This window comes from Streptomyces sp. NPDC093795, from assembly GCF_044764665.1.
GTDB lineage: Bacteria > Actinomycetota > Actinomycetes > Streptomycetales > Streptomycetaceae > Streptomyces.
The window spans coordinates 1-41,550 of the sequence record NZ_JBIWIO010000018.1; the positions used below are offsets into that span (position 1 = coordinate 1).

39 protein-coding genes, 1 tRNA gene and 8 pseudogenes are annotated in these 41,550 nt (G+C 68.7%); 29 read left to right on the forward strand and 19 right to left on the reverse strand.

The annotated features are described in order from the left end of the window. The 7 genes from ACIRB7_RS33040 to ACIRB7_RS33070 all read left to right on the forward strand — a co-directional run. Positions 1 to 564: helicase associated domain-containing protein (locus ACIRB7_RS33040; RefSeq protein WP_403606365.1), on the forward strand; the 564-nt coding region annotated here is incomplete at its 5' end. 397 nt (positions 565 to 961) lie between these two features. After that, complete coding sequence (locus ACIRB7_RS33045) at positions 962 to 1,885, forward strand: hypothetical protein (protein ID WP_403606368.1); 924 nt, start codon at positions 962 to 964, stop codon at positions 1,883 to 1,885. A 163-nt stretch (positions 1,886 to 2,048) separates the two neighbouring features. Further along, complete coding sequence (locus tag ACIRB7_RS33050) at positions 2,049 to 2,291, forward strand: hypothetical protein (protein ID WP_403606371.1); 243 nt, start codon at positions 2,049 to 2,051, stop codon at positions 2,289 to 2,291. 327 nt (positions 2,292 to 2,618) lie between these two features. Beyond that, a complete protein-coding gene (locus ACIRB7_RS33055; RefSeq protein ID WP_403606374.1) occupies positions 2,619 to 3,542 on the forward strand; it encodes a hypothetical protein in 924 nt (307 codons plus the stop codon). Between the two features lie 293 nt (positions 3,543 to 3,835). Next, a complete protein-coding gene (locus ACIRB7_RS33060; RefSeq protein ID WP_403606377.1) occupies positions 3,836 to 4,513 on the forward strand; it encodes a TnsA-like heteromeric transposase endonuclease subunit in 678 nt (225 codons plus the stop codon). Between the two features lie 62 nt (positions 4,514 to 4,575). Further along, positions 4,576 to 6,672: a Mu transposase C-terminal domain-containing protein gene (locus ACIRB7_RS33065; protein WP_403606558.1), complete on the forward strand. Its 2,097-nt coding sequence runs from the start codon at positions 4,576 to 4,578 to the stop codon at positions 6,670 to 6,672. Next, positions 6,666 to 7,724, forward strand: coding sequence for a TniB family NTP-binding protein (locus tag ACIRB7_RS33070; RefSeq protein WP_403606380.1), 1,059 nt, complete (start codon positions 6,666 to 6,668; stop codon positions 7,722 to 7,724). Before ACIRB7_RS33065 ends, ACIRB7_RS33070 begins: the two co-directional genes overlap by 7 nt. A 125-nt stretch (positions 7,725 to 7,849) precedes the next feature. Here ACIRB7_RS33070 and ACIRB7_RS33075 read toward each other — a convergent pair whose 3' ends face one another. Together ACIRB7_RS33075 and ACIRB7_RS33080 are read right to left on the reverse strand one after the other, a co-directional pair. Further along, on the reverse strand, positions 7,850 to 9,730 hold the full coding sequence (locus ACIRB7_RS33075; RefSeq protein WP_403606383.1) for an FG-GAP-like repeat-containing protein: 1,881 nt from the start codon (positions 9,728 to 9,730) through the stop codon (positions 7,850 to 7,852). A 67-nt stretch (positions 9,731 to 9,797) separates the two neighbouring features. Continuing rightward, a complete protein-coding gene (locus tag ACIRB7_RS33080; protein ID WP_403606386.1) occupies positions 9,798 to 10,517 on the reverse strand; it encodes a hypothetical protein in 720 nt (239 codons plus the stop codon). Between the two features lie 408 nt (positions 10,518 to 10,925). Between ACIRB7_RS33080 and ACIRB7_RS33085 the strand changes: the two genes are divergently transcribed. Both ACIRB7_RS33085 and ACIRB7_RS33090 read left to right on the forward strand, forming a co-directional pair. Next, on the forward strand, positions 10,926 to 12,020 hold the full coding sequence (locus ACIRB7_RS33085; RefSeq protein ID WP_403606389.1) for a hypothetical protein: 1,095 nt from the start codon (positions 10,926 to 10,928) through the stop codon (positions 12,018 to 12,020). Between the two features lie 46 nt (positions 12,021 to 12,066). After that, the gene (locus ACIRB7_RS33090) at positions 12,067 to 12,573 is read left to right on the forward strand and encodes a hypothetical protein (protein WP_403606392.1); all 507 of its coding nucleotides are present in this window, start codon (positions 12,067 to 12,069) and stop codon (positions 12,571 to 12,573) included. Positions 12,574 to 12,634: 61 nt separating this feature from the next. On the opposite strand, the gene ACIRB7_RS33095 is transcribed toward ACIRB7_RS33090, so the two are convergent. The 3 genes from ACIRB7_RS33095 to ACIRB7_RS33105 form a co-directional block, all read right to left on the reverse strand. Then, positions 12,635 to 14,161, reverse strand: a complete 1,527-nt coding sequence (locus ACIRB7_RS33095) for an RICIN domain-containing protein (protein ID WP_403606395.1) — start codon at positions 14,159 to 14,161, stop codon at positions 12,635 to 12,637. Between the two features lie 147 nt (positions 14,162 to 14,308). Then, on the reverse strand, positions 14,309 to 14,776 hold the full coding sequence (locus tag ACIRB7_RS33100; protein ID WP_403606398.1) for a hypothetical protein: 468 nt from the start codon (positions 14,774 to 14,776) through the stop codon (positions 14,309 to 14,311). A 1,143-nt stretch (positions 14,777 to 15,919) separates the two neighbouring features. Then, positions 15,920 to 16,669, reverse strand: a complete 750-nt coding sequence (locus tag ACIRB7_RS33105; RefSeq protein ID WP_403606401.1) for an MBL fold metallo-hydrolase — start codon at positions 16,667 to 16,669, stop codon at positions 15,920 to 15,922. A gap of 137 nt (positions 16,670 to 16,806) precedes the next feature. On the opposite strand from ACIRB7_RS33105, the gene ACIRB7_RS33110 reads away from it, so the two are divergent. After that, positions 16,807 to 16,962, forward strand: coding sequence for a hypothetical protein (locus ACIRB7_RS33110; protein WP_403606404.1), 156 nt, complete (start codon positions 16,807 to 16,809; stop codon positions 16,960 to 16,962). 250 nt (positions 16,963 to 17,212) lie between these two features. Here the strand turns inward: ACIRB7_RS33110 and ACIRB7_RS33115 are convergent, their stop codons facing one another. Beyond that, positions 17,213 to 17,371, reverse strand: coding sequence for a hypothetical protein (locus ACIRB7_RS33115; protein WP_403606407.1), 159 nt, complete (start codon positions 17,369 to 17,371; stop codon positions 17,213 to 17,215). 358 nt (positions 17,372 to 17,729) lie between these two features. On the opposite strand from ACIRB7_RS33115, the pseudogene ACIRB7_RS33120 reads away from it, so the two are divergent. The 5 genes and pseudogenes from ACIRB7_RS33120 to ACIRB7_RS33140 all read left to right on the forward strand — a co-directional run bounded on the left by ACIRB7_RS33120 (position 17,730) and on the right by ACIRB7_RS33140 (position 22,465). Next, positions 17,730 to 18,484 (forward strand): annotated as a pseudogene (locus tag ACIRB7_RS33120) (transposase family protein). Positions 18,485 to 18,886: 402 nt separating this feature from the next. Then, positions 18,887 to 19,689, forward strand: a pseudogene (locus ACIRB7_RS33125) (TnsA-like heteromeric transposase endonuclease subunit). Beyond that, positions 19,634 to 20,269, forward strand: coding sequence for a hypothetical protein (locus ACIRB7_RS33130; RefSeq protein WP_403606570.1), 636 nt, complete (start codon positions 19,634 to 19,636; stop codon positions 20,267 to 20,269). Before ACIRB7_RS33125 ends, ACIRB7_RS33130 begins: the two are co-directional and overlap by 56 nt. A 25-nt stretch (positions 20,270 to 20,294) precedes the next feature. Next, on the forward strand, positions 20,295 to 21,650 hold the full coding sequence (locus ACIRB7_RS33135; RefSeq protein ID WP_403606410.1) for a Mu transposase C-terminal domain-containing protein: 1,356 nt from the start codon (positions 20,295 to 20,297) through the stop codon (positions 21,648 to 21,650). After that, positions 21,644 to 22,465, forward strand: a complete 822-nt coding sequence (locus ACIRB7_RS33140; RefSeq protein WP_403606413.1) for a TniB family NTP-binding protein — start codon at positions 21,644 to 21,646, stop codon at positions 22,463 to 22,465. Before ACIRB7_RS33135 ends, ACIRB7_RS33140 begins: the two co-directional genes overlap by 7 nt. Here ACIRB7_RS33140 and ACIRB7_RS33145 read toward each other — a convergent pair. Then, positions 22,351 to 23,946, reverse strand: coding sequence for a serine/threonine-protein kinase (locus ACIRB7_RS33145; protein WP_403606416.1), 1,596 nt, complete (start codon positions 23,944 to 23,946; stop codon positions 22,351 to 22,353). The genes ACIRB7_RS33140 and ACIRB7_RS33145 overlap by 115 nt on opposite strands. 248 nt (positions 23,947 to 24,194) lie before the next feature. Here ACIRB7_RS33145 and ACIRB7_RS33150 point away from each other — a divergent pair, with 248 nt between their 5' ends. The 7 genes and pseudogenes from ACIRB7_RS33150 to ACIRB7_RS33180 all read left to right on the forward strand — a co-directional run bounded on the left by ACIRB7_RS33150 (position 24,195) and on the right by ACIRB7_RS33180 (position 28,768). Beyond that, a complete protein-coding gene (locus ACIRB7_RS33150) occupies positions 24,195 to 24,527 on the forward strand; it encodes a hypothetical protein (RefSeq protein ID WP_403606419.1) in 333 nt (110 codons plus the stop codon). A gap of 90 nt (positions 24,528 to 24,617) precedes the next feature. Beyond that, positions 24,618 to 24,983 (forward strand): endonuclease VII, encoded by a 366-nt coding sequence (locus tag ACIRB7_RS33155; RefSeq protein ID WP_403606422.1) that lies wholly within the window; start codon positions 24,618 to 24,620, stop codon positions 24,981 to 24,983. An 87-nt stretch (positions 24,984 to 25,070) separates the two neighbouring features. Next, positions 25,071 to 25,901, forward strand: a complete 831-nt coding sequence (locus ACIRB7_RS33160) for an endonuclease domain-containing protein (protein WP_403606425.1) — start codon at positions 25,071 to 25,073, stop codon at positions 25,899 to 25,901. 68 nt (positions 25,902 to 25,969) lie between these two features. Continuing rightward, positions 25,970 to 26,332: pseudogene (locus ACIRB7_RS33165) on the forward strand (serine hydrolase domain-containing protein); the annotation flags it as partial. A 289-nt stretch (positions 26,333 to 26,621) separates the two neighbouring features. Continuing rightward, positions 26,622 to 27,230 (forward strand): SGNH/GDSL hydrolase family protein, encoded by a 609-nt coding sequence (locus tag ACIRB7_RS33170; protein WP_403606428.1) that lies wholly within the window; start codon positions 26,622 to 26,624, stop codon positions 27,228 to 27,230. A 279-nt stretch (positions 27,231 to 27,509) separates the two neighbouring features. After that, on the forward strand, positions 27,510 to 27,983 hold the full coding sequence (locus tag ACIRB7_RS33175; protein WP_403606431.1) for a hypothetical protein: 474 nt from the start codon (positions 27,510 to 27,512) through the stop codon (positions 27,981 to 27,983). A 245-nt stretch (positions 27,984 to 28,228) separates the two neighbouring features. Further along, complete coding sequence (locus ACIRB7_RS33180; RefSeq protein WP_403606434.1) at positions 28,229 to 28,768, forward strand: hypothetical protein; 540 nt, start codon at positions 28,229 to 28,231, stop codon at positions 28,766 to 28,768. A 92-nt stretch (positions 28,769 to 28,860) separates the two neighbouring features. Here ACIRB7_RS33180 and ACIRB7_RS33185 read toward each other — a convergent pair whose 3' ends face one another. Together ACIRB7_RS33185 and ACIRB7_RS33190 are read right to left on the reverse strand one after the other, a co-directional pair. Continuing rightward, positions 28,861 to 29,046 carry a hypothetical protein gene (locus tag ACIRB7_RS33185; RefSeq protein ID WP_403606437.1) on the reverse strand — a complete coding sequence of 62 codons (186 nt, stop codon included), beginning with the start codon at positions 29,044 to 29,046 and terminating at the stop codon, positions 28,861 to 28,863. A 326-nt stretch (positions 29,047 to 29,372) separates the two neighbouring features. Further along, positions 29,373 to 30,032 carry a TetR/AcrR family transcriptional regulator gene (locus ACIRB7_RS33190; RefSeq protein ID WP_403606440.1) on the reverse strand — a complete coding sequence of 220 codons (660 nt, stop codon included), beginning with the start codon at positions 30,030 to 30,032 and terminating at the stop codon, positions 29,373 to 29,375. 119 nt (positions 30,033 to 30,151) lie between these two features. On the opposite strand from ACIRB7_RS33190, the gene ACIRB7_RS33195 reads away from it, so the two are divergent. Both ACIRB7_RS33195 and ACIRB7_RS33200 read left to right on the forward strand, forming a co-directional pair. After that, positions 30,152 to 30,286, forward strand: a complete 135-nt coding sequence (locus ACIRB7_RS33195; protein ID WP_403606443.1) for a hypothetical protein — start codon at positions 30,152 to 30,154, stop codon at positions 30,284 to 30,286. Continuing rightward, positions 30,286 to 30,852 carry a hypothetical protein gene (locus tag ACIRB7_RS33200; RefSeq protein WP_403606446.1) on the forward strand — a complete coding sequence of 189 codons (567 nt, stop codon included), beginning with the start codon at positions 30,286 to 30,288 and terminating at the stop codon, positions 30,850 to 30,852. Before ACIRB7_RS33195 ends, ACIRB7_RS33200 begins: the two co-directional genes overlap by 1 nt. Before the next feature lie 553 nt (positions 30,853 to 31,405). Here the strand turns inward: ACIRB7_RS33200 and ACIRB7_RS33205 are convergent. The 4 genes and pseudogenes from ACIRB7_RS33205 to ACIRB7_RS33220 form a co-directional block, all read right to left on the reverse strand. After that, positions 31,406 to 32,134, reverse strand: a complete 729-nt coding sequence (locus ACIRB7_RS33205; RefSeq protein WP_403606449.1) for a hypothetical protein — start codon at positions 32,132 to 32,134, stop codon at positions 31,406 to 31,408. 87 nt (positions 32,135 to 32,221) lie between these two features. After that, positions 32,222 to 33,094, reverse strand: coding sequence for a transposase (locus ACIRB7_RS33210; protein WP_403606452.1), 873 nt, complete (start codon positions 33,092 to 33,094; stop codon positions 32,222 to 32,224). Positions 33,095 to 33,147: 53 nt separating this feature from the next. After that, positions 33,148 to 33,324 (reverse strand): annotated as a pseudogene (locus ACIRB7_RS33215) (transposase); the annotation flags it as partial. 22 nt (positions 33,325 to 33,346) lie between these two features. Beyond that, a complete protein-coding gene (locus ACIRB7_RS33220; RefSeq protein WP_403606454.1) occupies positions 33,347 to 33,802 on the reverse strand; it encodes a transposase family protein in 456 nt (151 codons plus the stop codon). Positions 33,803 to 34,124: 322 nt separating this feature from the next. Between ACIRB7_RS33220 and ACIRB7_RS33225 the strand changes: the two genes are divergently transcribed. Next, entirely contained in the window at positions 34,125 to 34,259 is a 135-nt protein-coding gene (locus tag ACIRB7_RS33225) for a hypothetical protein (protein WP_403606457.1), read from the forward strand. Between the two features lie 91 nt (positions 34,260 to 34,350). Further along, positions 34,351 to 34,424: transfer RNA gene (locus ACIRB7_RS33230), tRNA-Met, on the forward strand. 624 nt (positions 34,425 to 35,048) lie between these two features. Here ACIRB7_RS33230 and ACIRB7_RS33235 read toward each other — a convergent pair. Continuing rightward, a complete protein-coding gene (locus tag ACIRB7_RS33235; RefSeq protein ID WP_403606460.1) occupies positions 35,049 to 35,222 on the reverse strand; it encodes a CsbD family protein in 174 nt (57 codons plus the stop codon). A gap of 1,396 nt (positions 35,223 to 36,618) precedes the next feature. Beyond that, positions 36,619 to 36,759: a hypothetical protein gene (locus ACIRB7_RS33240; RefSeq protein ID WP_403606463.1), complete on the reverse strand. Its 141-nt coding sequence runs from the start codon at positions 36,757 to 36,759 to the stop codon at positions 36,619 to 36,621. Between the two features lie 205 nt (positions 36,760 to 36,964). Here ACIRB7_RS33240 and ACIRB7_RS33245 point away from each other — a divergent pair. Next, positions 36,965 to 37,581: pseudogene (locus tag ACIRB7_RS33245) on the forward strand (Imm21 family immunity protein). A 289-nt stretch (positions 37,582 to 37,870) separates the two neighbouring features. Here ACIRB7_RS33245 and ACIRB7_RS33250 read toward each other — a convergent pair. Then, positions 37,871 to 38,498 (reverse strand): annotated as a pseudogene (locus tag ACIRB7_RS33250) (class I SAM-dependent methyltransferase). Positions 38,499 to 39,061: 563 nt separating this feature from the next. On the opposite strand from ACIRB7_RS33250, the gene ACIRB7_RS33255 reads away from it, so the two are divergent. Next, entirely contained in the window at positions 39,062 to 39,331 is a 270-nt protein-coding gene (locus tag ACIRB7_RS33255; RefSeq protein WP_403606466.1) for a GlsB/YeaQ/YmgE family stress response membrane protein, read from the forward strand. A gap of 79 nt (positions 39,332 to 39,410) precedes the next feature. Here the strand turns inward: ACIRB7_RS33255 and ACIRB7_RS33260 are convergent. After that, positions 39,411 to 39,689: pseudogene (locus ACIRB7_RS33260) on the reverse strand (IS5/IS1182 family transposase); the annotation flags it as partial. Position 39,690: 1 nt separating this feature from the next. On the opposite strand from ACIRB7_RS33260, the pseudogene ACIRB7_RS33265 reads away from it, so the two are divergent. Continuing rightward, positions 39,691 to 39,843 (forward strand): annotated as a pseudogene (locus ACIRB7_RS33265) (ATP-binding protein); the annotation flags it as partial. On the opposite strand, the gene ACIRB7_RS33270 reads toward ACIRB7_RS33265, so the two are convergent. Together ACIRB7_RS33270 and ACIRB7_RS33275 are read right to left on the reverse strand one after the other, a co-directional pair. Then, a complete protein-coding gene (locus ACIRB7_RS33270) occupies positions 39,786 to 40,625 on the reverse strand; it encodes a hypothetical protein (protein ID WP_403606469.1) in 840 nt (279 codons plus the stop codon). The pseudogene ACIRB7_RS33265 and the gene ACIRB7_RS33270 overlap by 58 nt on opposite strands. 429 nt (positions 40,626 to 41,054) lie before the next feature. Further along, the coding region (locus tag ACIRB7_RS33275) for a hypothetical protein (RefSeq protein WP_403606472.1) at positions 41,055 to 41,550 on the reverse strand (496 nt) is incomplete at its 5' end.

Here is a 41,550-nt window from a genome sequence, read left to right on the forward strand (position 1 = left end):
TGGCTCACGCGGCAAAGAGAAGCGAGCACCTGGACGCAACTCTCCGCCGAGCAGCAGGAACGGCTGTCCCGGCTGGGCATCAAGCCCGTTGAGGCGCCGTCTCGCGCCCCGGCGGCCAAGGGTGCGACGAAGGGCCAGAGCAAGGCGCAGCAGGCGTTCCAGCGCGGCTTTGCGGCCCTCGCGCAGTGGGTGGAGCGGGAAGGTGCCCGGCCTGTGCCGAGGGGCCACAGCGAGCAGACCAAGGTCGACGGCGAGGCGGAGCCGGTGGTCGTCAAGCTGGGCGTGTGGGTCTCGAACACCCGGGCGAGGCGGGGCAAGCTAACTGCGGACCAGCGGTCGGCCCTGGCTGAGTTGGGCGTCGACTGGGCGGGCGCGGCATCGGCGCCGACCGCCCAGGCTGTCCCGGCCCAGCCGCCGAAGGGCGGCTCCGTACGGCCCTCGCCGCCGAAGCCGCCGGTGCGGCACCACCATGATGAGTGCGACAAGACGCTGTACGGCGGCGGCACCTGCACCTGCGACCTCATCGAGCAGTACGGACCGCCCTCCGAACGGGACGACTACTGAGAAAGCCTCTGCCTGCTCCCTCCCACCGCGCCAGACCCCGGGCCCTCTCTTCGAAAGGCCTGGGGCCTCGTGCTGTCGGCACGGGCGGGCGGACGTCGTCTAGGTCGGCTGGGCCGGTGCGGGACCCCCTCGTGGGTCGTCTCCTCCCGAGCACGGAGTTATGAGATGAAATTGTCAAATATTGACGTCCAGAACGCCAAAGATCGCAATCTGAACGCGCAAGGGTTCCAAGCATCAGATGCGGGCCTGCCTGCGGCTTTTGGTGAACAAAGGTTTCCTATCAGGGTCATTAGTGTTCACATGTTTTCCGACTAGCCGAGCTGAGCGGGCGTCCGGCCGTGCGTTCGCTCCCGTAACCGACACCCGAACCACGCACGCTGGGCGCATAGTTGGGCCCGTGAACACCGAACTGACCGTGCTCAAGCGGGACAAGGCCGTGAGCCAGGGCGACACGATACGAATGCTGCTGGACGAGTCCAAGCGCTCCAGCCGTGCCGTCCCCATCCGGCGTGCGTTCGTCCAGGACACCGTGCCCGGCCCCCGCCTGGTCACGAAGCCCGGCCCCCTCCGTCACCTGCTGCGCAGCCCCGAGCGGCTGGAGCTCTTCCTCCTGGTCCACTGCGTCGCCGCACGGGGCCCACTCCCGCGCGGTCGCGTCGACGGCGACTGGGGCGTGACTCGCCGGTCCGAGACATGGGGCCGCGCCGCAGGGATCTCGTTCGCCACCGACGGCACGGCGAGCGCCGCGGTCTCCCGGCACCTGGCCAAGCTGAGGAAGCTGAAACTGATCAGCACGGCGCCGGACGGCCGGATGACCCGCATCACCAAGCTGCACGAGGACGGCTCCGGGGACCCGTACACGCTGCCGTCAGGCAACTGGGAGGGCTCCCGCAAGGACATCTATTTCAAGGTGCCCTTCGCGTACTGGGAGCAGGACTACTACAAGTCGCTGACGATGCCGGCGAAGGCGATGCTGCTCATCTTCATGAGCCAGCGCAAGCCCTCCTTCGTCCTGTACAAGGACAAGCAGTTCGCGTCCTGGTACGGGATCTCCCCGGCAACCGTCGGGCGCGGCATCACGGAGCTGAAGGCGAAGGGGCTGCTGTACGAGTTCCTCACCGAGCAGTACCTGGACGGCTCCTCCATCTTCGGCCAGAGCACGGGTGTGCGCTGGGCGCTCGCCGCGCCGTTCGACCTGAACATCAACAAGAACGACCGGGAGGCCGCGGCCGCCGCCTGGACCCCGGCGGGAGCCGCCATCACCGCGCTGCGGATCGCTTCCGGCGTCCCCGTGCTCTCGGAGGGCTTGGCCCCGCGATGAGCACCGCCGGGACGCTATGTCCCGGCCCCATGACTCCCGGCCCCGCACACGGGCCGGGTGCGGCGCAGGCCGCCGCCCCGCAAACGGGCGACGGCCCCCTGTTGGAGCAGGGAGCCGCCCAGTGAAGAAACCGACAGTCACTCCCCAAGGAGGCACCATCAGCATGTTCAACGAGCCTAAGGGCACCGGCCGGCCAACGTCGACCCGGCACCACCAGGGCAATAGCAAGCTGTGCCACGTCTGGTCCGAGATCCGGGCCCGGCTGCTGCAGTTGCTGGACGGCGGTCGCCGCCGTCGCCTGCGCGCCCTCGCCCGTACGGCGGGCTACGGCATCGTCCGCGGCTCCGCCGGCGCCGTGGGCGCGAGCGGAACCGGATGGATCATCTGGTGGATCCAGCAGCGCTGACTGGACGCACACGCTGATCCGATCTCCGCCGACCTGGTGGTCCCGGTTCCGAGGCCGGTGGCTGGCAGCGTCTCCTTCGTACGACGGTCACCGCACACGGGCCGAAGTGCGGAGGAGACGGCGAGGACCAAGCGCTGGGGTTCGGACAGCAGCGGAGCCGACACGCAACACCGGCGAGCGCGGCCCCGATCCCCGGATCGTCCGCGCCGCCCATCCCGCCTCCATCACCCGCAACTCCAGGCAACCCGGGTGAAAGCGGCCTCAACGGGGATGTCACACCCTCGAATTCGATCGCACCTGTAGTACACGGGCGGTTACCGTCCTCGCATGGACGATTCACTCTCGTTCGAGAGCTTCCTGACGGGTGCCGGAAAAGCCGCGTACAAGGCCATGGAGGACCACGGACGCGGCGAGTACGACGAGTTCGCTCTCCACGGCGGCGTTGCCGTCGAGCGGCTCGCCAAGGCTGTCCTGATCAAGAAGAACCCGACGTATCTGGTCGAGATGCGCAACGGGAACGCAGATTTGCTGCTGTACTTTGGCGGTAATTTGGAGCTGGACCCGGACAAGGTCCGCACTGTCGGCGCCAAGGAGGCCCTCCAACGGCTCCGGCGCATAAGGGTGCTCCCGCCTGATCCTCAGCTCGATCGGTTGATCGACCTCCGGAACGGCACCGCACACACGACTGTCGGCGACGAGGCCAGGTCTCTGCTGCCGACACTTGCCGAGACCATCGCAATCCTGTTGAAGGCCGTCGACATGTCGGCTGAGCAGTTCTGGGGTCGCTGGATCAGCGCGGTCAGCGTGGCCGTCGACAAGCAGCGAGACGCAATCCAGCGGGACGTTGAGGTCCGGATCAAGCAGGCACGACACCTCTTCGATGACCGGTTCAAGGGACTACCTGAAGGCGCCAAGGAGAGGGCACTCAAGGAACCCGTCGAAGGCCCTCATGCCGTCGCGGTGTCCGGGGAAGACGACAAGCTCATCGTGCTGATCTCCACTCTCGCGTGTCCTGCATGTGGTGGAGAAGCGCATATCCGGGTGACACCAATCCGCTCGACCACCACAGGGGCGGAGGTAACGGTGGACCTTCTGGACTGCCCCCTGTGTGGGTTGAAGCTGACCGGTCCTGAAGAGATCAAGGCTTCCGGTGCCGATGTCGAGAAGGCCGTGGTGCCATCGAACATCATCGTCTCGTGGGGCATGACCCTCCCGACTCCGCTCGACTTGAGCCGCATAAACACGGCTTGACGATCAAAACTCGCCGGCCTAGAGGCCACAGCCGAGAGCTACGGGTACGGTCACCACGGCCAAGCGCCCACCCGCATGCTAGCCGACCTGGTCGCCGACTTCGCTGGCCTGCGCCCGCTGCTCACCATCCCGCAGCCCGCCCCAGGGAGCAGGCCGCCACGTAGCCATTACCTGATGGGATGCTGATCGGTTGAAGGTACATGTGGCAGCAAGGCTCCTCGGCGCACCCGGCGGCAGCTGATCCCTGTCGATACAGCGCCCGTTTCCTGGATCCGTACGGTGGAGAACAGCGAATGCCGTGGGACGAGGCCGCTCATGTCGTTCACCTGGAGGACTGCGGTCCGGTACGTCCGTTTCCCGTGCGGTCTGGCCGTCGTTTCGCGCCGGGCTGGTGGTGGTCGGCAACGACCGGGCGGCTGGTGCACTACGGGTCGGGTGTCATGCGTACCCAGGTGATGCTGCTGGACCGTGATCCTTCGGTCATGGCGATGGCATGTCGCCCTGTGGAGCTGTCCTGGCGGGGATCTGAGGGGACCGTGGTGTCGCATGCGCCGCATCTGATGGGGCGGTTCAGCGACGGCGGCGGTCTGCTGCTCGACTGTGCCGGGCGTGGGGAGATCTCTCCCCGGCTGGCACACCGTGCTGACGTCATGGCAGCGGCGGCACGGGCGGTGGGATGGCAGTACAGGGTCGCCTCGCCTCCCGAATCGGTTGTCGCTGCCAACCTGGGCTGGCTGTCGGGATACCGGCACCCTCGCTACCGGGACACCGCGCTCATGGAAGAGGCGGTGCAGGTCTTTGCCCGTCCTCGGCCGCTGATCGAAGGAGCACGTGACCTCGGGGACACCATCAGGGTTCTCCCAGCCCTCTTCCATGCCCTATGGACCAGGGCGCTGTCAGCCCCGCTGAACGATCCCTTGCATGAACGGGTGACCGTGACAGCAGGCCCGGGCGAGTGGGCGTCTGCGTGACGGCGGCAGTACTTGAGGTGGGGAGCCAGGTGCGGTTCGAGGACCGCTCCTGGACGGTCGTGATGCTCGAAGGGGCCCGTGTACGGCTGGTCGACTCGGACAACTCCACAGCAACGGTGCTGGTGAGCTATCTGTTCGCCGCCCCTGACTTCGAGCTCGTCGGAGCGGACCGCCGCCGGGTCCCTCCGTTCGGGCTCCTGGAGGAACTGCCTGTGCAGGCACGCGAGCGTGTTGAGGCCTGGGAGCGGCACGTACGCGAGGTGGAGACCGGCCTTCCTGTGCCGGGGCAGGGCGGTGTGCCGCGGGCGGAGTTCGATCCGGCGCAGCGGAATGTAGCTGAACGGGAGGAGGCCAAGGCAGCGGAGTTGACCGCGGCGGGGCAGCCGACGAGTGCGGTGACCGTGCGACGGATGCGGGCCCGTTACCGCGAGAAGGGGCTGTGGGGGCTGGTCGACCAGCGCACGGCGCGCAGGCGTTCTGCGGTGGGACGGGCCGATGAGCGTGTGGTCGCCGCGATCACTCAGGTGCTGGAGGCACAGCGGGAACGCTCCAGTGGCACGCTGAGCCGGCTGCGGCGCATGGTCGGGTGGGTTCTGGAGGAAACCCATGGTCCCGGCGCGGTGGAAGTACCGCCGGTGACGACGTTCAACCGGCTGGTGCACGCGCTCGCTGACGGCCATGGACTGCTGGGATCGGCGGCACAGCAGCGGCAGCGCACGTCGCGGCCGGCCCCTCCCTTCACCCCGACCGTGACACTGCGGCCGGGTGAGCTGGTGATGCTGGACAGTACGCCGCTGGATGTGCTGGTTGTCCTCGCCGACGGGGTGACGGGGTCGGTCGAGTTATCGATCGCGTTGGACGTGGCAACGCGCAGTATCTGTGCCGCGGTGGTGCGTCCGGTGGGCACAAGATCGGTGGATGCTGCGGTGCTGCTGGCGCAGATGGTCACGCCCATGCGGATGCGCCCGGGGTGGGAGACGGCGCTGGCGATGTCCCGGTCAGTCATCCCCTATGAGCGGCTGGTGTCGTTGGATGCACGGCTGGAAGGAGCAGCGGCCCGGCCGGTGATCATGCCGGAGACGGTGGTGGTAGACCAAGGTGCGGTGTTTGTCTCCCATTCCTTCATTGCCGCGTGCGAGAGCCTGGGGGTGTCCGTTCAGCCCGCACCGCCGGCTAACGGCCCGGCCAAGGGTCATGTGGAGCGGACGTTCCGCACCATCGGGGACCGGTTCTCCCAGTACGTGGCCGGCTACAGCGGCTCGGATGTCACCCGGCGCGGCACGCGCGTTGACGAAGAGGCGTGCTGGACGCTTGCGCACGTTCAGGACCTGCTGGATGAGTGGCTGGTCACCGACTGGCAGCACCGCCGGCACGCGTCGCTGCGCCATCCGCTGGCACCGAAGATCGCCTTGTCGCCGAACGAGATGTGGGGCGCGCTCGTGGGAGTCACCGGCTATATCCCGGTGCCGCTGAGCGCGGACAACTACATCGAGCTCATGCCCATCAAGCGGGTGGCCATCAACGACTACGGCATCCGCTTCGACTACCGCACATACGACCACAAGGTCCTCAATCCGCACCGCGGGGACCCATCGGGTGCACCGGACGGCAGATGGGAGGTGCACCACAACCCCTACGACCCCAATCAGATCTGGGTGCGGCTGCCCACCGGGTGGGAAGAGGTGCCGTGGATCCACCGCGGCTGTGTCAGCCTGCCCTTCACCGACTTCACCTGGCAGCACGTCCGTGCCGCAGTCGAACGCCGCGGCGACCGCGTCGAGCACGAGCGGCAGCTCGCCCAGGCCCTGGATCGCCTCCTGCGGCGTGCGAGCAACGGTGCCGGGACTCGCCGCGAGCAGACGGTGGCGGCGCGCGCCAGCGCCGCAGCGTCTCTGGCCCGACCGGCCGTGCCGCATGCGGTCCCGGACCCCGTGGCGGCTCCGACCCTCTCCTACGGCCTGGTGGGTGCCTTCACGCCGCTGGAAGAAGAGGATCAGCAAGGGGAGACAGGGTTCGAGGACGGCTGGGACGAGGACGACGACCTGCCCGGCCCCGCTGACGCCGATGAGCCTGCCGGAGACGAACGGCCGGACTCCTCAACGAAAGTTCCGCGTCCCTCTCGGATCTATGACGCCTACCAGGAAGCAGCACAGTGGTGACAGACGCCCCTGCCGACAGCACCCTTCACGACGGAGCGAGGGCCGCGGCGTACGCGCCGCCGACCACGCGGGACGGCTGGCAACAGTTCGTCGCCACTCCCCCGCTGCAGCCCCATCCAGCCGCCGACGAGGACTGGTCGCTGGAGGAACGGCTGGACTACCACTCCCGGTTCGTGGTGCTGACCACCCCGGCCATGGAACGCATCTCCCTGTCGCTGCGGCGCCTGATGCTCCTCAACCGCCGCCAGCAGGGCACCGCACGCCGCGGCCTGATCGTCTCCGGACCGCCCACCACCGGCAAGACCACCACCCTGCTGGAAATGGGCCGCACCTTCGAACTCGCCGAGCAGCGCAGGCACCCCAGCAGCACGGACCGCCTGCCCGTGGTCTTCCTGGCCGTGCCACCGGCCTCCACACCCAAGATGCTGGTCAGCGAATTCGCCCGGTTCCTCGGCATCCCTATCGCGGCCCGCATGAACCAGGCACAGATCACCGACGCCGTGTGCCACCTGCTGTGCCTGCTGGAGACGAAGCTGGTCCTCGTGGACGACGTTCACCTGCTCGACACCCGCACCCGGTCCGGCGCGGAGACCTCCGACCAGATGAAACACCTCGGCGAGCGCATACCCGCCACCTTTGTCTACGCCGGTGTCGACGTCGAAGCCTCTCCCTTGCTGACCGGGCCGCGCGGCGCCCAGCTCGCCGGCCGCTTCACTCTGATCCGCAACACCGCGCTGCCCTGCGCCACCGACGAGCAGCGCGAGATCTGGCGCGCTGTGGTCACCGACATGGAAGAAGCCCTGCGCCTTCGCCACCACACCCCGCACACCCTGGCGCGGCACGCCGACTACCTCCACCAGCGCACCGGCGGCGTCATGGGCAACCTCTCCCACCTCATCCGCGAAGCCGCCCTGACCTCCCTGCTCGACGGCAGCGAGAAGATCACCAAGAAGCTCCTGGCCGGCATCCAGCTCGACATCCGCGCGGAACAGCAAGCCCGCCCGCCCCGAAAACGCCTCCCGCGCCCGCGCAGCCACAATGCGGGATCCTGACAGGTTGGAGCGGCGGTGACGACTTTCGCATGCCCGTGAACGTGCCCTCGCTCGCGCGGGCCACGCGGCGATCGACCGAACGTGAAAGGACCGGGCTCGGCCAAGGGACATCGGCCCGCCGAGCGTCATCGGGTCCTGAACCGGCGGTACAGGTTCCGGGCCACGTACACCCCCGGACCGCCGAAGCCGACGATGTCGACGCGTCCGTCGCCGGTGACGTCGGCGAGGAAGCGCGGGTGGCGGTCGACCCGCCAGGCGCCGGCGTCGTCGTCGTACCCGAAGCCGCGGCAGACAAGCTGGGCCTGTTCGAACCGGCCGTCGCCGAGATTGTGCGACACCCAGACCCCCTCGTCGCCGAAGCCGACGACGTCGGGATTGCCATCGCCGGTGACGTCGGCGATGAGGCGGAGGTGCTTCTTACCCGTCCACCCCTGGTCGGTGCCGAAGTCGTTCAGGACGAGCTTCGAGGGTTCGAAGGTGCCGTCGCCGCGCCCGCGGGAGACGACGAGGCCCTGCGGGCCGAATCCGACGACGTCGGCCGTTCCGCCACCGGTGGTCCTGAGAAGGAACCGAGGGTGCTCCCCGACCGAGGTCCACCCCTGGTCGGCTCCGAAGTCGTCGAGGACGTACAAGGGCTCGGCGAACGTGCCGTCCTCGTCCTGGAGGGAGACCCAGACACCGTCGTCGTGGCAGCCGACGATGTCCAGTCGGCCGTCACCGGTGGTGTCGGCGAGGAAGCGGGGGTGCTTGTCGACGAGCCAGCCGCCGGCCTTCTCGTCGTGGCCGAACGCCCGGAGGGCGGGTTCGTCGGCGAGCGGCGCGAACGCGCCCTCCTCGTCCTGGAGGGAGACCCAGACACCGTCGTCGTGGCAGCCGACGATGTCGAGCCTGCCATCACCGGTGGTGTCGGCGAGGAAGCGGGGGTGCTTGTCGGCCAGCCAGCCGCCGGCCTGCTCGCCGTGGCCGAACGCCCGGAGGGCCGGCTCGCCACCCGCGGGCGTGAACGTCCCGTCCTCGTCCTGGGAGGACACCCGGACGCCGTCGGCCGCGAGCACGACGACATCGAGCCTGCCGTCACCGGTGGAGTCCGCGAGGGTCCACAAGTCCGCGGGGCTAGGGGAGGGTGCGGACCGGTGCAGGACGCGCTCGCCGTCGTCGTCGAACGTGCCGTCGCCCCTGCAGGAAGCCGTTACGGCCCCCTTCCCGGGCTTGAGGCCGACGATGTCCTGGCATCCCTTTCCCGTGGTGTCGGCGAGGAACCTCGCGCCGAGCCCGGCCCACCAGCCCGGCTGCCCGCCGGGAGGGCGATCGGCCCCCTTGCTCCGCCATCCCCCGGCGTCCTGGTCGCTCCCGAACCCATCGAGGACCAGCAGCATGTCGCTGAAGGAGGGCGTCGCGCCGGGCACCGGCCGCAGCGCGGCCGAACGGACCAGTCGCCAGGACCGGCGGCCATTCCAGTGGCTCAGTGAGCCCCAACGCAGTACGAGGTCGCTGACGCGCTCCGGTTCCGCCGGGACGAACCGCCACCGCTGGCTCTCCGCGCCGTCGTCGTGCTCGCGCAGGACGACCTGGGTGTCCTCGTCCTCGACCTCGCCGGGCTCGGCGAGGTCGAGGACGGCTCCGTCGGCCGCGCCCTCGATGAAGTAGAGGCCCGGTTCGCCCTCGACGGGGACGACGTGCCACTGCTGGCCCTTCTTGCCGGCGGCGGCGTCCCCCTGGCGGACAGCGCGGTGCGCGGCCGGATTCGTGGCGGGGGCCGAGGCGGGATCCGTGGCGGCGGGGCCGTCGAGCACCTTCCCGCTGACCACGTTGCGGATCACATACCCCTGATCCTCCTGCGCGTCCTGCACGGGGACGAGTTGCCACTGCTCCGGACTCGGACCGCCGTCGGGGAGGCCGCGGACCACGAGTGCCCCCTCCGTGCTCGGCGCGGCCCCGGCGCCGAGGGTCTCCCCCGTGGCGGCGTTGACGATCTCCAGTTTCAGTTCTTCGGTGGGCACGGGCATCGTGGTGCCTCTTCCAGGCGGTGCGGACGTTGACTCGGGACGGATGGGGTACGGCGGTGGCTGCGGATCACGTGAAGACGTGGTGGTACGGGACGTTCCACTCGCTGGGAAGCCGCGGGTAGAACGTGTTGATGACCGTCCCGGTGAAGTCCCCGCCCCAGTTGTAGGTGACGCGCACCTCGCTGTTGGCCGTCACCGCGTGGTCCTTGAACCCGAGGATGGCGTCGGGGTGGGTGATCGGCACGAAGGTGATCCCGCCCCACGGCGTGACCGTGACGACCCAGAGCTGGGTGTCCTCGGGCGCGCCGTTCTTTCCGCGCCACTTGTCGCCGACCTTGTTGGGCAGGCCGACCTGGACGGTGTCGGCCGTGTTCTTGGGGGCGTCTTGGTGGACGGCGATGCGCCGGCGCTGTGGCTTGGGCAGGCCGTCGTCGCCGCGGCCGGCGTCGGCGTCTCCCGCACCGGCGGGCTTGGGCGACACCTGTCCCGCGGCGCTCTCGATCACGTACAGCGGCCGCTGTCCGAAGAAGCCGGCGGGGGTGACGTACCAGAGGTGGCCTTGCGCCTCCTTGGTGGCCGGATCGAGGGCGGTGGCCAGCTGGACGCCCTTGTCGTGGCTCTCCCCGCTCAGCTCTGCGGGCCGCAGATAGCCGCCGTTGAAGGCGTGGACGAGCATGACTGGCCGGTTCTCGACCAGCGCCGCCACGATCGCGTTGTCGTAGCTGTTCACGGCTACCGGGCCGCCGACCACCAGATTGGACATCGCCGTGCGCTCTTGGGTGTACATCGCGGAAACCTCACCTGTTCTGAATACGGAGAACAATTCCTCGGACGCCCATTGCAGCGGCCTGCCATACGACATCACCGGAACCCCGAATCACCTTCTGCGAGAAGGCGTCCGGAACCAGTTAAATGGCCGGAACGGAAACCCCACGTACGGCAACGTCCGAGCTCACGGTACCCATGACCATGGGAACTGAAAAGTCATCGATCGAGTGACAGGCATTGAAGAAAGGAAACTCCTTCGGCGTTTCGGAAGTATTTTCCTGAAATCGCTCACTCGATTGAGCGTGAGGTCCGGATACGCCTTCCCTGGTGAAGGGGAACGCGGTAGTTTCGCCCACCAGAACGTGTGCACATCTCTGTTTACATTTCACCGAGCGCGGTGCGGCCGGAATTAGTCGAGGACGGGTGGATGCCTTCCAACGCGTACAGCCTGGTACAGGCCAAGCGTCAGCCGCTGACGAAGAAGAACCTGCGGGAACTCAACATCGAGCAGACCTGGCAGTCCGTCCTGGACCACCCCAACCTGGTCTACGTCGACGACTACGGTGCGAAGCACAAGCCCGTCGGGTTCTCGGTGAACAAGTCGAGCTTCGGCGACTTCGCCGGCACCGCCTTCCAGCTGGGCTGGCTCGCCTACATGAATCTCGGGGAGCCGCTGATCGAGGTGCGGGGCGACATCGGCCAGCCCCCGCCCGACACGTTCTCCTCACGCACCTACGTCAACCGCAGCGGGTCCGAGATGACCTTCACCGACTCGGTCGACTTCACCGTGTCGAACGGGGTCACGTGGTCGCTGCACGGGGACGCCAAGCTCACCTTCGGCGGCAGCGTCGGAGCGTCGCTGCAACTTCAGCTGCAGAACCAGCTCCGGCTGGACCTCCAGTCGCAGCTCGCGGCGTCGTGCCAGAACGGGACGGCGAACAAGAACGCGAACACGGTGACCAACAAGAACAGCAAGGACAGCGTCGGCGTCGACAACGCCAACACCACCGAGACGTCCGCGAGCAGTTCCGCGACGAACTCCGTTTCGACCGGAATGACGAACTCGGTGGGGTTCACGACCTCGGGCAGTGCCACCGGCAACGCGTCGCTCAACGCACAGCTGGCCCTGGGGATCGCGGCCACCGTCGGCGGTTCCCTGAACACCAGCTGGGCCTCGAAGTCGCAGATCTCCGGCAAGGTGCCGGCGAACTCCCGCGTGCAGGTCCTCGTCTCGCAGCGACGCACCCGCAAGCAGTACACCTACGAGATCCCGGTGACCTTCTCCGGACTGATCGCGGTGCAGTACGCCGTGCCGGTGGCGGTCCTGTCTCCCCCGCAGTCCGGGAGCTACCCCGGCCTCGATCGGATGGTCGCCCGCGACATCGGCGACATCGACCTGGCGCCCGGTGGCTTCCGGATGAAGGGACTGGCCGAGGTCGTCTCCGACCTGGAGGTCCACCACGCGATGCTCGACGGCGAGAGCCTGGCCGTCAGTCAGCAGACGCTCTACAAGCAGTCCTGACCGCGCGGCGCCACCGCCACAACGACGACGACCAGAGGTGACGACCATGGTGTTCGACAACATCTTCAACTCCGCGGGCAAGGGCGCGGGGCTCTTCTCCGTGACCACCGACAGCACGAAGTCCCGGCCGGGCGAGGGTGTCGACTTTGAGGACTCCGACGACGACACGTACGACGACACGAGCCCCAGCCTGTTCAACAGCGCGATCCACGGCGCCTCCTCCCGCGCGAAGATCGTGCAGGAGACATCGCCCGAAGCACGGGCCGTCCTGGGCTTCCTCGGCTCCTTCATCCAGACCACCCAGGCGTCCGCCGGCGCGCAGGCCCAGTACGCCCGGGATCCCGGCTCGGTGTCCGGGGCGGCGTCCGCCGGCATGCAGGACGCGAGCGCGACGGTGAAGGAGTACGGCGACCTGCAGAAGGACGAGGACCTGGAGGGCAGGCCGAAGAAGAGCGACTTCAGCAAGCCGCCCAAGGCCCCGGAGGCCCCCAAGGCCCCGGAAGCCCCCAAGGCGCCCAAGGCGACTGCGGAGAAGCCGTCCCGTTCCGAGTAGGGACTCCCGGTGGTAACCGCATCACGAGGGGGAGGGGCGGGCCGCCCCTCCCCCTCGTGTGCTATGCGGGAAGCAGCTGCCACTGGTGGCTCCGGTGGTCGCCCTCCGCCCCGTACTGCCTGACCGCCGTGCTGGCGTTGGTGTCGACCCGCAGCAGCAGACCGCTGTTCCGGTTCGCGATCTCGTACACCGCCGGGGCGCCGTTCGCAGCGGCCACCGGGATCAGCCTCCAGTGCTGATGGTGCGCGTCACCGCCCTCGTAGGCCCGCTGCGCGACCACCGCCCCGGCCCTCTCCTGCGCTCCGAGGACCTCCAGGACCTTGCCGCTGCGCACGTTTTCCATCCGGTACAGGACGTCGGCACCGTCCTGGCCCACCTCCACCAGCCGCCACCGCTGGTGGTCCCGGGGCGAGGCGAGGAACAGATGGATCTCGGCCCCGTCCTTGGTGGACTCCCGGAGGACCCCCATCCGCAGTCTGCTGCGGGCATTGGCCCAGGAGACCACCGTGCCCGACTCGGGCAGCCCGGCCCTCCTCGCCACCGCGACCTTTCGGACCCGGTGGTTGACGTGGTCGGCGATGTGAAGGGCTCCGGAGCGGTCCACGGCGAGCCCCACCGGGTTGTTCAGCTGGGCCGAGGCCGCCGGGCCGTCGTCACCGCCGAAGCCCGCGATGCCCGTGCCGGCGACCGTGCTGATCGTCCCGTCCGCCGCGACCTTCCGGACCCGGTGGTTGCTGGAATCGGCGACGTAGAGGGCGCCTGTACCGTCCACCATCACTCCCAAGGGGGAGTTCAGCTGGGCCGAGGTCGCCGGGCCGTCGTCACCGCCGAAGCCCGCGATGCCCGTGCCGGCGACCGTGCTGATCGTCCCGTCCGCCGCGACCTTCCGGACCCGGTGGTTGTTGCTGTCGGCGATGTAGAGACCGCCCGCGTCGTCCACGGCCAGGGCCTGGGGGCGGTTCAGCTGAGCCGAAGTCGCAAGCCCGCCGTCGCCTTTGGATCCCGCAGTCCCTGTCCCCGCGACCGTGCTGATCCTTCCGTCGGTCGTGATCCTCCGAACCCGATGCCCGTTGTACTCGGCGACATAGAGGACGCCGGCGCTGTCCACCGCCAGCCCGAACGGATTGTTCAACTGGGCGGAGGCGGCGAGCTCGCCGTCACCGCCGGAGCCCGCCCTGCCCGTGCCGGCGACCGTGCTGACCCTTCCGTCGGCCGTGATCTTCCGGACCCGGTGATTGCTGGAATCGGCGATGTACACGGTGCCGGCGCCGTCCACCACCACGTCCCGCGGCCAGTTCAACTGCGCCGCGGTCGCGGGGGCGTCGTCCCCCTTGTAGCCCCCGACCCCGGTGCCCGCGATCGTGGTGATCGTCCCGTCGGCCGTGATCTTCCGGATCCGGTGGTTGCCGTGGTCGGAGAAGTAGAGGGTACCCGCGCCGTCCACCGCGATTCCGTACGGATAGTTCAACCGGGCCGAAACGGCCTGCCTTTCGTCTCCTTCGAATCCGCCGACCCCGGTCCCCGCGATCGTGCTGATCGGAGGAGCGGACTGCCCGACGTCTACGGGCTCCGCGTGGGTGGTACTCATGGTCGTCCCTTCATCTGTCCCCCGCTGTACAAGGTTCTGTTCCCTTTCCGGAAGGCCGAAGGCCGAGGCGGACACGGGCGGCTTCCGGTTCACCGAGTCGCGGTTCGGCGGTTCGCCGCGTCGCCGATCAGAGGTTCTGGAGCCCGGTCAAAGGTTGTACCGGTCGATCCTCAGGACCCAGTTCTGGAAGCCCGCCGTCGCGCCGGAAGAGGTCCTCACCTTCACGCGGGCGGTGACGTCCCGAGCCTGGAAGGCGGGCGGGAACTCGGCGACACGGATCATGGAGTGGGAGGACCACTCCGGATTGCCGCGGGCCGTCACGAAGCGGTGGTTGGCGCTGACCGGCGCGGCCGGGGCGTCGCCGAAGAACACGGTGGCGTTGACGACCGCGTTGTTGTCGGGGTGGGAGGCGAGGGCCTCGGCGCTGAACGTCGCCACGAAGATCGCCCCGTACGAAGCGGCGCCCTGCCCGATCCGCAGGTCGATGGTGGCGCCGGGCAGATCGGTCCAGTTGTCGACGGCGGCCTCCCAGCGGGTCTCGTCCCAGACGAGGAGGGTGTCGTCCGGTGCCCGGTTGGTGGCCAGGGAGGTGAGGGTGGAAGCGGGGGTGCTCATGAGGGTGGTTCCTCTGCGTCGACGTCAAGAAGCGGTGCCTCGTGCGGAGAACTCCCCATTGGGCAGGACCGTGATTCCTCACATAAGAACGCGAAGCGCTTGAACGAAACCATTCGGACAGAGAGTCGACGGGAGGGCTTTCCAGCGTCTCTCGCGAAAATGTCAAAAAACGCCGCAATCCGTCTTATTCATCACTCCAGCAATCAAAGAATCGATTCGTCTTCTGGTTTCAAGAACGTTGTGAAGTACGTCCGTCCAGTCCACCGACATGCGGATCTGACTCAATCTCCGCCACCCGAACGGTGAGGGCTTCACCTCCGCTCATGAGGAGAACCGTTACCTCTGATCGGGCGGGTAACCCTTGGAGGCAGACAACCAGGAGGAGCGGGCCAAGTCCGCAGCCGTCGCTTGGCACGGTGGAACGCCGGCTGCGCGTATGTGGCGTTCCACGGGGAGGACGGCCTTTCCGACACCGACAAGAAATTCGTCGAGCAGACGCGTGCCTGCCTCGCCGCGGCTGCTGAGGGCGGGATCGCCAAACCGTTGAGCACGGTCGGCACGTGAACAGGGATGTTCGGCTGCGGTGCCAAGCGGTACGGGGGCAGCACCTACCGGTGGGGCTACGACGGCACCTGCATCACCGCCTCGGACAGCCCAACCGTTCCCCAGGAGCAGACCTACTGGCCCGACGACGGCCGCCTGGTCGGCAAGGCCAAGGGCGGCCCCGGCCAGAAGTGGACGATCGCCCCCCTACAAGGCGCCGACCAAGGCCCCCGAGCAGGCCGGCATCGCCGGCATCCTGCGCCACGCATAGCCCCTGGCCGATTCGGCTCCCCGATCTCGGAGGCACTCCTGAGCCCGGATGCCGTAATGGCTTCTTGACTGCGCCGAAGACCGGTGGCCGTGCCAGGTGAGGCACGGCCACCGGCATGCACTTCGCCGGTCAGGCCGCGGCAGCCTCCCGTCCCCTGCGCGTCCGGCGGTGGAAGATCTCGTCGAAGGTGGCGCGGGCGCCCGTGGGGTCGATCACTGGTCGACCTGGCGTCGCCGTCGACAACACCAAGCCCGGATCAGCCATTACCGACAACGCGGCCACACACCACCCGAACCTGCCCAACCATCAGGAAAAACACCGTTGCAGTACTAGGCCAGGGCGCGTGTCCGTGCCTGTTCCGCAGCTTGTGCAACCGGGCCTCGGTGGGCGGGGCCGTGGCCGGGCAGCAGGAGGTCGGCGTCGAGGGACGTCAGGAAGCCGAGTGAGGCCACGGCGCGGGCCCGTTGGTGGTGGAACATGTCGGGCAGGAGCTGTGGGCCGGTGGCGCGGGATGTGGGGTGGCCGGTGACCAGGGCGTCTCCGGACACGACCGCTCCGACGTCCGGCAGGTGGTAGGCGCAGTGGCCCTCGGTGTGGCCGGGTGTGGGGACCGGCACTGGCCGGCCGGGCAGGTCGAGCGCACCGCTCACGGGGAAAGGGTGGGGCTCGGCCACCGGATGCTGGGCGGCGCCGCCTACGCGCAGGGTGTGCAGGGCCCACGGCAGGACGCCGGGCCGCCAGATGTTGCGCAGCACCGTGCCCGCAGACACCTGGTGGAGGAAGTCACGCCGGGCGTGGGGCACTTCGGCCTCGTGCATCAGGACGGGGGTGCCGTGGGCTGTGCACAGGTACTCGGCCGAGCCCAGGTGGTCGTTGTGGGCGTGGGTGAGCAGCACCGCCGCCACCCGTTCCGGAGCACTGCCCACTTTGGTCAGTGACTCCAGCAGGGAGGCGCGGTCGCCGGGGTATCCGGTGTCGATCAGGGTGGCGTCACCGCCGTCGGTCAGGATGATCCAGTTGGTGTTGCTGCCGTGCACCAGGTAGGTGCCGTCAGCGACTTGGCGGATGAGCGCACGCATGGGTCCTCGTTCCGGTCGGCTGCAGAGCTCGTCGATCCTCCTAGGACGTTGTGAAAGTCCCACTGGGAACTCGGCGAGTGGCCAGGAGACGCCCAGCGCTTACGGTGACGCTGCCTCGGCTCCGTCGTACCCCAGGCATGATCACACGAACATCCGTCCCAGCCCTGTCCCTCACCTCGGCGGTCGCGGGGGTGGGACTCGGCACAGCCGCTCCCGCCTCCGCCGGCGGCATCGGTGATCTCCTCTCCCCCGCCTTCGGCGTCAGCTGCGCCAACCTCAACAACGGGGCCTAAACCAACGGAACCACCACGCAAGGCACCGGCGCGACCAACGGCATTCTTGCCGGACTGCCCCTTGGCGGCGCCCTCAACCAGTGCGGCGGCGCCGACGCCCCGTAGTGCAAGGGTGGACCTACTCAAGGAAGGGATGGACGCTGACCTCGGATCGCCCATTCTTACCTGGGTAAGTTCCTAAATCCGCCCATGAGGGACCATAAGTAGAAGCAGGCACCCCGGTGCCCAACCGGCAGCGGCCCGGCGGCGCCTACGCCACCTCGTCCTCGACTGGCCGCCTGACGGCAGCCGGCTCCCACAGGAGTCGGGCGAGCCCGGTCCCGTCGCAGTGGGAGCACCGGTCGCCTCCCGGCGTACTGCGGGCGCCGATGGTGCCGGCGGCGTGGCGGAAGAGGGTCGTGGCGTTCATCGCCGCCGACAGCGTCGACCCGGTCTCCTAATAGGGCGCCGGCCCGCCACGCGGGCGAGTCTGGAGTGTCACACAGTGAAGTCGACTGGACACGCTTAGAGAGTGGTGGCGAATGTGGGCTGCTGGATCCCGAACACGATGGCGGAGTAGGAGGGCGCGCTGGGCAATGCTCTCTGGTTTGTGCCATTGGCCTTCTCGGGCTCGACGAGCACGCCCACGCCACCCGTCGACGAAGAGATGCAATGAGCCTTTTCCAACCTGGTCGTACCAGCCACGAGTTGGACGTTCCTGCGCAACGGCGAAGCTCCTGGTAGACGGTGTCACGACCAAGATCCACCGTGCTGCCCAGGAGCTTCGCGTGCTTGTCTATCCGTCGTCGATCGACCTGTCCAGTCGCACCCTGCGGTATCTGGCTGGACAACTCACCTTCCGGCGGCAGGAGATCGGAACGCGGTGGCGACGACTGACACCAGGGCGCCAGGCCCTGCTCGCCCTGGCCCACCTGCGGTGCGGCGACACCTATGCCCAGCTCGCCGCCGGATTCGGTATCGGGATCGCGACCGCCTTCCGCTACATACGCGAGGCCGTCGACGTACTGGCCGCCCTCGCCCCGTCCCTGGCCAAGGCGATGACGACGATCCGGATGAAGGCAGTCGTGATCCTGGACGGCACCCTGCTGCCGATCGACCGGATCGCCGCCGACACCCCGTACTACTCCGGGAAACACAAACGCCACGGCATGAACGTCCAGGTCCTCACCGACCCGTCCGGGCGGCTGCTCTGGGCGTCGCCGGCTCTGCCCGGATCAACGCACGACCTGACCGCCGCACGCCACCACGGGCTCATCGAAGCCCTCGCCGATGCGGACCTCAAATGCTGGGCGGACAAGGCGTACCAAGGAGCCGGTGGACCTGTCCGGGTGCCCTTTCGCGGCCGTCGCCTCAAGCGATGGAAGCTTCGCCACACAGCACCCACGCCAAGATCCGCTGCCTCGGCGAACGCGCCATGGCCACCTTCAAGGGCTGGCGCCTCCTCCGGAAGCTCCGCTGCAGCACAACCCAGATCACGGACGTGGTGAAGGCCGTCGTCGTCCTTCACCACGCCTCAACCTGAGGTTGGAAAAGGCTCAGTGCCGGTCTGATCGAGGCGGCCTGGAAGCGGACCGCAGTGGCAGCGGTGAACGGCGGAGTGCCCTTGGAGGACGTGGCCCGGTGGGTGGACATGCCTGCCGAGACGCTCAGGAGGATGCTGACCGCGGGTAAGCGGGAGGACGGCGGCTGAGCACGGGGACGAGCGTCGGCTGTTAGCTGATAGGGCACTCGTTTGTGGCAGAAATCCTGAAAACAGGAACGGCTGCCGACGGGAGCGACTTGGCTGACGCAGGTGAGCAGCACAGGAGCGGCCGGGACCGTGGGCCCGGCAGGGCGAGTGGCCGTGGAGCGTCAGAGCGGTTTCGAGGCGGTGTTCCTCGACCCGGTAGGTCAGCGGGTTCAGCAGCGATGGGCGGATGCCGCCATGACCGTGGCGTTCGAGGAGTTGCCGCCGGTGTCTGCGTTCCCGGTGATCCCGGGACGGCGCTGGGGGCCGGGTTTTTGGTGGTCTGCGACCACCGGGCGGCACGTAGCAGCGGGTTCGAACGCGATGCGCGTCCAGTTGATGGTCCTGGACCGCGACCCTGACGTGACCGGACTCGCGGGGCGGCCGGTAAGGGTGATGTGGCGTGAGGAGCGGGGACGGGTGCGTGCTTGGGCGCCGCAGCTGTCGCCCGGTACCGCGACGGCACGGGTCTGCTGGCCGACTGCCTCAGCCACCCGGAAGCCGACGGCGAACGCGCTGTCAAGGCTGCCGAAGCGGTAAGAGCAGCATGTGAGGAACTCGGCTGGGCCTACCGGCGCCTTGCGCCGCTCGACGACGTCCTGGCCGCCAATCTGAAATGGCTGGCCGGCTACCGCCACCCCCGCAACGCCGGCCGCCCCGGCCTGACGCCTACGGTTGCGGAGGCGTTCACGCGGCCACGGCCACTGATGGAAGGTGCCGAAGCGGCCGGCGACCCGATCGAGGTCCTCCCCGCCGTCTTCCATGCCCTGTGGCACGGGCGGGTGGCGGCCGACCTTGAGGTGCCTCTGCACGAACGCGTCCTGGTCGGCCCCCGGGCTGGAACGGCCCCGACACGACAGGTGGGGCCGGGTGAGCACGAGGCGCCGTGTCCGGCCGGCTGTGCAGGTCGGGGCGCATGTCCGCTTCCGCGGGGTGAAGTAGCAGGTGGTCGCCCTGTCCGGGCAGGTGATCCGTCTCGTCGGTCCGCACGGGGGTGGTGAGGCCGTGCTCACCGGGTACCTGTTCGCCGATCCCGGCTTCATCATCATCGGGGCCGATACGCCTCAGGCGGCCCCGCAGTGGGGACTGTTCGAAACCGCGCCCGCCGCGGCGCGCGAGAAGGCCCTGGCCTGGCAGCGGCACGTGAGAGAAGTCGAATGCGGGCTGCCCGGCGGACCCGGAAGCGGCGGCGCGGTGCGGGAGGAGTACGACCCCGGGCAGCACACGCTGGCCGAACGGGAACAGGCCAAGGCCGAGGAGCTGACCGCACTCGGCTTCGGTCGGGTGTCGCGTACAACGGTGCAGCGCATGCGCCTGGCCTACCGCAAGCAGGGCCTTTGGGGACTCCTCGACCACCGCACCACCCGCACTTCCAGCCCCACCGGGCGCTCCGACGAACGAGTCGTCGCAGCCGTCCGCGAGGCGCTGCGCCGCCGGCGCGGGCGTTCCAAAGGCACCATCAACGGCCTGTTCCCACTGATCAACCAGATTCTCCAAGACAGGCACGGCTCGGGCACGGTCCCGGTGCCCTCCCAGGCCACGCTGTACCGTCTCGTCACTTCTCTGGCCCGCCCCCGGTGAACTGCCCTCCGGGCCCGTCCGCCAGGTGCCCGCGAGCTTCGACGGGCGGGCTTTCACTCCCGCCACGGCGCTGCGGCCCGGTGAGCAGGTTCAGGTCGACACCACCCGCCTGGACGTCGTGGCCCTCTTCGACGACGGCCGTCTCGCACGGCCCGAACTGACTATCGCTGTCGACGTCGCCACCCGCGCCATCCTGGCCGCCGTGTTGTGCCCGAGCGCGACCAAGGCCGTGGATGCGGCCTTGCTGCTGGCTGAGATGGCTGTCCCGCACCCCGCCCGCCCCACTTGGCCAAACACCTTGCGCATGGAACATGGCCGCGCGCTCCCCCACCAGCGGCTGACGGCCCTGGACGAGCGCCTGGCCGGGGCTGCGGCCCGTCCAGTCGTGCTGCCCGAGACGATCGTCGTCGACCGGGGCAAAGTCTTCGTCTCCCGGGCGTTCACCGCCGCCTGCGAGACCCTCGGCATCAGCGTCCAGCCCGCCCCGCCCCACGCCCCAACCGCGAAAGGCATCGTCGAGCGGACCTTCGGCACCATCAACACCCTGTTCTGCCAGCACCTGCCCGGCTACACCGGATCCGACGTCACCCGCCGCGGCCCCGACATTGAGAAGGACGCCTGCTACAGCGTCGCCCAGCTGCAGGACCTGCTTGATGAGTGGCTGGTGCACTATCACCACCACCCGCATGAGGGCCTGCGTCACCCGATGATGCCGAAGAAGGCCCTCATGCCGAACGAAATGTGGGCCGCTCTCGTCACCGTCGCCGGATACGTGCCCGTCCCGCTGACCGGCCACGACTACCTCGAGCTGCTGCCCGTGCGCTGGCAAGCCATCACCGCCGCAGGTATCCGCATCCACCACCGCACCTACGACCACGATCTCCTCGCCCCCTACCGCGGCCAGCCCTCCCCCACCGCCGGACGAGGCGGCAAATGGGAGATCCACTACAACCCCCACGACGTACGCCAGATCTGGGTCCGCCTGCCCGACGGCGAGCTGACAGAGATTCCGTGGATCCACCGCGACCACGTCCACCAGCCGTTCAACGACCACACCTGGCAGCACATCCGCTCCGTCGCCCTCCACGGCAGCCACGGCAACGCCGGACAGTACGAAGCCGACCTCGCCGACGCCCTCGACCAGCTCATGCGCCGCGTCCACAGCGGCCACGCCACCAGAACGGAGCAGGCCCTCCTGGCCCGCACCGCTCACGTGCCGCTCCCAGTAGCCCGCGACACCGAAGCACCCGCCAGCAGCCCGGCGCAGCAGGACGACGACAGCATCGACGACCTCGATGACCTGCCTGACGACGACTTCAGCCCCGCCCCAGCCACCGGATTCGGGCTCTACGACGCACACGAGGAAGCCGACAAGTGGTGAACCCGATCCCGCAGAACGTAAGTGGCGCACCCGTCGAGACCGTCGGCAGCGGCGGAGCCGAGCTGTCCTGGCCGCTGACCACCTGGCGGGGCTGGCACCGCTTCGCCACCACCGACCCGCCCGCCCCTCCCCAGCGCGGCGACCCGCCCCGCAGCACAGAGGAACGCCTCGCCTACCACTCCAGCTTCGTCACCATCCGTACCCCCGCCATCCACAACCTGGCCACCCAGGTCCGCACCCTGATGATCCTCGGCCGCCATCAGCAGACCACCGCACGGCCCTCGCTGATCGTCACCGGACCCGCCGCAGCTGGGAAAACGACCGCGCTCCTGAACGTCGGGCGTACCTGCCACCTCGCCCACACCCGCAAAATCCCGCCCCCGACCGGATCAGCCCATGCCGCGGTACCCGTCGTGTATGTTCTGGTCCCGCCCGGAGCGACCGCAAAGACCCTCATCACCGAGTTCGCCCGCTACCTCGGCATCCCCATAACCGCCCGCATGACCCAGACCCAGATCACCGACGCCGTCTGCCACACCTACACCCAAGCCGGTGTCCAACTGTTAGTCGTGTGCAGCGCCCTGAACTGGGTCGACTGCCGCCTTGGATGTCAACACCAGAGCTGGACTGGCTCGGGTGAGGGCAGCGTGCACCTGCCGGTGGCTGAGGCGTCAACTCGGCCATGCTCTGATGCGTCCCCTTACGTGAGAGGTATCCAGAGCCCCAGCGTCACGGCCACACAGACGCTGGTGAGGAGCAATGAGGTTCCAAGGGCAGAATCGAAGGACTTCGCTCTGTTCCCTGCCACGCGGTAGCCGATCTGCAGCAGGAAACTGCCCGCCGCGCAGCCCGAACCGATAAGGGTCACCGCGATCGGAAGAGACCCCCCGTCGTTGACGACGAACCGGCCATCTCCGGCGAGGGTGTCGCGGTGGGTGAGGATGCCCAGGATCAGGGTCGCGAGGCTGATGCCGAACCCGATGAGCCCCACCGCGAGCCCCGCTCCCCGGGGCATCTTCGGCTTGGTGTGTGACGGTTCCGTACTCAGGAGCACGTGTCTGCCCTGCGTCCGGGCGAACAGTTGCACGGTGGAGCCGCAGCCGACCCGGGCCGTAATCGGCTCGCTGTGACCGGGCAGCGTGGCTTGGGCCCGCTCGCAGCGCACATTGTGCACTCCGGCCTCGACCTTGACGGTGTTGCTGTCGCCGCTCTGGACATTGACGCACCAGACGCCATCGACGATGACCTTGAGCGGTACCCGGCTCCGATTGGTGACCGTCAGCTCTCCCCGCTCCTCCCTTCGCGAGGACGCCGGTGTGATGGGCCCGCCGCCGCGCAGTGCGTTCCGGGCCGCCTTGACGGCCTTGCGCCGCAGCCCGCTCGGTTTGGTGACCGTCAGCTCTCCCCGTTCCTCCGTTCGCGGGGACGGCGCCTCGGACGCGGCGTGCGCCACCTTTTCCGTGATCGTCGCCGTGGACCTACCGCCGCGCAGTATGTCCAGGGCCGTCGTGACGGTTGGGCGGTCGCCGGGTTCCTTGGCCATCAGGCGGGTGATCAGAGGGGTGAGGGCGCCGGCCCGCTCCGGGGGCGGGGCCTGGGCCAGTGCCACCGCCGCCAGGGTCGCGGTTGGGGTCTCCCGCCGAAACGGTGAGACGCCTTCCACTGCCTGGTACAGCGTCGCTCCCAGCGAGAACAGATCACCGGCCGCCTCGTCGACGCCGTTCAGCCGCTCTGGTGCCATGTACTCGGCGGAACCGATGACCCCACCGGTGGAGGTAAGTGCGGTGTCCGTCTGATGCACGGAGATGCCGAAGTCGGTCAGCAATACCTGTCCGTCGCGGGCGAGCATCACATTGGCCGGCTTCACATCCCGATGCACGATCCCCCTCGCGTGGGCCGCACCCAGCGCCTTGAGCAAAGCGCCGGCCACCTCGGCCACGCGCGGTGCGGGCAATGGGCCCTCCGCGCGCAGGCGTTCCTCCAGGGAACACCCGTCGACCAGCCGCATCACCGTCCACGGCACGCCGTTCTCGACCACCACATCGTGGACGGCAACGATGTGCGGATGGTCCCGCAACTTCGCCGCGTTACGTGCCTCACGCGTAGCACGGGCCACCCGCTCGCGATGTTCCTCGTCCGAGCCGGCCGGCGGCAGCCAGATCTCCTTGACCGCCACGTCCACGCCCAATGCTTCGTCGTACGCGGCCCACACACGCCCGAACCCACCAGACGCCAGCCCCTCGACAAGCCGATAACGCCCACCGACGACTCGCCCTACCCTCGCTTCCCCTGTCAACCCGCCGCCCCTAACTCCTAGTTCAGCGCGATCGTGCTCAGAGTACGGACACGATACCGAGCAGCAATTGGCCGGCGCGAGACACCCAGGAGCTCCGCCAGGGCCTGCTTCGACCCCTTCGCCCGCGTGAGAAGGAATTTCACCTGAGCCTTCGCGGATTTCGGCGCGGGCCGGGTGAACACCTTCCGTTCCGTCCGTACGAGGGTCTCCAGGGCCTTGCCGCGGGGCGGGGCCGGCTGCTGCTGCTCGTGATCGCTCATACCGTCCAGTCGGCCATGGGCCGCCTGTGGACAGAGGTCGGCGCCCGCCAGGTCGTGCCGATCGTCGACGTCCAGGCGCTCGTCCGTACGGTGGGAGGCGTGACGACGTCCTCCGCCCCCGAGCCGCTGCAGGTGCCCATCCGGGTGCTGCTGCCCGGGGACCAGGAGGTCGTGGCCCGCCTGTGGTCCCGGCGCCAGACGCCCGACGGCTGGCGGTGCGAGGTCGGGCTCCCGGCGTACTGCAACGGGCCTGAGGACTCGGTGGAGCCTGAACTGGATCCCGTCCTCAAGGGCTTCGACCCGCAGCTTCGAGGACGGTGAGTAGGCCCCCGTTCGCGCGCCCGTGCGGCCATTCGCTCACGTCGCGAGTGCATGGCAGGCGTTGTCAGACCCCGCTGCCACCATCCGGGCATGGCCCAGATCAGCCCCCGGCTCGCCCGCACCTACTTCGCGGAGATCTCCGCCGGCTCCGCCCTCCCGCTCGACCCGGACGACCTCGTGCACATGGTGCGGCGGCGCCAGCACGGCCACGTCGTCATCGGCGACATCGCGATCCGCTGCTACAAGAACAAGTCGAAGTGGACGTACGACGAGCGAGACATTCGATGCGCCGCCCAGGCATTCGCTGACTTCCGCCTGGACCTCAACAACGTCGTGGAGGTCGGTCTCCCGCCCTACCACGACCACGCGGAGCAGGACGCGGAGGAGCGCGGCCGGCCCGACTGGCGGGAGAAGATCGCCTCCTGGATGTACTGGTACGCCCGCCAGAAGCACTAGGAGCAGCGGCACTACGAAGACTGGAACGACAGCTGGCAACGTATCGGCGACCAGGGGCTGCCCGGCGACCTGACCTGGGAAGAGTTCATGGCGGCCCACAGCGGACGCCGACAGAGCATCGCCAACACCCGGCCGCTGGAGCTGATGACGCGCTCTGGCGGCAGCCTGCTCCTCCCGAGGGCCTACACCGAACTCCTCGACCGCTGGGAGCAGGTGACGGAGGACCTGGTCACGCGGGCCCGAATCTGCAACCGCTGCCGCGCCCAGGGCCCGCGCTGGGGCGCCTGGCGCACACCGACTCCCCTCGGCTACGTCACCTTGTGTCCGCCGTGCTCCGGAGCCACCTTCCAGCGCTACACCGGCCGCCTGCGCGGCGTGCTGTACGAGTCGGCCCGCACGCGCAGCACCCGCGCCGACGGCTACCTGTGCCGCCTGTGCTCGGAGGCCCGAGCGGCGGTCTGGGATCACTGCCACGACCACGGCCATGTTCGCGGCCCGCTGTGCGGCAGCTGCAACACCTACGAGGGAAAGAGCACCGCGCACTCCTTCCTCCAGGACAAGGAGGGCGCCGCCCTGCACCTGCTGGAGTGCCGCGGCTGCCTGGAGCGTCACACCCTGCCCGCCCGGTACCCCGCCGCCCTCGCCCGGATGCACGTGGAGGCGACGGAGCGCCACATCATCTGTACCCGCCGATGCAGGCACGTGCCGTGGATCGAGCACGTGGAGCTCGCCCATGGCGCGTACCGCTTCTCGCTGTCCTGCTGGTGGCACAAGGCGACGTGGACGAAGGACGTCACGGTCGCTGAGACTGCGGCACTCGTGAGGGAGTTCGTCGACCAGGCGCTGGCCGCCGAGCAGGCCGGCGCCGTCGTACCGGCCCCTCGCCGCCCGGCGCCGGAGACGACGCTCCAGGCGTGACGTCGTTCCCGATACGCGAGCGAGCCCCGGACCACATCGGTCCGGGGCTCGCGGGCTGTTCGGGGGCGGTGCTACAGGTCGAACTCGAGGTGCTCGATGTCGGTGAACCGGACCTCCTCCAGGGAGCAGAGGGCGGGTTCGTCGGCATCACAGTGCAGGTGCGCGACGGCGCCCGCACAGTACACGCCCGAGCGGGCGAGGCCGAGCTGCACGCCGGCCGCCCTGTGCCGCGCGGGGCGGAGTTCAGGATCGGCAGCGTCACCAAGACGTTCGTGGCCACCGTGGTGCTGCAACTCGTCGCCGAGGGCCGCCTGTCCCTGGACGACACCGTCGAGCGCTGGCTGCCGGGTGTGGTGAGCGGCAACGGCAACGACGGCAGCCTCATCACCATCAGGAACCTACTGCAGCACACCAGCGGCATCCACAACTACGGCAGCTCATCCGGGTGGACGAAGAGGTTCACCGAAGAAACGTGCCCTCAGCCAAGCCGGAAGGTACTCGCGATCGGGTGCGCACCGCCCCGGCAGTCCTGCGGTACGGAGGGAGACCGCAGGGCCAGCGGTTCTCTCCGGCAGTACGGAGGATCACATCTCGTCCGGGTTTCTATGTCCGGTGCCCCCTTGGGCCGCTTGCGCGGACGATCTTGCGCGGGCACCATGGCCCGACGACGGAACGCCGTGGCCGTCGGGGAGTCGCGGTGACCGGATGGAGGAGCACAGGATGATCAGGCTGGCGGACGGCCCCATGACCTGGGTGGCGACAGGCGACAGCATCACCCAGGGCGTCCTGCATACTCACGGCGCCCGCGGCTGGGTCGAGCACCTGCACGAGCGGGTCCGCTGGCAGCTGGACCGACTCACCGATGTTGTGGTCAACACCGGTGTCTCCGGCTGGGGTGCGGTCGACGTGCAGGCGGCCTACGACCGGCTCGTCGGCCGTTTCGAGCCCGATGTGCTGTCCGTGTCCCTTGGCACCAACGACTGCCTCGCCGGGGAGGACGGCCTGCCCGTATTCCATGAGGCGATGCGTCGGATCGTCGCCGGGGTGAGCCCGCGGACGCAGGTCGTGCTTCACACGCCCGCGCTAGTCGGTTTCTCGGGTCGGGAGCGGCGCGCGGCACTTCCCGCGTACTGCCAGGCCGTACGGGAAATCGCCGAGGACACCGGCGCGCTGCTCGTGGATCACGAGGCGCACTGGCGGGAGCACCACGGCACGGCCGACCCCATCGCGTGGCTCGACGACGCAGCCCACCCCAACGCGGTCGGCCACCTGCGGATGGCCGAACACACCCTGCATACGCTCGGCCTGGGCGGACTGGAATCCCTCTAGCTAGCAGGTCATCCGGGTGCGGCGCGTGCGGATGGGAGCAACTCCCTCGTACGGATGCTTATCCGCCCAGTCGGCGAACCGGCTGCCCGGCGCAGCCGTCGATGGGGGCATGGAGATCGGCGAGGAGTACATTGCCGGACCAGGGCTGGTCGTCCTGAGCATCACGGACTCAGTTCGCGCTGTGATGGACGGTAGTAAGGGCGCTGCACGGCACCGGCCCGGCCCAGGCCGCCGCGATCGAGCGGTACGGGCTCTACAACGGTCGGCGCACTCGCCGCGATGGAGGAGACCGTCGTATGCCGGATCCTCGGAGGGAAGGCCGGACGCACCCTGCGCGACCGCGCCCGCGGGATCGACCCCCGTACGATCACCGCCCACCGGTCGTCACCCTCGCCGAACGGATCCGCCGGCGCGACCAGATCGCCCGCAGGGTGGCCTTGTCCGTACGTCTCGCCGACGGCTCCACCGTGGAGCGCACCCGCGCGCTCCCCCCAGGCCTCCGCCCACACCGAAGACCTTCGGTCGACGACCTTCCGGATCCTGGACGCGTTCGCGTTCCAGCGGGCCAGGATCCGCCGCATCACCCTGGCCCCCGAAGACCTCCGCCCCGCCGACGAAGGACCCGGCACGCAGATCTCCCTCGACCCCGAGCGGGAGAACCGGCTCTCCCTCGAATCCGTCCTGGACCGCATCAACCAGCGGTACGGACGGCGCCTCGCCGGGCCCGCCAGCGCCTACCGGCAGGCCAGCTGACCTGAGACCAGGCAGTCGGTACCGGGAGTCTCGCCGCGCCCGGGGCGCGCGCGGCGAGGCGCGCTACAACTGCCTGAGGAATATGTCGTCATCCGGCTGAGGGGCGCTGCGGCTCTTCGGCATCGTGTCCCGGGAAGGCTCGCGCGGGGGCCTCCTGCGGAAGCCGAGACGGAGGGATGGCGACGAACTGGGATCGGGACGGGTGGCGGCTGGAGGGGTTCGAGTCGCATGAAGGTGTGGTCGGAGTGCTGCTGGCCGACGGCAGTGAGCCGGGGCCGGTCTTCTTCGACCTGGGCAGCGGTGGCTCCGTCCACGAGTCGATCAACTGGTGGAACTACGACGGGACGTTTCGCTGGCCGACGGCGACATCGATGCGGGGCCGGTGCGCGTGGGGCCGGCGTGGTGAGAAGACCTACCCGATCGACTGGGAGCAAGTCCGCGGAGATGACGAACCCGACGCCTACGACACGTCCGGCCCGTACGGGAACTGGAAGGCCCACATCGACGAGGTGGCCGCGCGGGCGGTAAAACTCCCGCAGGATCTGACGGACCTGCTGGCCCAGGTACGGGAACGGGTGGACCGGCTCCTGCTGGAAGACGAGTACGTGAGGGTGCTGAAGGCCGCCGACGAGCTGGAGGACATCGTCACCCAGGCCGCCCCGACCGCCGTCAGGTGCCTCGCCCGCAGGCCGGAAGCACCGGCTCCCGGGGTCGCCGAGGCCCTCGGCATGACCGAGGAGGCGGCCCGAAGCCGCCTCGTCCACTACGAGTACCTCGACCGCTGATCCATGGCCGCGCCGCGTGGACCTGCACGTAGGCGCTCGGGCCCCTGCCGTGCCGGACGGTGCCAGTCTCGTCACCGGCACGCGACAGGCCCTCACGCCTCCCGGGGTTCAGCGGCGCTGATGGCGCTGTCGATCACCGCGCAGACTGCCGCAAGGTCCCCATCCTCGATCACCGTCCCCGGGTCGTTGGCGAGTGTCTTCGGGAGGCCCTGGACGCAGTGGACCACGGCGCAGAGCGCTACCCGCTGGTCCGCCGCAAGGGGCGCCAGCTCGGCCATCGGTACATGAGGCCGTCCAGCCGCTCGCGGGCCGAATCCGAAACCCCGGCGTGCCCGCGGTGACCGATGCCGTCGCAGTCCGACGGGGTCCAGGCCGGTCATGGCCTCCTCCACGGCATCCGCCAGCGGACCGGAAATCCAGGCCCCGGCCGGAAGGGGCAAGGACCGAATCCAGGCCGCAGCCCGCCGACCGACGGCCGCTGCCTGCGCGAGCACCTCGGCCTCTCCCTGCCGTTTCCGCAGCGTGGGCAGCTCCGTGACCAGCAGATACGGGACAACCCTTAAGCAAGATCCGGAAGGCAGTACCGCTACCGCTCAAGGCGGACTCACCGAGAGCCGTGTCGAGGATGTTCCCGATCCTCGATCTGGTGCCCGCTCAAGATCGCCGGTTCCCCCTCATCGACGGGACAGTCCGCAGGCCGCAAGCCGGCGAGCGTCACCTCCACGAGCCGCCGGACCGCCGCCTTCGACGGTAGCCCCGCCGCCGCGCCGAGGGCGTGGAGGCAGTACGCGGCGAGCTCGTCGGGGGAGACGTCGGCGCGCAGCGCACCGCTCGCGGCGCCCTCGGCAACGAGGTCTCGGACGAGTTCTAGGAGTCGCTGGTGAGCCTGGGTGATGGCCGGGCCCTGGTGGAGCAGGGCGGCCATGCCGGTGCCGTGGTGACCGTGACGCTCGTACGAGATGAGCGCGTACGTCTCCAGGACGGCGTGGAGCTGCCGGCCGGGATCCGCAGTGCGGTCCCGTACGGCTTGCAGCTGTTCGAGGTGGTGGGCGACCCGACGCTCATGCCAGGCGACAAGGACCGACTCGACGTCCGGGAAGTACTTGTAGAGCGTTGCCCGCCCGATGCCGGTCTCCTGTGCGATCCGCGACATGGTGACGGACATCAGGCCGTGCTCGGCCACGAGCGTGGCGGTGGCGTCGAGCGTCGCGTCCCGCACAGCGTTGCGGTGTTCTTCGATCGTCTCGTTCCACAGCTTCGGCATCCCCACAATGTACGGGACGACGCAAGCGTGACACTATGACTTGACAGAGACAACTTGTATCGAAAAAGTGGGCGGCCCGACCCCCGCCGTTCCGTTTCCGTACGCATCGGAGTCTTCTCATGTCCGAGCAGTCCCCTCCCCCGCACGTTCCCCGACCCCGCTGGGTGACCGCGCTCCTGATCGGTGCGGCGATCCTCGTCGTGGCCTTCCTCGCTCTCCATCTGGCCGGCGGCGGTATGCGGGGCCACGGCTGATGGCGATGTCGCCGCGCGTACGCAAGCTCGCCCTCACCACTCACGTGACCGTCTCGGTCGGGTGGTTCGGCGCGGTCGCGGTGTTCCTCGCTCTCGCCGTGACGGGATTGACTGCGCAGGACGCGCTGACGGTGCGGTCGGTGTACGTCACGATGGGCGTGGCCGGCTGGTACGTGATCCTGCCGCTCTGTTTCGCCTCCCTGGTGACTGGCGTCGTGTCCTCACTCGGAACGACGTGGGGCCTCCTGCGCTACTACTGGGTGACGGTGAAGCTCGCGATCACCGTTCTCGCGACCGGCGCGCTGCTCCTCCACATGCCGCCCATCAGCCACATCGCACGCGCGGCGGCGGCACCGGACTGGTCTGGCGGAACCCTCACCGGCCTGCGAACCCAGCTCGTCATCCAGTCCGCCGCGGCCCTGGTCGTACTCCTGCTGGCGATCGGCTTGTCTACCTACAAGCCGCAGGGCCGGACCCGCTATGGGCAACGCAAGCAGCAGCGTTCGGGTCCCGATCAGAGGTCCAAGGTGAGCATCGGACTCCGCACCCGAGAAACACACGGATAGAGCAGCGGCGTCCACGCCACCTCCGGCAACACGCTGTTCCCGTGGTCCCGCACCCAGGGGACGGGCCCCGGCCGCGTGCTGGCCGGACGAATACGGCGGAGCGCGCCTAGTGGTCGTGTAGTCACTGGCCGATCATCAGGCTCACGCCCTGGTCCAGGCGCTGGTTCGCGTGCGGATCACCGGGCGGGGTGAGCAGCCTGTCGCGGTTGCCTGCCGCCGAGTTCTGACACACAGCAGGTCACAGCATCTGCTGGAGCCAGTAGCCCAGCAGGCTGGCCACCGTCAGACCGGTGCCGTAGCTGAGGCCCCGGACGAAGTGGTCGAGGGCGGTGCGGTGACGGCGCCCTTTGCGGTTGGTTCGTGCGCGGCGCTGGCGGGACGGCTGCTGCTGGGGCTGCGGGGGGGGTTCTCGGCCTCGGACATCGGGCGGATCCTGCGGACATGGCGAAGGGAGCCCTTGGCTTTGTTCACTTCTCTAAGGGCTCTGGCTCAACTTCTGTGAGCGGTAACGCTGCGTGCTGCTGAAAACCCACTGCACGAGCCTTATCTGCGCTCACTGCCCCGAAGAGGGGAGGTTCGCGGCTGTGTACTCCTCCGCGACGCCGAATCTGCTGGCACACCGCGGGCATTCAGCTTTTCCGAAGAGGTAGGTGAGACCGTTCGCGAGCCGACTCTGGTCATAACGGACTGCCGTGTCGTACATCCAGCGTCCGGTGCCTACGAGGTCTTCCGGCGGCACGGGCTTCAGATCGCGTCGTTCAATGTCTCCGGCATGCCAGTCCCGGATTGCTGAGTACCGCCCGTGGTCGCCGATGGCGACAGTCACTTCCACGTCGCAGTGAGGGCAGCGCAGGTGGTAGAAGTCGTCCGAGAAGTCTCCGAGTACGGCACTCCAGTGGTACTGCCCAGTGGCTGCCAGCAGGTCACGGAAGGCATGCAGATAGCCGACTGGCCGCAATTTCAGGCGTTGGTCCAGAAGTGCCTGAAGTCGGGGCACCACGTCGGTGCAGCTTCTCAGTAGGTCGTCAGCGCCATGGTCCTGAAGGGCTCCCCGCATGATTGATCCGGCCAGGCTGAGCGCCTCAGGGCTTTTTGCACCGATCGCCACCAGGCGTGGAAGTGCGGCGAAGCTCGCCGGAACCACGGTCTCACCTTCGAGACATAGCGCATCCCAAAGGTCGTCCCATGCTTCGGCACCACTTTCGGTCTCCACCTGGTCCAGGAGCGCGGGCACCCGGCCGGCGGTTCCTAGGGGGTCGAGCACCTGCGTCCAGTCGATCACATGGGTATTCAATCGGCAGGGCACAGGTCATGGTCGAGCTGGGGCTGGGACCACGTGCTCGTCATGAGGCGAGCAGGACTCGCTTCCTCAGCAGGTCGAAGCCAGCACGGCCGTCTGTCGCTTGAGCATCTTGATCCGGTTGACGTGGCCTTCGACGACGCCCGAGCTCCAGGGCAGTGTGAGGCCAGCGATGACGGCATCGCGATCCCGGTCGATGCCGTTGGCGAGGGTGTGGAGGCTGGGAAGGTCGTCTTGTCTGACCGAGGCGAGCCAGTCCTGCAGCCGCTGGCCCTGGCGGTCGGTGAGCATGGTCGCGAAGGAACGGGCATGTCGCGTGAGCGCGTCGAGTTCGGGGCAGATGGCCCGTACATTCTTGAGCTGGACCTGTTTGGATTCGTTGAGAGATTCCGGTCGCCGCAGGATCCACCCAGCGACGGTCCGGGGCGAAGGTGGGCGGGCCGTCACGGGTTGGGGTGAGGTGCGTTTCTTGCGTATGTAGGCACGAACGCGCTGGTAGCTGCCCTTGTAACCCAGCGGGACGATCTCCTCCCAGACCTTCCAGGCGTTGCTGCATCCCTCGTTCCAGCGCTCGTCGAGGTAGGTCTTGTACTCGTCGAGGACGGAGGTTCGGTTCTGCCACTGGCCAGTGGACAGCTCCTCCGGCGCCGCAGCGTCGGCGAAGCGCTGGACCGTTCGCCAGGTCATGCCGAGCTGACGTTGGATCGAACGGCGGCTGTGGCCGGCTTGCAGCAGGGCGTGGATGGCGGCGTGCCTCGCCCGGGTCCGGTCGGCAAACCGATGGCCGGTCGGCCACGGCGAGTCGGCCGACTCCGACCCTGGGGCGGGTTCGAGCTGTTCATGCCCTTCAGTGGTCGTCTCGGGGACAAGGATGCGCAAGCAGCCGCTGTGCTGGGCGACGCTTCGCTCTGCGGCCTCACTGAGGTTGTGCCACAGTGCCACCGATCTGCGACCTGGACGGCCTGAGGCGCCCCCGCGGTGGCGCCCTCGGCGAAGAACGGGGCCCGATCCCGGCACACGACCTCGATTCCGGGCCGCTGGGCCAGCCACGCGGCCAGGCTCGATGCCTCCGTGTCAGGCAGCAGGTCGACCGGGCGACGTGTCTGGACGTCCACGAGGACGGTGCCGTAGTGGCGGCCCTTGCGGGTGGCGTACTCGTCGACGCCGACCACCCTCGGCGCCGGGACTTCCGGCTCAGGCAGTGCGTCGAGTCAGCCGCAGAACGGTGCTGCGGCTGACTGATACCCCGAGGACACCGGTCAGGCGGGCGCCAGCCCGGCCCGCGAGCGCGAGACCGATCGCGGCCAGCATCGACCGCAACCGTTCGGTTCGCTGACCGTGCCGGCGGGTCAGCCCAGGTATCTGCTCCACGAAGGTCCGCCGCCCGAACACGGCCTTCGGGCAGGTGAACCGCCGGACTCGCAGCCGCAGTACGACATTTCGACCGGCGCTGGGCACATCAGCGGGAAATCGCAGGTAGGAGCCGTGAACACGGCTCGACCACGTCCCGCATCCCGGGCACTCGGCACCCGCCGCAGTGCAGCACACGTCGACGTGCACCATCGTGATATTCACGTCCACCGCCAGCACCACGACGTCACCGACGGACGGCAGCAGCAGCTCCTTCACACGGAGCACGAGTTCATCCACGGCTCCGAACTGTCAGTCACACAGCACGGCCCCTGCTCGTTTTCAGGCAACTTTCCGAGCCGCCAATACGACCTCAGCTGTTACTCAGCGTGCACGCACCACAAAACCTGAGCCAGAACCCCCTAGAAAGTGAACGAAGCCAACGGGATGAGGGACAGCGGAACGTTCGAGTTCTTCGTTCTGAATCTGACCAAGGAGCCCCTGAAGGGCACGGTCACGTGGAGTGGGGCGAGTCGTACCGTAGATATCGACGTCAACGGTCTGGAGCCTTGCGCGGTGTCGCGACGTGCGGGCTTCTCCCCCGAGCGGGGACGCGAGACATGTGGAGCTGGAGCGAACGAGGCAGGCAGTCCAGCTGAACTGCTTCGACGGGGACCGGTATGTGGTGGTCACCATCAGCGACTACGGCATAGCCGTCCTGCCCACCAAGACCTCGCCCTACACCTGGGGCTGGTAAACCCCCGAACACGGGGTACCGGCGGCGCCGTCCGGGAAGGGGCAGCCTGGTCTTGGGCGGTGCCGTGGTGGCGTACAGTTGGGCCTTCCGACGCGGGGTGGAGCAGCTCGGTAGCTCGCTGGGCTCATAACCCAGAGGTCGCAGGTTCAAATCCTGTCCCCGCTACTGAAGTGACATGAGGCCCGGATCCACAGGATCCGGGCCTCATGCGTGCGCCTGCATCTCAAGCTGCCCATCCGGTTCTCGTCGCCCGGGCCGGCGAGGCTTCCCCCTGCCGTGCAGGGGGCGAGGTTCCCTCAGGACACGATGAGGGCCCGAAGTAGTTCGGCCAGGGCGGACGGCGGGATGCGGACGCCGGTCACGACTCCTGCTCTCAGCGCGGGTGTGCGGGATCAGCGGCCGGGTGCTGTCGTGCTCGGTCACGAGCAACCCGGCCGAGGAGACCGGTAGCGCCCGGGGGTGGTGCGGATGATCTGGACGTCGGCGCCTGCGCAGCAGGCCCGTGGTGCACATGGCATGGAGCAGGGCCCGTGGGGAGCGGGCCGGTACGCCGGCGGCCGCGCGGTGCCTCGAAGGAGGTGGCGGGGTGTGGGCGGAGAGGGCCGAAGGCCTACCGGTACTCGACCGGTCTTCAGGGCGCCATCATCACCGGGTCAGGGCTGTCGTCTCGGCCGGCCGGGCCGTGGCCGGTGACCGCAACGGCTGCAGGGCGTGGCGGCCCCGTTCCGCCGCACGCGGCTGGGCCCGGCCTGCAGGAGGACGGGCCCGAGCGAACGAGTCTGGGGTCGGTCAGTGTCGCAAGTCGTCCTTGACGTCTTCCTTGGTCTCACGAGCCTTGCCCTTGGCCTGGTCCGCGTGGCCCTCCGCGGTCATCCGCTCGTTGCCGACGGTGCGGCCGATGGCCTCCTTGGCCTTGCCCTTCGTCTGCTCGACCTGCGCCTTGCTCTTCTCCGTGCCCGACATCGGGACCTCCTCCTGAATAGCCGGATTGGTCTTGACCGACGCCTGCTCCCGATCTCCACACTCAAACCTCATGCCGCCGGAGAGCGGTGAGGTGAGCCCGGTGCGAGAGGGCTGGAAGCGGATCGGCCTATCGTGGGCCTATGCGGCTGTTGCTGATGTCCGACACTCATCTGCCGACCCGTGCAAAGTGGTTGCCCGAGGCTGATCGGGGCGGCGTCGCGCACACCGTCGTCGTCCCGGTCTGCGTCGGCGTACTCACGAGCCAGCCGGCGCACGGCGTCGTTGTCGAGGTCGGTATTGAGGGCGATGGGCATGGGGATCATTTGTTCGCCGAGGTCGGCTGCACTGCCTGGTGTGATCGGCCGGGCAACCAGGCCGGGGTCGGCCTGGAAGTCGGTGACCAGGGCACTGTCGTCGGCCAGGGTCGCGGTGAGGTAGACGCGGCGGCGGGGTCGGGCGAAGGAGGGGATACGGTCGATCGGCGGGCACGAGGGCCGGATCTCAATCGCCGTGGACGTCGCCGTCGCGGAGCACTGGGGCAGGACGTGCGCGATCAGCGGCCACGCGAACTTGAAGCCGTCGCCACCGCGGGTAGGGGTGCAGGATCTTCAGAAACTGCTCGTTCTTGTCCGACCACGCCCAGAAGGGGATGGTGGCGAGCGCGCTGAAGTCCCGCGTCCTCGTACCCGGCCCGCTCGGCCTCGCCCACGGTGCTCAGCGCCACCGTCAGGATCCCCTCCGACACCTCAGGGAGGAGGAAGTTGTCCAGGTCGATTAGGGCCCACGTGCACCGCTGTGCCGCCGCGAGGACCTCGGCGTTGTCCAGCGCCACGGTCGGGCCAGTTCCTCCGCCCGAGCCTCCTCAGGGGTGGGGAGGCCTGCTGCGGAGGTGGGCGAGAACCCACGTGTCGGGCCGACAGTGCAGACAAGGCGCCCGGCCTCCTGCGAGGCGGGTGCGCGGGAGCGGTGTGAGCACTGCTGACTCGGGTAGCTGGGCCGGCATGTTCAGACACCGACGTGTAAGGGTTGCGTGCGTCCTGCTGGTCAGCTGGTGGGCGCTGACCGCCATGGGACGCTGGGCGGAGCACGCTACTTGGCCAAGGGCCATGTTGAACGGACTGCTGCTGGGGTGCGTGGTGGCGGGGACGTGGTGGTTCGCCGAGATGACACAGGGGCGATCGCCACGAAGGAGGGATCCATGCCCCATTCCCTCGGGGCGGGCCGACACGAAACCGGAGCAGGAGTCAGCACCCGAGCGTTGTACGGAGAAGGGTCTCAGGCGTGCTCGATGATCCCGTGTGGGCGAGGCGCCGGGCACGAGAGGGATAACGGGGCCCCTTGCCGAGTGTAGGGGCGTCGCGCTGACGAACACACGAAGTGGAGATCGGGTCCCTGCTCAGAGGACCGGCTGCATCGACCGCAGCCGCTCGGCGATGTCATACACCGACAACCGCAGCCCTCGGACGTCGCGGATCAGCGTCTCCCACGGCTCGAGGGCCTCATCGACACTCGCTCCGGAAGCCCGGATGTACCCCACCGCCCCTCCATACGCGAAGAACGCGTTGCGGGTCGGCAGTGGCCGCAGCAATACCAGGGCATCAGCACTTCAATGAGCATGCGGACAACTGGGCTCCGATGAGCGCGGGGACGTTGTCAGTGGGCGAGTGCACACTGACGGCATGATCACCTCTTCGTCCATCGCAGGCGTTGCCTCCGGCTCCTCCCTTGTTTGGGTGGAGTCGATGGGCGGCCCTCTGATCGTCGTTCCCGTCTCCGCCCTGGCCTCCTGGGGTGGGTGTACGGAGAGTGGTCTTATGGCGGGAGGCGCCATTGCCCCAGACGACTACGACCGGGCCTGCGCAGTGGACGATTGGGCCGGTGCGATCCCCATCGACGAGAACGGTACGCAGGCCCTGGTGCTGGCGGACGAGCCGGCGACCAGCTGCTATCTGCCGGAGCATCGAGCGTTCCTGCGGTGGCTCCCCGCCGAAACCGAGCCGGAATGAGAGCCGCAGCAGACGTTGTCCTCGCAGGCCCAGCCACGGTATGGGATGAGTGCGGCACTTGGGTCTCGGACGGTCCGGCGGTACTCATGGACTCCGCCGAAGCAGGTTCCGACCTGGGCATCGAGTACCCCGACGGCGGGATGCCCGCCCAGGCATCGGTCCCACTGTCCGCCGGCCGCTGGAGGGTCCGCGCCACGCAGACCAAGGCGGACGAGGAGAACTGGGTCCGCCTGGTCCAGCTCCTGCCCGCCCTCACCAACACCTTCGGCAGGGCCAAGATCCGCGGCAAACTCCCCCACCACCAGCCCACAGGCACCGACCTGGACGCCACACTCTCTGCCCTGGCCGGCTGATCCCACCAGCACGCAGGCCATCGCTCACGGTGCCCCGCTGAGCGGTCGGTCCTACGCCCTGTCCTCGTCAACCCACCGTTGCGCGCGTGTGCACATATCGCCTTGGGACCCGGAATGGCGCACAGTGCGGTGGGGATCGTCAGAGCCTTCTGTCCCGCCGGGGTCAAATCCCGGATCGGGTGCGTGGTCGCGCCCGATGCCCTGCCGCCCGTCGCGGGGTGCAGTCGATCGAGTCATGAGACCACTCGGACTTTTGCCCGGGCCGGTCCCCTCGTACGAAGGGGCGGACTCACGTGGCGGGGCGGCAGTGCACGCTTACGGCGTAGCCGCAGTCTTGAGAGTAGGGATCGCCGCTCCAGGTGGCGTAGCGCTGCCGCAAGGTCAGTCCGGCCTGGGTGCACCAGTGGTCGAATTTCTGTCAGGGTCACCGTCGGTTCCTGCAGCGGCAGGTGTGCTGCATCCAGACCCATGCCCGTGACCAGCAGCCCCCCAGGGCACAGTACGGCGGCCAGCTGCCGAACAACCACGGGCTCGGTGCCGGGGGCCAGCAGGGGGATGACGTTTCCGGCGGCGAGCGCCAGGTCGAAGCCCTGGTCCAGGCCGAGGGTGTCCAGACGGGCCAGGTCACCGAAGAGCCACTCCTGCGTGGGGGCGTCTCGGCGGGCCACGGCGAGCATCGAGGGGTCGACGTCCACGCCGGTGCAGTGGTGGCCGAGCTCCGCAAGTCGTATCGCGATCCGGCCGGTGCCGCAGCCGGCGTCGAGCACCCGGGCGGCGGGCTTCAGCAATGCGGTGCAGAAGGTGGCCTCGCCGTGGATGTCGTGGCCTGATGCGGCGAGCTGCGCGAAACGCTGAGCGTAGTCGTCTCCGGATTGTCCGCCGGTCAGTTCTGCCCAACGGTCGCGTTGCCCAGTCATGTTCCAGTGCCTTCCGGTCAGCCTCGCCCAGCAAGCAGGAGCGAAGACGGTGGTATCACACTATGCGCGACCGTAAGTGGGCACCTCGCGGGTGACCAGGTCGTCCCCCTGGACCAGCACGCCGACTCAATGGCGGGAAGGGGTGCTGTGGGTGGGATGTGCGGGCTGGTAGCAGCCGATTCGCCAGCACGCAGTCGCTCCTCGGCAGCCAGCTGGTCGGCCCCGTGACCCTTCACCGGCCCCTGAAAGGACCTCGAGCACGGTGTCGGGAGACTCACCACCTTCAAGACCCCGCACGCCTGACTGCCCTCACCATGGCCGGGGTGCGGGTCGTGCTGCATGCGGCCACTGGGCTGCTTCGACCTCTCAAGGTTGGATGGCTGTCTCCGAAGCGTTACGGAGGCTGGTCCTGGTCGTCACCGTCGACGCGGGCCCCGATGCCTCGGCACCGAAGCGGCACCGCCGCTCCACCCGGACCGGTGGAACACAGCAGGTTTGAAAGCCCTCGAACAGCGCAGACGCTGTACTGACGCAGGCTTTATACGAGTAGGTGGGAGACCAGCATGGGCATCATCGCGTGGATTTTGATCGGCCTGATCGCCGGTTTCATCGCCAAGGCGCTCATGCCGGGCAGGGACCCAGGCGGCGTCATCATCACGATCCTGATCGGCATCGCGGGCGGCCTGCTGGGGGGATTCCTCGGCAAGGTCATATTCGGCGTCGACTCCATCGACGGTTTCTTCGAACTCTCCACCTGGATCGCGGCCATCATCGGCTCCGTCATCCTCCTGGCCCTATACCGGGTCGTGACCGGCAACCGACGACACGCCTGAGCCGCTTCCCTGGAGCCACACCGCAACACAACGCCAAACGGCTCCCCCCTTGGAAACAAGGAGGGGAGCCGTTTCGCACGAAGCGGGTGCAGTCGTTGGTGTTGCCGCCGGTGACGACGAAGGGCGAGGGGACGGCTCTGGCCGTCGCAGGCGAGGCGAATCTTGCTGGTCAGCCCGCCTCTGGGCCGTCTGAGAGCCGGGTTGCGGAGCCCCCCTTTTCGGACCCCGACCGCGTGCTGATGGGCACGCACGACGGTCGGGTCGACCGCGACGAGCCAATCGATGTCGCGGCCACATCGGCTTTCGCCTGGGCGGCCCGGAGCATCCGGTCCAACGTTCCGTCAATCGCCCACCTGCGTGAGTGGGGGCAAGTGTTCGGCGACGAAGTCCTCGCCACCGCCATACTCGACCGCCTCCTGCATCACTGCGACGTGATCTCCATCAACGGTCCCCGCTACCGGCTAAAGAACCGGCTCGCTGCCATCGAACGCGACCGCGACGACGCAGCCTGACCGAGCTCCCCGGCGCCTTCACAGGTCAGTCCAGACATGTCCCTCGGAGTTGTCGTGCCACCCCCGGAAGTACCAGTTGGCAAGATCCCCGAGTCGCTCGGTGCAGTCCTCGAAATAGGCATCGGGCGCTGCGCGTGGAGCGCCATCCGCACGGCCGCGGTCTTGCCCCGGCCCGGGTCGCCGAACACACACATCGGGCCCTGGGTCGCCATCGCCTGCCCGACCGCCTCGGCCACCGCCCGCACCGACGACGTCCGCATCAGCTGCGCGCCCGCCGGCAACGCCACACCCGCCAGCGCACCGTCCTCCCCCACCGACGCGGCCGCGACCGCCTCCGGCGCAGGGTGCGGCGGCCGGGGCGCAGACGTCTTCGCCGCGCCGCCCTCCCGCAGGCAGGCCAGGGCAAGGTCAGCCAGCGCCTGCCTCGTCTGCTGTTCCTCCTGCTCCCGCCGCACGACCACGCGATCCGGCAGGATCCTGCCGGCCTGAAGTTCCCGGCGTACCACCCGGTGCAACGACGCCAGGGCGGGCACTTCGCCCCCGGCCTCCTTCAGATACCGGTGCAGCGCCGCCACATTCCCGCCCGCCTGCGCCAGCACCTCCCACGCCTGGTCGGACAACTCCAGCCGAGCCCGCGACCTGCGCTCCATGCGGCCCTCCGTGCGCGCCGCCTCCAGCCACCGACACACCGTGCGCACATTCACCCCGCCGACCTGCGCGCCCGCACGCACATGCGCCGTCGTCAACGCCCCGGCCGCATCGAGCTCCAGCAGCCGCGCCACCAGCACCGGCCTGGACACTCTCAGGCCTGCCGTGATCTCACCCCACGCGCCTGGCTCCCCCACCCCACACCCTTCCGCCCGCGCAAGACCGACACCGTGCCTCCGCGCAGCCCTCGGAAGGATCAGAAGTGCCGTTCCCGAGACAGTGGAGCGGAGTGGGGTGTTACCGGCCTGTGACAGCCATGCCCACTGCAGATACCGCCCCACAGCAGTGACGCTGCCCATCATCAACGCCCGATCAGCGAAAACACCCCGACCTGACATGCCGTCACCGACAATCACCCACCGACGCCAAACCGGCACATCGCAGCTGCAGCAGGCTCGGCGGGGCCGGGATGCGGACGAGGTGGTCGGCGTAGGGGACGACCGCCGCGTTGCCCCGGCGGAATCGGGATCGTGGAGTGAGCCGGGTCCGGGGCCCGGCTTCTGTCAGAAGCCTGCCTCGAAGCCCATGATCTCGGTCGCGTTGGCCACCCAGAGCCGGTCCCCGGAGCTCACCGCAGACCAGGGCTGCGACCGCGTGTCCACCTCGTACGCCCTTTTCCACGCCTGCTTTCCGTCGGCGAGCGCATGGCCGTACAGGCCCGGGTCGGCGCCACCGGTGACGCCGAGCAGGAGAAGTCCCCCGAAGGTGCGCAGGACCTGGTGGAGGCCCTCGCCGAGGTCGGGGGTCTGCCACTGGCGGGTGCCGGTGGTGAGGTCGTAGGCCGTGAGGGGGCCGTGAACGCCGGTGAGGTCGGTGCCGACCGGCGGTGCGGGGGCGGTGAAGAGGGTCCTGCCCAGCGGGACAAGCTGCCGGAGGTTCTCGGAGTTCCCTTGTCGGGCGGCGGCACCCGCGGCTGGGTCGGGGGGACAAGACGCCGCCGTGCCCCATATATGGGGTAGTACAGATGTGGGCGGTGTGGGCGGGGTGTGAGTGGCAGCC

Bases quoted from the DNA above. Each gene is read 5' to 3' on its own strand.
- ACIRB7_RS33050 (WP_403606371.1), top strand. From the start codon at position 2,049: ATGTTCAACGAGCCTAAGGGCACCGGCCGGCCAACGTCGACCCGGCAC.
- ACIRB7_RS33055 (WP_403606374.1), top strand. From the start codon at position 2,619: ATGGACGATTCACTCTCGTTCGAGAGCTTCCTGACGGGTGCCGGAAAA.
- ACIRB7_RS33060 (WP_403606377.1), top strand. From the start codon at position 3,836: ATGCCGTGGGACGAGGCCGCTCATGTCGTTCACCTGGAGGACTGCGGT.
- ACIRB7_RS33065 (WP_403606558.1), top strand. From the start codon at position 4,576: ATGCTCGAAGGGGCCCGTGTACGGCTGGTCGACTCGGACAACTCCACA.
- ACIRB7_RS33075 (WP_403606383.1), bottom strand. From the start codon at position 9,730: ATGCCCGTGCCCACCGAAGAACTGAAACTGGAGATCGTCAACGCCGCC.
- ACIRB7_RS33080 (WP_403606386.1), bottom strand. From the start codon at position 10,517: ATGTACACCCAAGAGCGCACGGCGATGTCCAATCTGGTGGTCGGCGGC.
- ACIRB7_RS33085 (WP_403606389.1), top strand. From the start codon at position 10,926: ATGCCTTCCAACGCGTACAGCCTGGTACAGGCCAAGCGTCAGCCGCTG.
- ACIRB7_RS33090 (WP_403606392.1), top strand. From the start codon at position 12,067: ATGGTGTTCGACAACATCTTCAACTCCGCGGGCAAGGGCGCGGGGCTC.
- ACIRB7_RS33095 (WP_403606395.1), bottom strand. From the start codon at position 14,161: ATGAGTACCACCCACGCGGAGCCCGTAGACGTCGGGCAGTCCGCTCCT.
- ACIRB7_RS33100 (WP_403606398.1), bottom strand. From the start codon at position 14,776: ATGAGCACCCCCGCTTCCACCCTCACCTCCCTGGCCACCAACCGGGCA.
- ACIRB7_RS33105 (WP_403606401.1), bottom strand. From the start codon at position 16,669: ATGCGTGCGCTCATCCGCCAAGTCGCTGACGGCACCTACCTGGTGCAC.
- ACIRB7_RS33110 (WP_403606404.1), top strand. From the start codon at position 16,807: ATGATCACACGAACATCCGTCCCAGCCCTGTCCCTCACCTCGGCGGTC.
- ACIRB7_RS33115 (WP_403606407.1), bottom strand. From the start codon at position 17,371: ATGAACGCCACGACCCTCTTCCGCCACGCCGCCGGCACCATCGGCGCC.
- ACIRB7_RS33155 (WP_403606422.1), top strand. From the start codon at position 24,618: ATGGCCCAGATCAGCCCCCGGCTCGCCCGCACCTACTTCGCGGAGATC.
- ACIRB7_RS33160 (WP_403606425.1), top strand. From the start codon at position 25,071: ATGGCGGCCCACAGCGGACGCCGACAGAGCATCGCCAACACCCGGCCG.
- ACIRB7_RS33170 (WP_403606428.1), top strand. From the start codon at position 26,622: ATGATCAGGCTGGCGGACGGCCCCATGACCTGGGTGGCGACAGGCGAC.
- ACIRB7_RS33175 (WP_403606431.1), top strand. From the start codon at position 27,510: ATGGAGGAGACCGTCGTATGCCGGATCCTCGGAGGGAAGGCCGGACGC.
- ACIRB7_RS33185 (WP_403606437.1), bottom strand. From the start codon at position 29,046: ATGGCCGAGCTGGCGCCCCTTGCGGCGGACCAGCGGGTAGCGCTCTGC.
- ACIRB7_RS33190 (WP_403606440.1), bottom strand. From the start codon at position 30,032: ATGCCGAAGCTGTGGAACGAGACGATCGAAGAACACCGCAACGCTGTG.
- ACIRB7_RS33195 (WP_403606443.1), top strand. From the start codon at position 30,152: ATGTCCGAGCAGTCCCCTCCCCCGCACGTTCCCCGACCCCGCTGGGTG.
- ACIRB7_RS33200 (WP_403606446.1), top strand. From the start codon at position 30,286: ATGGCGATGTCGCCGCGCGTACGCAAGCTCGCCCTCACCACTCACGTG.
- ACIRB7_RS33235 (WP_403606460.1), bottom strand. From the start codon at position 35,222: ATGTCGGGCACGGAGAAGAGCAAGGCGCAGGTCGAGCAGACGAAGGGC.
- ACIRB7_RS33255 (WP_403606466.1), top strand. From the start codon at position 39,062: ATGGGCATCATCGCGTGGATTTTGATCGGCCTGATCGCCGGTTTCATC.